This window comes from Halococcus thailandensis JCM 13552 (assembly GCF_000336715.1).
Taxonomy (GTDB): Archaea; Halobacteriota; Halobacteria; order Halobacteriales; family Halococcaceae; genus Halococcus; species Halococcus thailandensis.
In genome coordinates this window covers 228,457-284,824 of record NZ_AOMF01000174.1, presented here as the reverse complement: position 1 = coordinate 284,824, position 56,368 = coordinate 228,457, and the positions used below count along the sequence as shown (strand labels likewise).

Genomic DNA, 56,368 nt, shown 5'->3' with positions numbered 1-56,368 from the left:
TCGTCGACGCGGTACTGGCCGCGGGACTGGCACAGCTCACGATCATGAAGACGGTCGCCGGCGTCTCGGCGACGATCACGGGTATCGACGCACGCGTCTGGGCGGTCGTCTGGGCGCTCGTGCTCGCGGCCGGGCTCGCGGGCGGCGGCTATCGCCTCGCCGAGACGGGCGCGAAACTGCTCGTCTCGCTGGTCGTCCTCGCCTTCCTCGCCTCGCTGTTCGTCGTCCCGATCGATCTCTCGGCGGCGGCCGGCGGGCTCGTCCCGCGGATCCCCGCCGGCGTGGACGGCGCGCTCGTCGCCGCCGGTATCCTCGGTGGTGCGGTCCACGTCACGCTCGTGACGATGCAGTCGTACACGATGGACGCACACGGCTGGAGCCGTGACGACATCGATCTCGCCCGGTTCGACGTCGGTCTCTCGATGCTCGGCGCGTTCGGGATCTACAGCCTCGCCATCTTCCTCGTGGCCGCGTCGGTGCTCCACGGGCCGGGTGTCTCGGGAGCCGAACTGACCGCGACCGCGGCCGCGCAGGCGCTCGGCCCGCTCGTCGGCGACGCCGCGAGCTGGCTGTTCCTGATCGGCCTCTGGGGCGCGGCCGTCTCGACGCTCGGCGCGAACACGGTCGTTCCGCCCTATCTCCTCGCCGACAAGTTCGGCTGGGAGCGCGACGTCTCCGACAGCCGCTACCGGGCAGCTATCGTCGCCGTCGCGCTGGCGGGTATCGGCGGCGTCTTCATCGGCGGCGAGGCGTTCCCGCTGCTCGTGCTGACGCTCGCGTTCGGGCTCGTCGGCACGCCGTTCGCGCTCGCGGTCGTACTCTATCTGCTCAACGATCGCCAGGCAGTGCCGGAGACGAACTCGACGCTCGCCAACGTCGGCGGGCTCGCACTCGTCGGCGTCACCGCCGTCACGGCCGGCTCGTTCCTCCAGGAACAGGTCGCGAGCGGGCTGACACCGGTCACGCTGTTCGTGCTCGCGTTCGCCGCCGTGCTCACGGTCGCGACGCTGCTGTTGCTCGGGCTGTTCGTTCGCGATCGGTTCGACGGCACCGACACGGCCGCCGAATCGATGGGATAGATCGATTCTCGCAGTTCTTCTCCGGTCACTGGTCGACGATATACCGATTTTCAAGACGGCCGGGACTGCGTGCGATTGTTCCTTTCACATAGTTCGAGATTCGTAACGAATATCACGACAGAGTTGACGTTTGTTGTCTTGAGACACGATAGACAGCCGGTTAGCGAGGTCAGTGCGCAATTCTTTCCGTACTTGGGCAAATACTGCGGGGTAGTTTCACATGGAATCGGAGAACGAACCGCCATCGACCGGCGGTGTCGACCCGTACGTTGCGGCCGACACCAGCATGACCGAACTCTCGGTGAAGGCGGTCCTGCTGGGGCTCGTGCTCAACGTCGTTCTGATGGCGGCGAACGCCTATCTCGGGCTGCGTGCCGGGCTGACGATCAGCGCCTCCATCCCGGCGGCGGTCATCAGTATGGGACTGTTCTACGGCCTCTCGCGCATCGGCATCCAGGGGACGATCCTGGAGAACAACATCGTCCAGACGATGACGTCGGCCGGCTCGTCGCTGACCGCCGGCGTGATCTTCTCGCTCGCCGGCGTCGCCTTCCTCGGCGAGTCGATCGATATCGTCACCACCGCGGCGGTCTCGCTGCTCGGCGGGATCCTCGGCGTGCTGTTCATGATCCCGATGCGGCGCTATCTCATCGTCGAACAGCACCAGGAGCTCCCCTATCCCGAGGGGACCGCCTGTGCGGACGTGCTCCAGGCGGGCGAACACGGCGGGCGCGGCGTCCGGTTCGTCTCGATCGGGTTCATCGTGGGCGCGCTCTACACGGCGCTCGCGAACATCTGGGGCGTGATCCAGACGACGATCCAGGGGGCGTTCTCGGTGACGAACACCCGCGGCTTCGCGCTCGGTGGGGATTTCACGCCCGCGCTCGTCGGCGTCGGCTACATCATCGGGCCACGCATCGCGGCGTACATCCTCGGCGGCGGGCTGGTCTCCTGGATGATGCTGATCCCGCTGCTCGTCACCGGTGGGATGGTACCGCCCGACGCGGCCGGCGGGACGCTGTTCGAGCAGGCGAACGCGGTCTGGAGCAGCTACGTCCGCTACGTCGGCGCGGGCGCGATGATCGTCGGCGGGCTGTACGCGATCGCCTCGATGCGCTCGACGATCCTCGATGCGATCCGACTCGCGGGCGCGGAGTTCAGCGAGGGACTCAACGGGAACATGGACCGCAAACGCACCGCCCGCGACCTCCCGATGGCGATCGTCGTCGTCGGCGCGGCCATCGTCGCGATCTTGCTCGTCGTCATCCCGCAGGTCCGCGTCGGGCTGCTGGGCGCGCTCATCGCGGTGCTCGCGGCGTTCCTGTTCGTCGCGGTCTCCTCCTATCTCGTCGGCGTCGTCGGGAGTTCCTCGAACCCCGTCTCGGGGATGACCGTCGCGACGATCCTGATCGCCGCGGTCGTGCTCCGCTCGACCGGCGTTTCCGACCCGGTCATCGTGCTCGTCACGGGCTCGGTCGTCGCGATCGCGGCCGCGGTCGCCGGCGACACCTCACAGGACCTCAAGACGGGCTATCTGCTCGGCGCGACGCCGCGGAAACAGCAGATCGCCCAGCTCGTCGGGATCGGGCTGTCGGCGCTGTTCGCCGGCGGGATCATCGTCTTCTTCAACCAGGCCTACGGGCTCGGCAGCCAGACGCTCCCCGCGCCACAGGCCGGGCTCATGGCGCTGATCGCGGAAAGCGTCCTCAACGGGACGGCGAACTGGGGGATGGTGCTGATCGGCGCGACGTTCGCGGCCGTCCTCATCATGATGGACGTGCCGGTGTTGCCGTTCGCGGTCGGGATGTACCTCCCGATCAGCCTGGCGACGCCGATCTTCCTCGGCGGCGTGCTGAAGGCCATCGTCACTCGCTACGTCGAACGGACGGGTGACGAGGAAGCGACCGAACGCGCGACACTCAACGGCCGTATCGTGGCCGCGGGCTTGATCGCTGGCGAGGCGATCATGGGCATCGTCGTCGGCGCGATCCGGATCCTCGGCGTCGGCTCCGGCGGCGAGATCCCGTTCCCCGTCGGTATCGGCGACCAGCTCTCGCTGTGGCTCGGCGTCGCCGCCGTCGGCGGACTGCTCGCGTTCATCGCCGCGAGCACGATCCGTGGCGCGAGGGAGACCGACGACGTCGAGGAGCTCTACTGATCATGTCCGAAACCGAATCACAGGTACGTCGCCCGGTCCGGACGACCGAGGACTGGGACTGTGAGCGCGTCGATGGTGACCCGAACGTGACGATCCAGCGCCCGCGTCGGCCACGGAACCGCATCGACGAGTTCCTCTTCGATCTGTTCGATACGCCGACCGAGCGCGAACTCGAACTCGATGCGGTCGGCAGCATCGTCTGGCGTCACTGCGACGGCGAGACGACGACGGCTGCGATCGCCGACGAACTCGCCGCGAGAGTGCCCGACGAACGGATCGAACCCGTCGACGAGACGCTCTCGTACTTCCTCGCGCAGCTCGCCGAACTCGATCTGATTCGCTATCCGGCCGACTGATCGGATCGTTTCGAGCGGCTCGAAAACCCCGATCGTGGAGTGATGCAGAAGAAGCGATGGGAGAAGGGAGAGACCGTCAGTCGTCTTCGTCCTCGCCGTCTTCTTCACCGTCGTCTTCGTCGCCATCGTCATCTTCGTCGTCCCCGCCCTCCCCGCTGGCGGCACCGATGAGCGCGGTGAGATCGAGATGCCCGTCGCCGCGGTAATCGGCTTCGCCGATGTCGCGTGCGGTGTCGCGGAGCAGGTCCTCGACCGCCGCGACGCTCATTTCGGGACGCAACGATCGCACGAGTGCGACCGCACCCGTCACCTGTGGAGCGGCCATCGAGGTGCCGGCCTTGAATCCATAATCGGGCGAGACGTCGCCGTTCTCCTCGCTATAGACCGTCGAGAGCACGAGATCGTAGAACCATTTCGGGGAGTCAGCGTCGCCGTCGTTGGCTTCGTCCTGTGCATCGGGATCGAAGTTCCCGCCGGCTGCGCTCACGTCGACGACGCTCCCGCCGTACGTGGTGTACTTCGCCGGCTGTGTCGTCGGCTTGCGGAGGTTCTCGGATTCGAGCGCCTCCTCGGCCTCGATCTCGTCGTCGAACTCGTCGTCCCAGATGTAGCCGATCGGTCCCGTCGCCGACACCGCGAACACGCCGTCGGCCTCCGTCGGCACGCCGATCGTCTCCTCGGGATCGAGATCGACGGCGGAGTTGCCGGCCGAGTTGACGACGACCGTCCCCTGCTCGTTCGCGTAGCTGGCGGCACGGCCGTACAGTTTCTGGATCGCGACGAGTTCCGGATTCCTGTTCCCATCCGTCGCCGGAATGCCGAGACTCAGGTTCGCGGCGTCGCAGTTCGTCTCGGCGGCGTAGACGATCGCCGCCAGGATGTCGCCGGTCGCCGCGCCCTCGTTGCCGGGGCTGAACACGCGGAGCGCGAGCAGGTCGGTTCGCGGTGCGGTGCCGAGGATCCCGCCGCGTTCACCGTCGTAGTCGTTCGTCCCGGCGGTGATACCGGCGACGTGAGTGCCGTGATCGCTCGCGCCGCTGGCGAAGAACCCGCCGCCGTCGCCGGTGAAGTTCCGCGAGAGCTCCTCGTTCACCACCTCGTCGAGATCGGGATGATCGGCGTAGACCCCGCTGTCGATAACGGCGACCCGACTTCCCGCGCCGCGGGTCGTCTCGTGGACCTCCTCGGCGAGTTCCTGGGCGTGTTTGTCCCACTGAAGCGTGCGGCGGTCGGGAACCCCCGGCGTCTCCTCGTCGTCATCGTCGCGCTCGACGGCCGGCCCGTCGTCGCCGTCCCATTCGTCGTCGTGCGGGACGATCTCCACGTCGGGCGCGGTGGCGGCCGGACCGCCGACCTCGTCGGGATCGCCGGCAGCGACGAGAACGTCGATGTCGGCGAGATCGTGGATGATCTCCGTGTCCGCGGACACCGCCGAGCGATCGACCTCGCGGAGATCGATCAGGAAGCGTTTCTTCCCGCTGGCGGCCGAGACGGCCGTGGTCCCGAAGGCAAGCCCGGCACCCGCCATGCCGGTCAATCGAAGGAACGTCCGACGGCTATGGTCTACCATACCATCACATACGATCACATCGATCGTATAAAAAATTAGTTAAGGGAATCCTATACGAACCGCGTCTCGCAGGAGTACACGCTACTGGGCAACGTCGGGAGGGGAAGGGAGGGAGAGCAGGGGGAGGGACCGCGATCGGCACGGTCGCGTACGGCGATCGGCTTTCGACAAGACTTAACCCGCGGGTACACAGGTTGCGGTATGAGCGAGAGCGACTCCGCATCGACGCAGTCGCGGACCTGCGTCTCCTGTGGTATCGACGTCTCCGGAACCAACGCCGCCGCCTTCGACTGTCCCGATTGCGGGACCCGCATCCGCCGGTGTGCGACCTGCCGCAAGCAGAGCAACCTCTACGAGTGTCCCGACTGCGGGTTCACGGGGCCGTAACGATGGGGAAGGTCGCCGCGAAGCTCAAGGTGATGCCCGAGAGCCCCGAAGTCGATCTCGACGACCTCCAAGAGGAGCTGGAGGACTCGCTACCCGAGGGTGCGAAGATCAACGGCTTCGAGCGCGACGACGTCGCCTTCGGGCTGGTCGCGCTGCTGCCGACGGTGATCGTTCCCGACGACGCGGGTGGGACCGAATCGGTCGAGGAGGCCTTCACCAGCGTCGGTCGTGTCGAGAGCGTCGACGTGCAGAACGTCGGCCGGATATAGTTCGCCGTCCCGGAACACACGTTTTATACGGGCCGCTCTGCAACGCAGGCCATATGCCGAACTCCAAGGGCCCACTCAAGAAAACCCGGAACAAACTCTCCAACGACCCGCGAGAGCGTGGTACCTCGCCGCCCCAGCGCGCCATCGAGGAGTTCGACGCCGGCGATCGCGTCCATCTCAGTCTCGATCCGAGCGTGCCGGACGGCCGGTTCCATCCCCGGTTCGACGGCCACACCGGCGAAGTGCTCGACGAGCAGGGGCGCGCCTACCGCGTGCGCATCACCGACGGCGGGAAGGAGAAGACGATCATCGTCACCGCCGCCCATCTCCGCCGGCAGGAATGACGATCTTCAAGGAGAAACTCGACGAGGAGTATCTCACGCTCGCCGAGACGAAGGAGCTGCTCGCCGACATCGAGGCCGAGCGCGCCGCCGACGAGGAGCGCGAGATGCGCTACGAGCTCGCCCGTGCCATCGACCACGTCAACCGCTTTGCGGATCTGACGATCGAGGAGGCTCGTGAGTTCGTCGACGAACTCGAATCCCAGGAGAAGATCGACGAGTCGACCGCGTACAAGATCGCCAATCTGAAGCCCGCCAACCGCGACGAGCTCCGCGCCGTCTTCGCCCAGGAGCGCTATTCGCTGTCGGGCGACGAGCTCGACGCCGTTCTCGACGTGGTCGCCCGCTACGACTGAGCGGGACGGGTTTAAGTGTATCCTCGGCGTAGGCGGACGCTATGAGCGATGTCGAAAGCGACGAGGCCGGCGAGCACCGTGCCGTCGTCCTCGATATGTTGCCGACCGGCCGTCCCGACGACGACCGGCCGCCACAGCAGAAATCGCCGCTCGCGTTCGCCCTCGGCGAGGACGATTTCCTGCTGTCGGAGCTCACGCTCGCCGAGGACGCCGACATCGGCTTCAGCGATCGGATCCGGCCCGACGACCCGGTCATCGAAGCGACACACGCCATCGAGTTCGACGCGCTGCCGAACGCCGCCCGCTCGGAGCTCGAATACGCGATCGAGGACACCATCGACCGCGACGAGCAGCGGTTCGTCGATTTCTACAACGACGCCCAGCCGATCACCCTCCGGCTGCATCAGCTCAACCTCCTGCCGGGGATCGGGAAGAAACTCAGGAACTCGATCCTCGACGAGCGCAAGCGAAAACCGTTCGAGAGCTTCGACGAACTCGAAGAGCGCGTCGCCGGGCTCCACCGCCCGAAGGAGATCCTCGTCGAGCGCATCCGCGAGGAGCTGCGCGACGACGATCTGAAGTACCGCATCTTCGTCGGCCGCGACGAGGAGTGAATAGGGTTTTGTCGGCCGCGTCGCTATCGTCGCCATGAACCAGCGAGCGTCGAGCGCGGCCGTGGCGGGCGGATGGCGATGAGTCACGGACGCGACGCCGACGAACGAGACCACGATCAGCAGCGCGATCCCGATGCATTGCTCGCACGGGCGGGCGTGCGCGCCGACACGGACCAGGATCAACATTTCCTTGTCGACGATCGCGTGCTCGACCGCCTGGCGTCCCACACTACCGAACTCGACACGAGCCACGTCCTGGAGATCGGTGCTGGCACGGGTGCGCTGACCGCTCGCCTGCTCGACCGCGCCGAGCGCGTGACGGCCGTCGAGCGCGACAGCCGCCTCGCCGCCTTCCTCCGCGAGGAGTTCGCCGACGCAGTCGCCGCGGGACGTCTGACCGTCGTCGAGGGCGACGCGCTCGCCGTCGATCTGCCCGATTTCACGGCTTCGCTGTCGAACCTCCCCTACGGGATTTCGAGCGAGGTCCTGTTCCGACTGCTGCCCCGCAAGCGACCGCTGGTCGTCACCGTCCAGCGGGAGTTCGCCGAGCGGATGGTCGCGGCTCCCAACACCGAGGACTACGGCCGGCTGTCGGTGACGGCGGGCCACTACGCCGACTGCGAGATCGTCGAAACCGTGCCTCCGGCAGCGTTCTCGCCGCCGCCGGCCGTCGAGAGCGCCGTCGTGCGGACCACGCCCCGCGAGCCCGATTACAGCGTTCCCGAGGAACCCTTCCTCGCGTTCGTCAGGGGCGTGTTCACCCAGCGGCGCAAGACGCTGCGCAACGCGATCCGAAACACGGGCCACATCACGGGTATCGAACGGCCCGAAGCGGTCGTCGAGGCCGCCGACGAGGAACTGCTGGGCAAGCGTGCGGGCGAACTCGCCCCCGAGCAGTTCGCCGCGCTGACGGAGCTGGCGATCGAACACACCGACGTCGCTCCTCCGAAATGACTGCGTTCAGCGAAATCATGCTCGACGCCGTATCTGACGAATGGGTGGGATCGGGCCGGTGGAACGCGGCGAGCCGGGAGAACGGTTCACGATTCCTGTCGGTCGAACGAACACGGCACGTGCATGCACGAAACCGAAACGTCTCACGAGCGTGTTCAACTACATGGCGTTCATCGAGGGCCTCCGTGAGACGCTCGGCGCGGACACTGCCAGTGCGGAGTCCGACGACGAAGAATTCCAGTGTATCGACTGTTATGCCGAATTCGACGAGCGAAAGCGACTCTGTCCGAAGTGTGGTGGCGAGGAGTTCGAGCGCGTCTGAGGCGGCTGTCGGGGTGCGATAGCCGATGTTAGTGCCCGAGTTCCTCCGCTCCATCCAGAAGGCGTATCTCTCGTCGACCGGCGGACAGCTGCTCGGCAGTCTCGGCGCGCTGGTCGTCCTAACCGGTATCGTGCTGGTCGTCAGACGAGCCGGAAAGCCGCTCAAGCGACGGTATAGCTCGCGGCTCACCGAAGCACTCCAGGCCGGCGTCGTGGCCGTCTGCGTCGTCGGCACCGTCTACTGGCTGATGGTCGTCTGGCGAGTGGTGCCGGCCATCGGGCTGGTGCTCGACGCGCTCTCGGTGAACCGCTGGACCGGCGCTCGACTGCTGCTCATCGCCGGCGTGATCGTCCTGGCCTATCTGCTGATACGGCTTCTCAACCGCTCGATCGACCGGCTGGCCGAGGAGTACGGGGCGATCACCGACCACCAGAGCGAGGTCGCCTACCACGTCGCCGACGTCGGTGTGGCCGTGGCCGCGCTGTTCGTCGTGCTCGCGATCTGGGGGATCGAACTCAGCCGACTCTTCCTCAGTGCGGGGGCGCTCGGCGCGGTCGTCGGACTGGCTGCCCGAGAGACGATCGGTTCGATCACGGCCGGCTTCGTTCTCCTCTTCTCGCGCCCGTTCCGCGTCGGCGACTGGATCGTCGTCGAGGAGTACGAGGGGATCGTCAGGGACGTCACGATCGTCAACACCGAGATCCGGACGTTCAACGACGAGCACGTGCTGATCCCGAACGACCAGATCACGAGCGAGCCGCTCGTCAATCTCTCTGAAAACAACCGCCTGCGGGTCGACACCGAGATCGGGATCGACTACGCGACCGATCTCGACGACGTGATCGCGCTCGCCGAGGAGACGATGGCGGAGATGGAGGAGCCACGATCGGTACCCTCGCCCCAGGCCGTGTTGAAGGAGCTCGACGAGTCGAGCATCGTCCTCGAGGCGCGCTTCTGGATCGACGATCCGAGCTCGCGGCGCGTCTGGGGGACCAAGACCGCGTTCATCCAGGCGATCAAGGAGGCGTTCGACCGCGAGGGGATCTCGATCGCCTACCCGCAGCGCGTGCTCGCCGCCCGCGACGAGGGCGGCGAGGTCGGCCCGCACGCCGAACACGGCAGCCTCAGCCCCGCGACGGACGGAGGTGAGTAGCGTGGGACTCGACGAGCGCCGCGAGCGCGAGAAGGTCTATCAGCCGGCCGAGGACTCGCACCTGCTGGCGACGGCCGCCCGCGACGAGGTCACCCCCGCCGATCGCGCGCTCGACGTCGGAACCGGATCGGGCTACGTCGCGACCGCGATGGCCGAGACCGGTGCGACGGTCTACGGCGTCGATCCGAACCCACATGCCTGTCGGCAGGCCCGCGAGAGCGGTATTCGGGTGGTGCGGGGCGATCTCACCGAACCCTTTGGGGAGGATGTATTCGATCTCGTGACGTTCAACCCACCCTATCTGCCGACGACGCCCGAGGAAGCGGTCGACGACTGGATGGAGGTGGCGCTCGCGGGCGGCGAGAGCGGACGCGCGGTGATCGAGCCGTTTCTCACCGGCGTCGGGCGGGTGCTTAGCCCGGAGGGGCGGGTACTCATGCTCGTGAGCAGCCTGAGCGGGTTCGACACCGTCGTCGAACTGGCGAACGAGGCCGGCTTCACGGCGACGACCGTCGACCAGGACTCGTTCCCGTTCGAGACGCTCTCGATCCTCCGTCTCGACCGCGAGTGATTACCTGAGTGCATAATCGCGAGTAGCAAATATTAAGCGCCGTCATTCCCCATCCCACCTATGACGGAATTCGTCGCGACGACGCCCGGCGTGTTTCCGCTGCCCGACTGGGCGAAAGACCAGTTGGGGAGCCTGAAGGGCCACCAGAAGGAGGACCTCGTCGACGGGAGCGAGGGGACCGAGATCACGGACGTCTACGAAGAGACCCGAGCGACCGTCGCCGACTGGCAGGCGACCGCCGGACTCGATAGGGTCGTGGAGGGACAGCTCCGCTGGGACGACATGCTCGCTCACCCGCTCTGCGTCCACGACGCCGTCGAGACGAGAGGGATCGTCCGCTACTACGACAACAACAACTTCTACCGCGAGCCGGTCGTCTCCGGCGAACTCACCTTCGACGGTGACCTCGCCGACGATCTCGACGCGCTCGGCGAACTCGCCCCCGATACGCCGACGCAGGCGGTCGTTCCCGGTCCGTACTCGCTGTCGGAGCTCGCCACCGACGAGTTCTACGGCGACGAGGCGGCGTTCCTCGACGCCATCGCGAACTTCCTCGCGGGCGAGGTGCGGGCGTTCTCGGACGTCGAGACCGTCTTCGTCCTCGAACCGTCGCTCGTGACGAGCCCGCCCGGCGACGGCGAGGACGAACGCGCGAGCGAGGCAATCGACCGCGTGGCCGACGCGACCGACGCCGACGTCGTGGTCCAGACCTACTGGGGCGCGCTCACCGAGAAGGTCCACGCCCACCTGCTCGACGCGGACATCGACGCCGTGGGCTACGACTTCGTCACGAACCACGAGGACAATCTCTACAACATCAACGAGTACGGGACGAAAGAGGGGATCGCGCTCGGGCTGGCCGACGGCCAGAACACGCTGGTCGAAGAGCCCGAAAAGATCGCCGAGCGCGTCGCGTGGGTCGACGAGCAGACGCCCGGTGCGGAGTTCGAAACCATGTACGTCACTACCAACACCGAACTGTTCTACCTGCCGGTGAGTCGCTGCGTCGAGAAGCTCGAAGCGCTGGCCGCGGGCGCTGCCCGCGCCGCGGAGGTGGCCCGATGAGCCGCGAGCAGTTCCGGCCGGCCGACCACCCGAACGAGCACTTCATCCTCACCACCGTCGTGGGGAGCTATCCGAAACCGAAGTGGCTCGATCGCGTGCGCGAACTCCACGACGAACCCGAGGGCGAGTTCGACGACGGCGAGTGGGAGGAGGCGACCGACGACGCTGCCCGCCTCATCACTCACGAGCACGAGCGCGCGGGCCTCGACGCCGTCGTCGACGGCGAGATGAGACGGAACGAAATGGTCGAGTTCTTCGCCGATCGCATCGAGGGCTACGAGTTCAACGGTCCCGTCAAGGTCTGGGGTCACAACTACTTCGACAAACCCTCCGTCGTGAACGACGTCGAGTACGACGACTCCTGGCTCGTCTCGGAGTTCGAGTTCACCGACGGCGTGGCCGATCGCCCGGTGAAGGTCCCCATTACGGGCCCCTACACGCTCGCCAGCTGGAGCTTCAACGAGGCCTACGACGACGATCGTGAGCTCACGCTCGCGCTCGCGGACCTCGTCAACGAGGAGATTCGAAAGCTGGTTGATGCCGGGGCACGCTACATTCAGATCGACGAACCCGCCCTCGCCACGACGCCCGACGATCACGCGATCGTCGGCGAGGCGCTCGACCGCATCGTCGCCGACCTCCCCGAGGAAGTACGGATCGGCCTGCACGTCTGCTACGGCGACTACTCGCGGATCTACCCCGAGATCCTGGAGTTCCCGATCGACGAGTTCGACGTCGAGCTCGCCAACGGCGACTACGAGCAGTTGGACGTGTTCAAAGAGCCCGAGTTCGATCTCGATCTCGCACTCGGCGTCACCGACGTCCACGTCGCCGAGGTCGAATCGGTCGCCACGATCAAGGCGAACATCCAGAAGGGCCTGGAGATCGTCCCGCCCGAGCGACTGACGGTGAGCCCCGACTGTGGCGTGAAGCTCCTCCCGCGAGACGTGGCCTACGGCAAGATGGAGAACATGGTCATGGCCGCCCGCGAGGTCGAGCGTGAGCTCGACGCCGGCGAGATCGAAGTCGGTGCGGCGGTCGCCGACGACTGATCGCTACTGACGCTCGCGGATCGACATCTCGACCGGATCGGCGGGATGGAGCGTCAGCGTCGGCAGGAAGTCGAACGAGGCGCTCGATTCGAGGTCGAGGTGGTAGTCCTGTGCGACGGTGCCGATGATGAACTTCGCCTCGAGCAGCGAGAGCTGTTTGCCGATGCACGACCGTGGGCCGGCACCGAACGGGAAGTACGAATAGCTCGGGCGCTCGTTCCGGCGCGCGGGTTTCCAGCGGTCGGGATCGAACGTGTCGGGATCGTCGTACCAGCGGGGATCGCGGTGGATGGCCCACTGAGGGAGCATCAGCAGCGAGCCTTGCGGCAGGCGATAGCCGCCGAGATCGACCGGCTCCTTCGCAGTTCGAAAGAGGGTGTACACCGGCGGGTAGAGCCGCATCGCCTCGTTGAGCACGCGATCGGTGTAATCGAGCCGTCGCACCGTCTCGCTCGTCGGCGGCTCGCCGCCCAGCACCGTGTCGAGTTCGTCGTGGAGTCGCGCTTCGATCTCGGGATGGCGCGCGAGGAGATGCCAGGTGTAGGTGAGCGCGAGCGCCGTCGTGTCGTGGCCCGCGAGCAGCATCGTCATCATCTCGTCGCGGATCAGTTCGCGATCGACCTCGGCGCTCTCTGACTGTGCGTCGAACAGCAGCGAGAGCATGTCCGGCCCGTCGGCGTGTGGCTCCTGACGGTCGCGCAGGACGTCCCGGAGGACGCTTTCGAGAACGTCGATCGACTGGCGATACTCGCGCTGTTCGCGCGTCGGCACCCACTCGGGCATCAGGAAGCCACGGATCGTCGGACTGAACTGATCGCCGACGGGCTGGAGGCTCTCCTGGACGCGATCGATCGTCGTGTCGTCGAGTTCGACGCCCATCATCGCGCTGGTGATGATCTTGAGGGTGACTTTCGCCATCGCGATGTCGACCTGGATGGTCTGGCCCGTCTCCCATCCGGCGGCCATCTCAGCGGCGTACTCGGCCATCAGCCCCGCACAGTCGTCGAGTCGGCTCCTGAGAAACGCCGGCTGCATCCGCTGGCGCTCGCGTTTCCACGTCCCGCCTTCGCTGAGCAACAGGCCGTCGCCGAGGAGGTTGCCGAGCGTGTCTGCCTGGAACTGGGGTTTGCGGTAGGAATCCTCGTCGCTGACGAGCACGCGCTCGATGTCGTCCGGGTTCGTCAGCATGTACGCCTGCTCGGGACCGAGCGTGAACTGCGCGATGTCGCCGTAGGCGTCCCGAACCGCCGTTATGAACCGCAGCGGGTCCTGTGCGTAGTGATACGAGTTGCCGACCACCGGCAACCCCTTCGGTCCGGGAGGGGTCGTACTCATACCGAAAACAGGGGCCAAAACCACTTGAACGGGCGGAATTGACGGGAAATCGGCACTTTCGTATCGGTAGCGAACGGTCGCCCGTTCGACGATATCGTCGGACGATCTCTTCTCTCCCTCGGATGAGCTATCTTCTCTCCGAGATATAGTAGACCGGGAATACCGTGGGTAACCGTCTTATTCCTCAAGACTCTCTCGGGCCCATGCGCCGTCTCCGTCTCGCGCTCGCGCTGGTCGTTCTCGTCGTGGTGAGCGGCTGTACGCTCCCCGGTGGTCAGCTCACCGCCGAGGCGAACCCCGTTGCGGTCGGGAACGACACCCTCGATCGGACGGGCTACGCGCTCGACGACAGCGCCACGATCGCGCTCAACGAGACGGTCGGGATCGACGGCGAGGACCGTACAGTCGGTGTGAAAAACCACATCGAGACGTACGCACACGGCGATCACGCGGGGCGATTCGCCGTCTTCAGTACGCCGAGCCCCGAGGCGAACGGAACGCCGATAAACCCGTTCGCGAAGCCGTCCGAGCGCCGCGACGTGGGCCGGATGCTCGGCGAAGTGAACAACACGAGCGCGCTGACGGTCGAAAACCGCCAGAACGTCACGCTGGTCGGCCAGCCGACGGAACTGGTGACGTACGCGACGACCAACCGCTCCGCCAACGGGACGACACCGGTGTACGTCCACGTCGCAGTCGTCCAGAACGGCGGTGATGCGGTGGTCGCCGTCGGCGTCAATCCGCAGTCGATCGATGCCGCCGATGCGACGAAACGGTTAGTCGAAGGCGTCGAATATGGGAAACAGCATGAAGGGTGAACTCGATCCACAGGTCGCACAGCTGCTCGATCTCCTGAACGAGTACGACATCTCGCTGTCGGGCGACGTCGCCGAATCGCGCCAGCAGCTCGATCGAATGCTGGAACTCGCGGGTGACGATCCCGTGGACGTAGGGCGAGTCGCCGACGTCACGATTCCGGCCGACGGGCGCGAGCTGCCGGCACGGGCGTACGTGCCCGCTGGCGAAGGACCGTTTCCGACGGTGGCCTTCTTCCACGGAGGGGGGTTCGTGCTCGGGAGTCTGGACGGCTACGACAACCTCTGTCGATTGCTGGCCAAGCGCAGCGACTGTCTGGTGGTGTCGGTCGACTACCGGCTCGCGCCGGAGCATCCGTGGCCGGCGGCGCTGGAAGACGCCTACGCGGCGACGAACTGGCTCGCGAGCAACGCCGAGCGGTTTTCGGGCGACGGCGATCGGCTGGCGGTCGCGGGCGACAGTGCCGGCGGGAACCTCTCGGCGACGGTCTCGCTACTGGCCCGCGAGCGCGGGATGCCCGATATCGACGGACAGATCCTGCTGTACCCGGCGACGACGTATCTCGAGCCGATGGATTCGCGCGCGGAGAACGCCTCGGGCTACTTCCTCACCGCCGAGGACCTGCTGTGGTTTCTGGATCAGTACATCGAGAACGAACTCGACGCACACAATCCGCTCGCCTTCCCGCTCGCGGCACGCGATCTCACCGACCTCCCGTCGGCCTTCGTCATGACCAACGGGTTCGATCCGCTGCGCGACGAGGGGATCGCCTACGCCGACCGACTTCGGGAAGCCGGCGTCGCTGTCGAGCACACGAACTACGAGTCGATGATTCACGGATTCCTCAACATGGAGGGGATCGTCGACCGCGCGTACGACGGTATCGACGAGATCGCGGCCTATCTCCGCGACGAACTCGGCGAGTGATCTGCGACCGCCACGCGGCAGCGGCGCGGTCGCTGTGGCGGTGCGGTTGCGGCCGCGGCGGATAGTTGTCCTGGTGGACGAAGGGCGAACGAGCGAACGGAGTGAGCGAGGAGGGCTTCGGCGGATGCGGTGCTGTGCGGTTGAGGTGCGGTGCCGTGGTGAATCAATATCCGCGCGAACGTAGTGAGCGCGGTTCACCGTGAACGAGCGCGAAGCGCGAGTGAACGGGAGTTTTTAGTCGAGGTTTTTGCGAGGGGTTGAGCGCGCGAGTGAAACGAGCGCGCGACACCCCGAAGTAAAAAAGTCGTTAGTAGAACTCGCGGACGAGGTCGGTGGCGTCCTCGGGAGCGCCGTCGGGGATGTCGGCCATGTTCGAATCGAGGCCGTGGCGTTCGTTGTAGGGGACCGAGTCCTCGTCCTGGTAGATGACGCCCTGGTATTCGGTGTCGTTGGTGATCTTCTCGCGGGCGGCGTCGCGATCGGTCGGATCGTGGTCCTCGTCCTCGACATCGACGATGGTGTCGCGGAAGTAGTCGTAGGTATCGACGTCGTTGAACGTCACGCAGGGGCTGTAGACGTTGACGAAGCCGAAGCCGTCGTGCTCGACAGCCTGCTGGACGATCTCCTCGTGGCGCTGGGCGTCCGAGGAGAACGATTGGGCGATGAACGTGCCGTCGGCCGCGAGCGCGAGCGCGAGCGGGTTGACGGGTGACTGCTTCGGACCGTCCGGCGAGGTCGAGGTCTCGAAGTCCTCGCGGCTGGTGGGCGAGAACTGACCTTTGGTGAGGCCGTAGATGCGGTTGTCCATCACGACGTAGGTCATGTCCATGTTGCGCCGCGCGGCGTGGACGAAGTGGCCCGCACCGATCGAGTAGCCGTCGCCGTCGCCGCCCGAGACCATCACTTCGAGGTCGGGGTTGGCGCTTTTGACGCCGATGCCGACGGGGAGTGCGCGTCCGTGGACGCCGTGGAGCGCGTAGCTGTGCATGTACGTGCCGATCTTGCCCGAGCAGCCGATGCCGGCGACGATGAAGGTGTTGTCGGGGTCGTTACCCGTGTTGGCGAGCGCCTTCATCATCCCGTTCATGGTGCCGAAGTCGCCGCAGCCCGGACACCACGTCGGCTGTTTGTCGGACTTGAAGTCGGTGAATCTGACGTCTGAGCTCATGTGGGGACCTCCTGTGGCGTGTCGAGTTCGTCCGTGATCCGCTCGGCCAGTTCGTCGGCCTTGAACCGCACGCCGTTGTACTTGTTTATCCGCTTCAGTCGTGTAAGCGTGTCGTGTTCGATGACGTCGGCGAACTGCCCCGTCGCGTTACACTCGACGACGATGACGTCGTCGGCGGCCTCGATCTCCTCGCTGAGATCCGGCCGTGGGAACAGATACGGCACCGAGATGAACCGGATCGAGACGTCCGCTTCGTCGAGGAAGCCGATCGCCTCGCGCATCGCGCCCTCGTTCGAGCCCCACGAGAGCACGAGCGTGTCGGCGTCGGGATCCCCGAACTCGCGGTAATCCCACTCCTCCTCTTCCTTCGCCGTCTCGACCTTCTGGGTTCGCTTGTCGACCTGCTCGATGCGCACTTCCTGTTCTTCGGTGCGTCGGCCGAGTTCGTCGTGTTCGAGACCGGTCGTCATGTGTGCGCCGCCCGACGTCCCGGGTAGCGTTCGCGGGCTGATGCCGTCGGCGGCGGGGAAGTGTGGCTGGAACTGGTCTGCGTCGTTGAGCCACGTGTCGATCTCGTCCTCGCCGACGAGCTTGCCGCGGTCGATCTCGACGGCGTCCATGTCGAACTCCTCGGGGGCGAACGTCTGCTCGGTGACCGCCAGCGCGAGATCCGAGACCAGATAGACGGGTGTCTGGTACTTCTCGGCGTAGTTGAACGCCTCGATCGTCTTGTGGAAACACTCGGACACCGTCGTCGGCGCGACCACGAACCGCGGGATCTCGCCGTGGCCGCCGAACAGCGTCATGTTGAGATCGCCCTGTTCCTGCTTGGTCGGCATCCCCGTCGAGGGGCCCGAGCGCATCACGTCACAGATCACGAGGGGGGTTTCGCTCTGGGCGACGAGGCCGAACGTCTCGGCCATCAGGTCGATCCCCGGGCCCGAGGTGGCGGTCATCGCCCGCGCACCGGCCCGTGCCGCGCCGAGGGCCATGTTGATCGCCGAGAGTTCGTCCTCGGTCTGCATCACGTGGCCGCCGTAGCGCTCCAGTCGCCCCTTGAGATACTCCATCACGTCCGTCGCGGGGGTGATCGGATAGCCCGAATAGAACCGACAGCCGGCGGCGATCGCGCCCATGCCGATGGCTTCGTCGCCGTTCAGGAGGACGTAGTCGTTGTCGGTGGTCTCGATGTCGTAGCCGAACTCGTCGCGGTCGTACTCCTCTTGTACGTACTCCTCGCCGAGACGGGCAGCCTCCTGGTTGTTGTCGATGATCGACTGGCCCTTGTCGCCGAACCGTTTTTCGAGCGCCTCGTCGAGGTTGTCGATCGGGAAGTTCGCGACCTCGCAGGCCGCCCCGAGCGCGACGATGTTCTGCATGATCGCCCCGCCGGCGTCCTCGGCGAGCGATTTGAGCGGCACGGGCAGATCGATCATCCCCTCGGGCGCTTCGAAGTCCTCCATCATCGTCCGCTCGCCGTCGTAGATGATGACCGAGCCCTCGTGGAGCTCGTCCATGTTTTCTTCCACTGTTCGCTGTGTGAGCGCGATGAGGACGTCGAGTCTATCGACGACCGACTCGACGCGTTCGGTCGAACTGCGGACCTTGTAGGCGGTGTAGCCGCCGCGGATGCGCGAGGCGAAGTCCTTCGAGGTGAAGACCTGTCGGCCCGCACGCGAGAGCGCTTGGGCGAAGATCTTCCCCGTCGAATTGATGCCGTCGCCGGCCTCCCCACCGATGGCCCAGTTCAAATCATCTGGCATGTGCTGGCCCCGACTACGCCATCTGCGGACGAAAAGGCTTCGGAACGACCATCAACATTTTCGACGGATACAGTTCCGCCACGGCCCGCAGCACCTGCCAAACCCATGGATGCGACGTGTTTGCGCCGTGTTGCTCGCCGAATCGAAGTCCATTTGCCCGGGCCTCGCCGAGTGCCGACATGGAGCCAACACGCACTCGCATCCGCGCCGTCCGGGACGTCGGCCCGGACGCCATCGCGCTCGATCTCGAAACGCCGGCGGAGTTCGACGCCCGACCGGGCCAGTTCGTCAAGCTCTCGCTCGACGTCGATGGCGAACGTCTCTCGCGGTTCTACACGCTCTCCTCGCCGGGCGTCGAGGAAGCATTCGAGATCACCGTCGCCGTCGATCCCGATGGCGACGTCGGTCCGAAACTCGCTTCCATGGAACCCGACGACACGATCGTCGTCGCCGGGCCCTTCGGCAACGCCTACTACGAGGACGAATCCCGCACGACCGTCCTCGCCGGCGGGCCGGGCGTCGGCCCCGCCATCGGTATCGCCGAGCGCACGCTCGCCGACGGCGGGGAGAGCGCCGTCGTCTACCGCGACGACGATCCCATCCACGACGAGCGCCTCACGGCCCTCGAGGAGGCGGGCGCTGTCGTCACCGTTCTCGACGGCGACGAACCGATGACCGACGCCGTCGCCGACGTGCTCGCGGGCACGCCCGACGAACAGGTGCTCGTCTACGGCTTCGCCGACTTCCTCGACGCCGCCACCGACGCGCTCCAGGCCGCCGGCGGCGACCCCGACCGCGCGAAAGTCGAGAACTTCGGCTGAACTTTCGCTCGGGAGTCATGCGGATATCGGACGAAAACTGCCGATCGATTTTCCCGCCTGTCGTGCCGTCGCAGCTCAATCGTCGCTGTCCGATCCGTCCTCCTCAGCTCCATCGTCTTTCTCGTCTTCCCTCTCATCTCCAGCCTCCTCTTCATCTTCTTCGCGTTCTTCGTCCTCGCGATCGTCTTCGTCATCCTCATCGCCATCGTCGGTATCGTCGCCATCTTCGTTTTCGCCATCACCATCGTCCCGCTCGGGGTCGTCGTCCACCTCCTCGCGCTCGATCGGGACGTTCGCCCAGACGAGTCGGTGATCCGAGGCGGTACGAACGGCGTCGAGCAATCCCCGCTCGGTCGTCGCCGCGCTCGGCCAGACGACCGACGTCCGGCCACGACCGAGATCGGGTGACGGGAGCACGTAGTCGACCTGAGAACCGAACTCGGCGGTCCAGAAGCGCGAGCGCGGTTCGTTCTTCGCCGCGCCGCCGGGGCTCGTCGGGAACGGCGTGGCGACGAACCCGTCGTTCTCGACGAAATACTCCGTGGCAGCGTTGAGAGTCTCTGCCTCACCGGGTGCGGCGTTCATGTCGCCCATCAGCACGTACGAATCATCTTCGAGACCGCCCTGCCGTCCGCTGTCGTCGTAGATGTAGTCGGCACCGGCGGCGTAATCGGCCAGCAGACGGATCTCGTCGTGATTGCGCTTGCCGTTGAAGTTCCCGTTGCCGTCGAAGACGGGCGGTGTCGGGTGGGCGGCGAGGGCGTGGACGACCTCGTCGCCGATCTCGATCGGGACGTCGATGTGTGTCTTCGAGGAGAGACGGAACTCCTCGGCCTCGGCGTCCGAGAGGTAGTTGTTCGTGCTCGGATCGCGCGGGAGCAGGTTGTCCGGCATGTCCTGCCAGAGGAATTTTCGGAACGTTCGGATCGCGTCCCGACGGATGGGAAATCGACTGAGGATCGCCAGACCGTATTTGCCGGGGAACTCCCCGAACCCGTAGGCGTCGTTGCCGTAGGTTCGATCGCCGGACGTCTCGTCGACCGTACCGTTGTTGTCGAGATCGAGCCCGCTGGCGACGCCCGTGTTCGTCGTCGGCATGACCGTCTGTGGATACTCGATCCCCCGGAGATCGGAGCGCTGAGGAACGCTGAGGTAGTTCTCGACGAACGCGCGGGCGTTCGAGGGCGACGATGGGACGTCCTTGACCCGACTCGCCTGACGATTGTTGGTCAGCTCGTTGAGCACCAGTACGTCCGGACGGATCTCCTGGATGACGCGTGCTGCGGCGGCGGCCTGTTCGTCGCCCGACGACTGCACCTGCTCGGTGCGGAGGTCGACGACGTTGTAGGTCGCGAACGTGACCGGTTCGTCGTCCCCGCCGTCCGCACTGACGGTTCCAGTCCCGATGGCGACTGTGCCGGCGATCGCGAGGAAATCACGTCGTGTGACAGTCGGTCGCATGAGTGTGGATCGTGCCCGTGCCACAAAAAACCTACCAAAGATGGTAAAAATACAACTATTTTCGGCAACGATTTCTGGCCGATAGCCAGCAGCGGACGGATGTTTAAATCGTTGTAATCGCCTGCCGAGATGTCGGCAATCGCATCGTCGAGCCACGATGCTGCCGGCCACGAGCGAAGCCCTATAACGAATGGCGCACGACCCTCGCATATGACCGATGAGCGGTGAGAAATCCGCCGCCACCCACGGGAGCGACGAGCCGTCATGGCGGGCGCGCTTCGGCTACGAGCAGCCCTACGATGGCCAGGCCGACGCCATCGAGACGGCCATCGAGACGGGTGCTGAAGGCGGCTATCTCGTCATGGAGGGGGCCTGCGGAACGGGCAAGACGATGGCCGCGCTCACCGCCGCCGGAACCCTGCTCCGTGAGACCGACCGGTACGACAACGTGCTGGTCGTGACGCCGGTCAAACAGCAGCGCCGGCAGTTCATCGACGATCTGCGGACGATCAACGCCGGGCTCGACGATCCCCTCTCCGGGCTCGCACTCGTCGGCAAACCCACTCTCTGCCCGTACGAGCGCGCGGGAGCGCTCGATCGGGGCACTCAGGACGCCTGCGAGGACCTCCGGGAGAACACCGCTGGCCTGGTCGCCCACGACGGCGGCGGTGACGTCTGGTGGGACAGCGCCCGCGCGGGCGAACTCGTTGCCGAAGCCCGCACCGACGCCGATTCGTGGCGCACGCTCGACGACAACCTCTCGACGGCCGGCCAGACGGCCCCCTATCCGACCGCACGGCCGACCGCACCGGACTCGCTCAGTGAGAGCGACCAGCCCTACTGCCCGTTCGAGGCCGACTGGTACGCCCGCGACAAATCCGTTCCCGTGGCCTTCGACGACGACGAAAATCACGTCGTCACCACCGACGAACTGCTCGCCGGTGCGGTCCCCAGGGGAACCTGCCCACATCGTGCGATGGGAACGCTGCTCGACGACGCCGACGTGGTGGTCGGCAACTACAACCACCTGTTCGACCCGCGAACGCGCGCGCTCACCGACGGCGTGGTCGACGATCGGACGTTCGTCATCGTCGACGAGGCTCATCGACTGGAGGGACGGGTGCGTGATCTCCTGAGCGATCGAATCGGGATCCAGTCGCTCCGGCGCGCGCGAAACGATGTCTCCCATCTCAGCACGCTCGCGGGCCAGTCGCGCGAGCACCGCGAGGAGATCGCCACGCAGCTCGCCAGCTACGAGGTCGGCACCGACGAGCTTCAGCGGGCCAGCGAGTTCTTCGACGACGCCATCGACTGGCTCGATCGCCGCGTCGAACGCTATCTCGCGGACGAATACGGTGATCTCGACCGCGCGGCCGAAGGAGGACGACTACCCGAAAACGTCGAGATCCCGCTGCGCGATCCCGAGACGGACGAGACCGACGCGTTCTCGGAGTGGGCGAACGAGCAGTATTCGGCCGGGTTCTGCAAATCGCTCCACACCATCGGCGCGGCCGCCGCGGACGCGCTCGATTCGCTCGATCCCCAGCGCTCGACGGTCTGTGGCGACGTCGGCCGCATCGTGACTCGCTGGTGGACGCGCGATCACGCGAGCTACTTCCGAGAGATCACGCTCTCGCGGACCGACCGCGAGCGCGTCGAGGGCTGGGAGCGTCACTACACCGCTGGACTGGTCTGCTACGACTGCCTGCCCGCCGAGGATCTCCGCGAGCGGTTTTCGGATCTCGGCGGCGGCGTGCTGATGAGCGCGACGCTCGAACCGATGGACGTCCTGCGCGAGTGCATCGGTCTTGATCGCCTCATCGAGACCGCGGACGACGAGAGCGACGACCGCGAGCGCCCGATCGCCACGCGAACCTACGATCTCGCCTATCCCGAAACGAATCGTGCGAGCTGGATCGTCGACGCACCGGCCTTCACCGCGCGCAATCGCGGGCCACCCGGCGAGGAAAGCGAGGTTCGGGAGACCTACGCCTACGCGCTTCGGGAGCTCGCCCGCAGTCCGGGCAACGTCCTGGTCTGCATGCCGAGCTACCGCGAGGCCGCGTGGGCGCACGACCGCCTCGCCGACGCGGTGGCGAAACCGGTGCTCCTCGACGAGCCATCGAGCGACGAGGCCACCGAGGAACTCAAGCAGGAGTTCTTCGCCGACGACGGCAAGGTCCTCGTCACCTCCACGCGCGGCACGCTCACCGAGGGTGTCGATTACGATGGCGAAAAACTGAGCGCGTGTGCGGTCGTCGGCGTCCCGCTCGTCAACGTGGCCTCACCGCGGATCCGGGCCGTGCGGCGGGCCTATGGTTCGGCCTTCGGCGACGAGCACGCCTTCGAGTACGCGCTCACGGTGCCCGCCGTGCGCCGCGCGCGACAGGCCATCGGCCGGGTGATCAGAGGGCCCGAGGAGGTCGGGGTGCGCGCGCTCGTCGACGAACGCTACACGCCGGATGCACCCCGATCGGTTCACGAGTATCTCCCGCCCGCCGAGCGCGACGAGTGGCGAACGATGACCCCGATGTTTCTCGACTCACAGCTCGAACGGTTCTGGGACGGTCACGAGCGGCCGAACCAGTAAATTCCGTCAGCTGTCGTCATCGTCGCCGACGAATCGGAGCGCCACGCCCGCGATGATGACGCCGACACCGGCGACGGCGCTCAGAATGGGTGGTACTGGCAGGAAGAGCAGGGCGACACCGGCGAGGATCAACCACGTCGAACGAGCGACCATACCCGAACTCCACGCGCGGCCCACATACCGTTTGTGGTCGCTCAACAGAAGTTCTGGGTGGCGTAGACGCGCGTCCGGCCATCGATCTGCTCGATATGAACCCCGATGGCTTCGTTCTCCCAGTAGGGTTTGAGCAGGTTCTTTCGGTGGCTCGTCGAGTTCATCCAGCCGTTGACGATACCGCGGGCGAGTTCCTCCTGCGTGTCGTACTGCACCGTGCGATTGTCCATCGAGACCGGTGCGTCGTAGTAGGTGTAGAGGATGTTCTCGCCACCGGTCGCGTACCGGAGGGTACCCGTCTTGACGCGACACTGGTAGTCGAAGCGACGGTAGCGATCGGCGAGCGTCTCGCCGTCGGGGCCCACGTGCGAGAAGTAGCTCCGATTGGCCATGTCGGTGCTGTGATAGCGCGCGACCAGCCGGAGATCGGTGTCGAACGACAGGTTCGACTCGCCGCGCTCGGCGCGTTCCTCGTTGACGTATCGGTGAACGAGATATTCGAGTTCGGTGCCGTTGAGCTCGCTCGTGTTCGATGCCGAAACGGTCGACGCGTTCGCGTCCGCACCGGCCGTTCCGCCCGATCCACCGGCTTCGTCGTCGACGATGCTGCCGATACCGCCGACCCCGCCGGCGCTATCGTTGTCGACGGCACCGAGCGCGCCGATGTCGCCCACGTCGGCCGGTACGCCGAGATCACCGAGCAAGTCGCCGACGCCGTCAGCCGGGAGACCGCCGAACGCGATGCTGGCGGCGAAGACGACGACGGCGACCACGAACACGAGGCGGACGAAGAGCGACAGCAGCCACCCGAGCGTCCGGAACAACCACCGGAACATCACTCACGGGTTGGCCCTCGGCGAGTATGTATCTGTCTCCCTGTTCATACTGTCGGACGGGAGTACGTGACGTTCAGATTGCGAAAATCTACTGCAACGAGTGACAGTTCACCACACGATTTCCGGTCAGTTCCGTCCGACAGTATCAGATGGCAAGCACGCCGGCGTCGAGGCGGTCGGTCGGGCGGCTGCTGCGCCATCGAACGGGGCTCTCGCCACATTCGACGCGCTCGTCGGGGCCCGACGAGCCGACGAACCGCACGACCAGACAGTACACCTGCGGGCGCTCGCGGTCGGTCTCGTCGCCGATGCCGACGATCGTGATCCGCTCGACCGAGTCGATCGAGCAGTCGATCCCGGTCACCTCGCGGACGTTTCGTTTCGCCCCTTCTTCGAGCGATTCGCCGGGATCGACGGGACCGCGCGGGCAGGCCCACTCGTCGTGACCGTCGCGGATCAAGAGGACCTCGTCGTCGTCGTTGGTCACGTGGACGCCCGCGATCGCCCGCTCGATCCCGTCGGCGTCGGCCGCCCGCTCGTAGCGCGTCGGGGGAACGGTCCAGCCGAGCTGGTGGACCGGCGCGGAGCCGTAGACCTCCTCCAGCCGGTCGAGCTGGTCCGTCACCCACTGTTCGGACCGTTCGGCCTCGTTCATATCACGACACGACGTCGACTCACAATAAAAACGGAGGTTCGTTCACCGCCCTGTGAACACCTTTCACGCCGTTTTCGGCGATTTCATTCGTCCCGCACGACCCCTCAGACGTGCTCGGCGAGGAAGTCGGCGATCGCGGTGTAGGCCTCGATGCGGTTGTCGCGCTTGACGATCCCGTGGCCTTCGTCGTCGAAGATCAGTGTTTCGACGGGGACGCGCTCACCGACGCGCGCGGCGACCTGCTCGGCCTCGCCGACGGGCACCCGTGGATCGTTCTCGCCGTGCAGGACGAACAGCGGCGCGTCGATGCGCTCGATGCTGTTCAGCGGACTGATCGATTCGAGGAGTTCGCGGTCGTCTTCCAGCGAGCCGTACTCCGCTTCGCGCAGCGCGCGCCGCCACGACCCGGTGTTTTCGAGAAAGGTCGTGAAATCGGCGATGCCGACGATGTCCACGCCGGCGGCCCACAGATCGGGATACTCGGTGAGCGACGCGAGCGTCATGAACCCACCGTACGAACCGCCCATCACCGCGATGCGCTCGGGATCGACGGCCGGCTGTTCGTGAAGCCAGGCGACGCCGCGTTCGATGTCGGCGACCGAATCCATCCGCTTGTCGCGGTCGTCGAGATGCGTGTAGGCCTTCCCATACCCCGTCGAGCCGCGCACGTTCGGCTCGAAGACCGCGTAGCCCACCGAGAGCAGGTACTGCGTGACGGGGCTGAACGAGGGCCGGCGCTGGCTCTCGGGTCCGCCGTGGATATCGACCACGACCGGCGTTGCGTCTTCTTCGGCGTCCACCGGAAGCGAGAAGAAGGCCGGGATCTCTCGGTCGTCGAAGCTCTCGTATCGGACGAGCTCCGGCGTGCGGAACGATTCGCGATCGAGACCCGCAGTCGAAGCGTTCGTCCAGCGCTCGCTCTCGCCCGTCTCGACGTCGACGACGTGAACATTTGTATTCTCGCGACGGCCGGTGACGGTGACGGCGAAGCGCTCGGCATTGGCGTCGAAGGCGACACCGCCAGCGACGCCCTCCGGGAGGTCGGGTGCGGGGAACTCCTCGATCCCGTCGCCGGCGAGCCGGCCAACAGTGAGGTCGGTGTAGCCGTCGACGTTGCGTGCGTACACCAGCCGGCCAGTATCCTCGTCGAGTGTGATCCCTTCGACGTTCCAGTCGTCGCCGTCGGCCACGATTTCGAGGTCGCCGGTGGCGAGATCGAGTCGGGCGAGCGAGAGCGTATCGGACTCGCGGTCGGTTACGAGATAGAGCGCGTCGCCGTCCGGGCTCCAAGAAGGATCGAGAAATCGCACGTCGCCATCGTGTGGCGTGACATGTTCTATTTCTTGAGTGTCGAGATCGAGCACGTAGAGGTCCTGATCGAAGCTCGAGTGTGATTCGGTCACGAGCAGTCGGTCGTCGCTCGGCGAGAACCCCGCGACCGTGAGCCAGCCGTCACCCTCGTGGACGCGCGTGGCGTCGTCACCGGTCTCTGTACGTCCCTGCGTGTAGACGTCGAAGACGGACGTGTCGCGTCGGTTGGCAGCGAAGGCGAAGCGCTCGCCGTCGTGGCTCCAGCCGCCCCAGCGATGCTTCGTGTCGGGATCGTCGGTGAGCGGCTGGATCTCGCCGTCCGGGGCGAGCCGGAAGAGCTGTGCGCGCTCGTTGCCGCCCTCGTCCATGCCGAAGATCAGTTCCTCGCGCTCGGGCGAGAACGAGGCAGTGGTGACGCGCTCGTCGGAGAAGGTGCGCTGATCGGGCCATCGACCGGGTTCCGAGAGCGACCAGACCTGTGGCGTGCCCGTCGCGTCGAACAGGAAAGCGAGATCGCCGGCGGGCGAGAAGCTCGCACCGTAGGCGCTGCGGACGTTGAGATAGCGTTCGATCGATCGCATGCCGTTCGGTTCCGCACTCGGGCGCAAATCCCTTCGGGTCGCGGCGGCGCACACCTGTTCTCACGAAAAACTCGTCAGTAGAGTACCAGTAAACGAACGGAGAAGACAGATAAGGCAACGGCCCCTATCGGCGGCGACCGTGATCGAACCGGGACCGGAATCGGAGTCAGGGCTGCTCGACCGCGAGGAGCTCTCGAACGTCGAGAAGTGGTTAGCGCCCGCCGTCGGCGTCGTCGTCGTACTCGTCCTGCTGGCGGGCGTGGGCTTTCTCGTCACCGACTATCTCGGCGGCAGCCCGAGCGGCCCGAACGACGCTGACCGCGCCGGCGTGGCCGCTCCAGGGAACGACACGACGATCCCCGCGACCACCACGAACGCCACGGCGACGACCGTCCAGCCGACCGCGACAACCGCGGAAACCACCCCGACGGCGACGCCGACCCCGACACCGACGGCAACAGACACGCCAACGGACACGCCGACACCGACCGAGACGGAAACCCCGACGCCGACGGCGACCGACACGGCAACGCCAACGCCGGAACCGACGACCACGGCGACGCCGACGTCCGAGGCGACCGAGACACCAACGGAGACGCCCACGCCGACCCCGACACCGACCGAGACGGAAACCCCCACGGAAACGCCGACGGCAACCGAAACGCCGACACCAACTGATACACCACCACCGGAATCAGCCGCCCAGAGTGAGACGGAGACGACCACCCAAACGACGACCGACGAATCGACGACCGAAGCCGAAACCCAAACCGCGACGAGTTCTGCGACGACCACGACATCGACAGCGACGGCCACGGACACCCCGACAGCGGAGGCGACCGAAACCCCGTCTTCGACGGAAACCTCGACCGCGACGCCGACTCCGACGCCAACCGCAACGCAGACGTCGACAGCTACCGCGACCGAGACGTCGACACCAACTCCGACTGACTCGGCAGCGACGGCTGCGACTGCCGAGACGACGAGTCAGACGGCAGAACCGACGACACAGACGGCGGAGCCAACGTCGGAACGCACGACGACAGCAATGCAGACGGCGACCACAACCACGACGCATAGTTCCGCAACGACGGCCTAATCGTGTGAGCCGTCGAATTCGTTCGGTGCGTTCGCTGCCTCGCTGACGCCGACGGCGGCGACGCTCTCGGCAACGTCGTGGACGCGGACGATGTCCGCACCGCGCTCGGCGGCCAGCGCGCTCGCGGCCACCGTCGCCGACAGGCGCTCGCCCGCCTCGCTGCCGACGAGATCGAACATCGACTTGTGCGAGTGGCCGAACAGGATCGGGCAGTCGAGCGCGCGGAACTCGCCTAATCGATCGAGGATCGCGAAGTTCTCCCGCTTGCTCTTGCCGAAGCCGATGCCGGGATCGACGATGATCTGCTCGCGATCGAGCCCCGCCTTCTCGGCGAGCAGGACGCGCTCGCGCAGTTCGCGGATCGTGTCCTCGACCACGTCGTCGTACTCGGGGGTCGAATCGGGATCGACGGGCGCGTCGATGCTGTGCATCACGACGAGCGGACAGTCGTAGTCGGCGGCGACGAACCGCATCTCCGGATCGTCGAGCCCCGTGACGTCGTTGATGATGTCCGCGCCGGCGTCGAGCGCTGCGCGCGCGACCGCCGCCTTCCGGGTGTCGATCGAGATCAGGGCATCGAGCTCGGCAATCCGCTCGATGACGGGCACCACCCGATCGCACTCCTCCTCGTCCGAGACGGGTTCCGCGCCGGGGCGGGTACTCTCGCCACCCACGTCGATGATGTCGACGCCTTCGTCGATCATCGACTCGGCCTGTCGGACCGCCGCCTCCGTGGTGTCGAACTCGCCGCCGTCGTGGAAACTGTCGGGCGTCACGTTCAGAATCCCCATCACCGCCGTCCCTTCTTCCCAGGGGTAGCCGTGCTTTTCCGAACTGACGCCGATCGAGAGCGCCTCACGGATGTCGTCGGCGAGCGGTGCCAACCCGTAGGGCTGGCCAGCGAGCTTCTCGGTGAGGCGCTTGAACTGCGCGAGCGTGGCGAGCATGAGTACGTCGAGCGACTCCTCGTCTTGGTCGTTGAGCCCCGAGATGGAACACTCGCCGCCGAGCGAGAGTAATTCTTCTTTCAGATACTGTGCTTGTCGCGGGCGCACGCGGGTCTTCAGCGCTCGATGCACGGCTTTGCCGCGCATTCGGTAGGCTCCCGCGTCGGTCACGTGCGTCCCCTTGATCGCGCGCCGGGCGTCGTCGAGGCCGTCGATTGCCTTGGGGATATCGAGGCGACTCCAGCGCGTCCGTGCCTCGCGGACGACGTAGAGCGAGCCACAGACGAGTACGCAGTCGTCCGGCTCGGCGGCATCGAGAGCGGTCTGAAGTGCGTCGGTGACGTCGCTGCTGGTCTCGACGCGACTCTCGTCGAACACCTCCGCGAGAACCGCGTTGTCCTCGGCGCGCGGGACGTCCGGCCGGCAGGCGACGACGTGCTCGGGCGTCGGCAGCGCATCGACCATCCCCTGGTGGTCCTTGTCCGCGAGCGCGCCGAACACGAGGTGGAGGTTCTCGAAGTCGAACTCCTCCAGGGTGTCGGCGAGGCGCTCGCACGCACCGGGGTTGTGTGCACCGTCGAGTACGACCAGCGGCTCGCGTTCGAGTACCTCGAACCGGCCGGGCCAGTAGGCCGCGCGCAACCCGCGTGCGAGCGTCTCCTCGCCACACACCTCGTCGAATTCGCCGGTGACCTGTTGGGCGAGTGCCGCCGCGATGCCAGCGTTCTCGGCCTGATGAGCTCCCAGGAGGGAGAGTCGGGTTTCGACGGTCCAGTCCCGGTCGGAGAGCCGAACGGCGCTCTCGACACCCGTTCGACCTTCGTGTGTCACCGAGACGTCGCCGTTCGGACCGACCGTCACGGCGTCGCCGGCGCTCTCTTCGATCGCTTCGCGCGCGTCGCCAGTTGCGGCGGTGACGACGGCGTTTTCCTGGGGCGCGACAGTGGCCATGTCGCGACCGATCTCTCCAACTGTGTCGCCGAGCATATCGGTGTGTTCGAGCGTGACGCTGGTGATCGCACTCGCTACCGGATCGACGACGCTGGTCGCGTCGTAGCGCCCGCCGAGACCGACTTCGAGCACGGCGACGTCGACCGATTGCCGGCGGAACTCCCAGAGTGCCATCCCGGTGAGCACCTCGAAAAAGGTGGGAGCATCGCCGTCGGCGGCCCGATCCAGGACGTAGGGACGGATCGTTGCGACGTAGTCGGCGAGCGCGCTCTCGGTGATCATGCGGCCGTCGACACGGACGCGCTCGCGGACGGAATCGAGATGCGGCGAGGTGTAGAGACCGACGTCGAGCCCCGCCTCCCGGAGCACCGATGCGACCATCCTGGCTGTGCTTCCTTTCCCATTGGAGCCAGCGATCTGGACGAACGCGATCCCCCCGTGTGGATCGTCAAGAACGGAGAGCAGGTCGTCGGTGGCGTCCAGGCCCGGGCGGGGCGGATACCGACGCAGGTCGAAGAGGAAGTTTGCCGCCTCGTGGAACTCCATATCTGACACCGGTGGGGCCGTGGTTTGAGCGTATCGGACGTTCCCGTTCACCGCTCGCACGACGACCGGAATCGACATGGAAACCGGTGTTCACCACGACAGGTCGTTTTCCGCCCTGACGAGGAAGTCAGCAGTACGACGACAGTGCCTCGTAAGCCTCGCTGGCGGCTCGATCCGGCTCGTCGGGATAGGTGTAGAGTTCGAGCGTGGCGAACCCGTCGTAGCCGATCTCGTCGAGTGCGTCGAAGATCGCCCGGAAGTCCAGGTCGCCCTCGCCGGGGATGCGGTGGTAGTGTTTGCCGCGCACGCCGCCGACGATGTCCTCCAGATGGACGCCCGTGATGTGGCCCGCACACCGCCGGATCGCCTCCGCAGGATTCTCCCCGTAGACGGCCGCGTGGCCGACGTCGAGGTTGACTCCGAGCGCGTCGTGACCGACGTCCTCGATCAGTTCCAGGACTTCGTCGGTGCACTCGACGAGCAGTTCGGGTTCGTACTCGATACCGACTTCGACGTCGCGCTCGGCGGCGTATTCGCAGATCGTCCCGAGCGAATCGAGCAGGTACTCGTAGGCCTGCTCCGGTGGATTGCCGGGCAGCGGGCGACCGGTGGCGAGACAGACCGCCGGCGCGCCGACCTCGTCGGCGAGGTCGATAGCTCGTTTCGTGTAGTCGATGCGCCAGGCCCGTCCTTCGTCGTCGGCGGTGACGACGCTCGGATCGAAGAAGGACGACGGCGGCGCGTCGTCGAAGTAGCCCGTCGCAGTGTTCGCGTTGATGTTCGAGACCTCGATGCCCGTATCGTCGAGTGTATTCGACAGTGCATCTCGGTCGTCCTCGCCGAAGTCGGGGAAGTAGGCGTGCGGTTCGTCGCCCAATATCTCGACGCCGGCGTAGCCGTGGTCGGCGATGCGTTCGACCGCGTCCGGCAGCGCGTGGCGCGTGTAGGCGTTCGTCGAAAATGCCAGTTCGACCATGAGGAAGGCAGGGTCGGCCTCCCGAAACACCTTCCGACAGCACTACGAGACGTTGAACAGGCGGGAGAGGCCGACCGCGGGGAGTAGAAAGACGAGGACGGCGAGCGCCCAGCCGACGCCCGCGAGTGCCGCGAACGCCGCGTCGAGCACGACGAGCGCGAGGATACAGGTCCCGACCGCCGGGCCGACGGTATCGGGCCGGGGGGTCGCGTACGCCGGCCCAAGCGCGCGCCCGGTCCACACCAGAAAGCCGCCAGCGAGGCCGACGGCGGACACGATTCGAACGAGCGACGGCCCCAGGGTTACGACCGCTGCGAGCACGCCGAGAACGGCCAGCAACACGCCGGCGGCCGCCGCCGCGACCGCGCCGCGTTCGGTCGTCGTCGCCTCGTTGTCGGCCATGTACGTCACGGCAGCGATATACAGCGCGACGACGACCGGGATCGCGAGCGCCCACGCGGGGAGCGCGGCTGCCGCTGCCGTCGTCCCCGCCACCGTCCCGAGCAACACGTCGAGTCCGCGCGCGCTACCCATCGCGAGAAAGCCAGCCGGGGTGCCCTTGAGAACGCCGTCGTAGAGCGCGATGACGGCTGCGAGCGCCGCCGCGAACAGGCCGGCTCGTGGTCCGGCCGTCCCGAGCGCGACGAGCACGCCGCCGAGCAGCAGCGCCGCACCGAGAACGCCTGCCGTCCGTCGTGGAATCGCGCCCGACGGAATCGGTCGTTCCGGACGCTCGCGCGCGTCGATCACCGCGTCGAAGTAGTCGTTCAGCGTCGTTCCGCCGGCGTACAGCAGCACCGACGCGACCGCGAGCCCGGCGAGTGCAGGTATCGAAACCGCTCTACCTGTGGCGGCGACGAGCGCGCCACCAAGTAGGACGTCCGGCGGTGCGCTGAAGAGGTTCGGCACGCGCACCAGCGCCGCGTAAGCCGCGAGTTTCCCGCGCGATCCGGATTCGCGCGTGGTTCCCTCAGACCCACCCACCGTCTTCGAGGTAGGCCATCGCCTCGCGAACGGTCTCGGCCGCCGTCTCCTCGTAGGGGTAGAGTTCGACCGTCACGAACCCGTCGTACCCCCGCGAATCGAGTGCATCGAGGAACTCGTCGATCGGTAGTGCGCCGTCGCCGAGCTGGGTGTGTTCGTGGCGGCGATCCTCGGGGATGTCCTCAAGATGAACGTGGTCGACGTACTCTGCGAGTCGGTCGAAGGCCTCGATGGGGTCCTCGCCGACGCTGAACAGGTGGCCCGCGTCGAAGTTACAGCGAATCCGTGGGTGGTCGATGCGCTCGGCGAACTCCAAGAATTCCTCCGAAGTCTCGATGAGGAGGTCGGGTTCGGGTTCGACGTGGAGATCGACCCCCACCTCCTCTGCGACCGGGAGGACCTCTTCGAGGCTCTCGACGAACGTCTCGACGGCCCACTCGCGGGATTTTTCCTCCGGGATGGGGCCACCAGGCTCGATCGAGATATATCCATGTCCGAGCGCGGCCGCCGTCCGGAGGGCGGCTTTCGTGTAGTCGATGCGCTCCTGGCGGTAGTCCGTGTCCGGTTCGATGTAGGAGGGATGGTGGAACCCCTCGATGGCGGTCAGCATGAACGCGTTGCAGTTGCCGATGGCGAGATCGTTCGCGGCGAGCGCTTGCCTGATCTCTTCGATCTCGTCCTCGCCCGCGTCGGGCGGGTAGAGATGTGGCTCGTCGAACAACAGTTCGATGCCGTCGTAGCCCGCGTCGGCGACGATCTCGATCGTCTCGCGCGCGTCGTACTCCCGAAACGCGTTCGCGGAGAACCCGAACTTCATCGCTCGTAGGTGAAGTTCGGCGACTGATCGAAGAACTCGTAGGGGTTGTCGAAGACGACCTTCTTCACGTCCTCGCGATCCCAGCCCCGATCGAGCATCTTGTCGCGTGCCTTGGGGACCGCGAGCGGGTCAGAGGGGTCCCAGTCGGCAGCGCTGTTGAACAGCATCTTGTCGGTGCCGTACTCTTCGAGGAGATCGATGGCCGCCTCGTCCTCGATCTTGCCCGGGTAGAGCGTGAAGCCGACCCAGCAGTCCGTGGTGAGGGAGGTCTCGATCGTCTCTGCGGTGTTGTGATCGATGACGATACGCTCCTGCGTGACACCTTCGTCCTCGATGATGTCGACGATCCGCTCGGTGCCCGCGAGCTTGTCCGTGTGTGGCGTGTGGATGATGACGGGGAGTTCGCGCTCCTCGGCCATCCGCAACTGGGTGCGGAAGGCCCACTCCTCGTCGTCGGTACCCTGATCGAAGCCAATCTCGCCGAGGCCGACGACGTTCTCGCGGTCGAGATACTCCGGTAGGCGGTCCAGAACTTCTTCGGCCATCTCGCGGTAGTTCGCCTCCTTCGGTTCGAGGCCGATCGTGACGTAGTGATCCATCCCACCGGCGCGCTCGGCGCGCGCGGTCTCGAAGTCGATGATCTGCTCGAAGTAGTCGAAAAACGAGCCCGCGTGCTGTTTGTCCGTGCCACTCCAGAACGCGGGTTCGATGCAGCACTCGACGCCGGCCCGACGCGCGCGCCGGTAGTCGTCGGCCGAGCGCGAGACCATGTGCATGTGCGGGTCGATGATCTCCATAGCCACGAGTGGGTGCCGGACGCACTACTATGTACTGATCGTACATTCTCGGGTCGCGATCCGATCCTCGTCGTGGCGGTCGGCGCGTGCTCGCGCTCGTGTACGAACGAAGTGAGCACGAGCGCGAACACTGCGCGAGGGATGAGCACCGCAGCGAGAGGAGCGAGCGAGGAGCGCAGTCGGTTGGGGAGGTATGTGGGCTGTTGCGGTTCTCGTTTGAGTCAGGATTCATCGTGTTGGAGTCGGCTGCCGTACGGAGTGTGGGTGCTGGCTTTCAAAAATCAAGTCGACGATCGGACAGTTCGGTGCCGACATCACAAAGTAGGTGTGTCTCGGAGCCCTGGTTTCAGGGGATGCAGCGACGGACGTCCGAGCCGATCGGAACACAGGGGAGCGAATCGCAATCGAGTCGGGATGAACGATCGAGCGCCACGACGGTGGGGTGGTCGCGATGAGCGCGAGCATCGGCGTCTGGCTCGTCGGCGCACGCGGGAACGTCGCCACGACGGCGATGATCGGCGCGCGTGCCATCGCCCGCGGCGCGACCGACACGACAGGGATGGTCACCGAGCGTGCGCCGTGTACGGATCTCGATCTCCCGGAGATCGACTCGCTCGTCTTCGGCGGTCACGACGTCCAGGACGGCAGCGTCGTCGAGACGGCCGAGCGCCTCGCGGAGCGCAACGGTATTCCCGACCACGCGACGCTCGACGCCGTTCGCGACGATCTCGCCACGATCGAGGAGCGCATTGAGACCGGCACGGCACGCAACTGCGGGCAGGCGGTCACGGAAATTGCCGACGGGGGAACCGACGAGTCGCTCTCGCTGCGGACGATCGTCGGGGATATCCAGGACGACTACGAGCGATTCCGCGAGGACAACGATCTGGAGCGAGCAGTTGTCATCAACGTCGCCTCCTCGGAGCCGCTGCCGGCCGCTCCCGAGAAGTACGACTCGATCGAGTCCGTCGAACGTGCGCTCGACGAGGACGAGCCGTTGCCGGCGAGTTCGCTGTACGCCTACGCCGCCCTCTCCGGCGGACATCCGTTCGTGAACTTCACGCCGAACGCCGCGAACGCGCTCGGTGGACTCCGAGAGCTGGCCGAGCGCGAGGGCGTTCCGCACATGGGCAAGGACGGCAAGACGGGCGAGACACTGATGAAGTCCGCGCTCGCGCCGATGTTCGCCCAGCGAAACCTTCGCGTGCGGTCGTGGGAGGGTCACAACATCCTCGGGAACGGCGACGGCGAGGTGCTCGAAGACGATGCGAACAAGGCTGGAAAGTTGGCGAGCAAGGGTGGCGTGCTCGACGGCATCCTCGATCACGACACCCACAACCGTGTCAGGATCGATTACACGCCCGCGCTCGGCGACTGGAAGACCGCGTGGGACGACATCCGTTTTCGGGGATTCCTCGATACCGACATGAAACTCCAGTTCACCTGGGAGGGCTCCGATTCGGCGCTCGCCGCGCCGCTCGTGCTCGATCTCGCGCGATTGCTCGCGTTCGCCGACGAACAGGGCGAGAGCGGCCTCCAACCGCAGCTCGCTTCCTTCTTCAAAGCGCCGCTCGGCGTCGACGAACACGACCTCTCGAAACAGTTCGGGATGCTCGAAGAGTACGTCGAAGCGCACACCAGACAGCCGACCGCGGTCGGCGCGGAGGGCGACGATGACTGACGGCGACGCGGGGCGGGCGATCGTCCTCGACGTGATCGGGCTCGAACGCGAGCACGTCGCATCGGGGCTCGCGCCGAACATCGCCGATCTCGTTGACGACGGCGCGCGTGCTGATCTCCAGTCGCCGTTTCCGGCCGTCACGCTGCCCGTCCAGAGCACGCTCGCCACAGGTCAATCGCCCGCAAACCACGGCGACGTGGCCAACGGCGAGTACGACCGGGAGAACGACACGGCGGCGCTCTGGGAGCGCGACAGCGAGAGCCGGGATCGCCTCTGGGAGAGCGCGAGCGAGGCGGGGCTCACCACCGGCGTGCTCTGTTTCCAGCATCTCATCGGCACGACGGCGGACGTCGCGCTCACGCCCTCGCCGATCGAGGACGAGGAGAACAATATATTAGAAATGAACTGCTGGACCAACCCCGACGACTTCTACGACGAACTCGAAGCCGAGTACGGCCACTTCCCGCTCCACACCTACTGGGGTCCCGGCGCGAACGAGGAATCGACGGCCTGGATCCTCGACGCCGCCCGCGAGGCCATCGACCGCTACGATCCCGATCTGCTCTGGATCTACATCCCGTATCTCGACTACGCGGGGCTGGCCCACGGCGCGAGCAGCGACGAACTCCGCGAGGCAATCGGCGTCGCCGACGAGCTCGTGGGCGATTTCCTCGACTTCCTGCGCGCGGACGAGCGCTGGGGCGAGACGGCAGTGAACGTCGTCAGCGAATACGGCTTCCACGACGTCGACACACCCGTGTTCCCGAACCGCGCGCTGCGCGAGGCGGGACTGCTCTCGGTCCAGGACGACGGCGAGGGCGGCGAGGAGATCGACCTCCCGAACTCGCGGGCGTTCGCGCTGGTCGATCATCAGGTGGCTCACGTCTACGCCGACGAGGACGTCGTCGACGAGGCGCGCGACGCACTCACCGGACTCGATGGCGTCGAGCGCGTACTCGGCGACGAGGGTAAGGAGGAGTACGGCGTCGCCCACCCGAACGCCGGCGATCTCGTCTGCGTCGCCGAGCAATCTGGCTGGTTCCAGTATTACTGGTGGTTCGACGACGCGAACGCACCCTACTACGCCCGCGACATGGACATTCACGCGAAACCGGGCTTCGACCCCGTCGAGCTGTTCTTCGGCGACGAGGGGCTCGTCTCGCTCGATGCTTCGAAGGTCGGTGGCTCGCACGGCCGCGCCGACGTCGACGGGTTCTACGGGCTGGGCGGTCCGGCGGCCCCCGACTCGGTGCCCGACGACGTGGACGCACGGGCGGTCGCGCCGACGCTCACCGAGCTACTCGATATCGAGGTCGAAACGGCGTTCGAGCGCGACGCGCTGTAAAATCCTACTCTTCGCGCCCGGACAGCAACCGGGCCGCACCGATCGTCAGCCCCGACAGCGCCGCCAGAACGCCGAACCCGGGGCCGGAGTCGCTGCTCGTCCCCGCCGACACGCCACTCTCGCCGTCCGCCTGTGTCCCCTCGGTTGCGGTCCGTGGGCTCCCGTCAGTCGACGATGGTGTGGCGTCTGTCCGACCGCCGACCCCGGTCGTCCCGGCGGCCGTCGTGTTCGTGGCGGCCGTCGCGTTCGGAGTCGCCGCCGAGCCATTTGGGGCGGTCGCATTGCCGGTGGCGGTCGCTCCCTGGGACTGAGGTGGCACGATCCGATGGACCGCGCCGGTCGCCTCGCTGCCCGTGTTCGCGGTCGTCAACACGTAGAGTCGGTCGTCGTTGTCGCGGCCCATCGCGAGGATGTAACCGCCGACGAACCCGCTGTCGGTGTTTTCGACCGAGAGCTCCGCGACGTCCCAGAGACCGTCGTCCTCGGCGGGCGTGGCCGCCAGCAGCGATCCCGTCGGTGTCTCGGTTTCCTTCGATTTACGGAAGTCACCGAAGACGTAGTCGCCCTGGAGCTCGGGGATATCATCGCGCTGGTAGAGATAGCCGCCCATGGCTGCCGAACCGACACCCTGCCCGTCGGCGCTGTGTGGATACTCGATCACGGGATCGATGAGCCGTTCGCCGCCGCGGACGTCCGACGGGAGTTTACTCGGACAGTTCTCGGGCGGGTTGCGACTGCCTTCGGGACCGGGTTTGAAACAGTGGGTCCCCTCGCGGACGTTCCAGCCGTAGTTCTTGTCCTTCTCGACGATATCGATCTCCTCGAACCCGTTCTGGCCGACGTCCGAGGTGAACAGCGTGCCGTCGGAAAAGCCCATCCGCCACGGGTTACGGAATCCCCAAGCGAACTGCTCGTTCAGTCCGTCCTTGCCGACGAGCGGGTTGTCGTCGGGAATCCCGTAGGCCTTGTCGCCCTCCTGGCTGTCGACGTCGATGCGCAGGATCGAGCCGAGCAGGTTCTCGGTGACGTCCTGGCCGTTACCGCCCTCGTTGCGGTCGTACCAGTCGCTCACGTGACCCAGATCGGTGTCGTGTGCGCCACCACCGTCGCCCATCGCCACGTAGAGATAGCCGTCGTCGGGCCCGAAGACGATCGCCCCGGCGTTGTGCGTGTCGTACGGCGATGGGACTTCCATGATCGTCCGTTCCGAGTCGACGTTCCCCGTCGAACCGTCCTCGCTCGCCTCGAACTCGGAGAGCACCTCGGTGTGCGAGAACTCGTCGGGTGTCCCCTCGCGCGAAGGGGCACTGTATCGCAGGTAGAACTTCCGGTTCTCCCCATAATCCGGATGGAACGCCATCCCGAGCAGCCCCATCTCGCCGGTGATCTCGGTCAGTTTGTCGCTCACGTCGATGAACGGCTCGTCGTTCAGGCTGCCCGATTCGTGGACGTAGACCTGTCCGATGCGATCGACGATGAAGTAGCGGCCGCTCTCGCCTGGCGGGACGCCGAAATCGAGCGGTGCGGTGAGCGTTCCCTCCGTCACCGTCTCGGTGCGCACCGTCGGACCGTCACCGAAATACGACGAGCCGTCGTCGCCACTCTCGGTCGTGGTTTGGGTCACCGTCTCCTCGCCGAAGGCGATCGAGCCGTGCATCGAGCTTCGGTGTGGCTCACAGATGTACTCGGCCATCTCCTCGCGCGCGGTGAACTCGATCGTCTGGGTCGCACCCTGCTCGTTCATCACCTCGGTGCGTTTCAGCACCTCGCCCTTGCCGTCGAGCAGCGCGATGTTGTGGCCCTGGCCGTCGATGTTCTTCCAGGTGATGCGGTAGTCGACGCCGGCGTCGAGCTGGAGCGTCGGGTTGCTCTCGTCGGCGATCGATTCGGGTTTGCGACCCTTCCAGCCACCGATCTCGCCGCCGAGGCGGATCTCCGTCGGCTGGGACTGTGCAGCCGCGATCCCTCCCGAACCGACGAGCGCACCGGCCGCCGCGCTCGTGCGGAGGAATCGTCTGCGGGTCGTTGCGTGTCGGGCTGTCGCGGCGTTCGTTCTCATTGGTGTCTCGTTGTCGTCGGTCGGATCGTCGCGGTGCTGGGACGGGGTCGAACGGCCACGGCGGCTCATCGGTCGTCACCACCCAGCAGGCGTGCGACGCCGAGCCCGATCGCGGCGAGCCCGGCGAGAATGCCGAACCCCGGCCCGTCGCCGCTCACGATACCGCCGCTCTCGCCCGTCCGTGCCGTGTCCGACTCGTTCGTCGTCTCGGTCGGCGTCGCCGTCGCCGTTGCGGTCGGCGTTGGCGTCGGTTCGGGAGTCGCCGTCGCCGTCGCCGGTCGAGCCGGTGTCTCGGTCGTCACGGTCGAGCGTTCCTCGGCCTCCGGTGGCCGAAGACGATGGACGGCACCCGTCTCACCCTCGACACCGAGATTGTCGGTCGTCAGCGCGTAGAGCTCGCCGTCGTTGTCGCGGGCGACACAGAGGAGATAGGCACCGAGCTCGCCGTTCTCGTCGTTGCCGATCGAGATCTCCTCGACCGACCACGAGTCACCCTCGACGGGCGTGGCGGCGAACAGCGATCCGCGTGGTGTGCCGTCCTTGCTGTAATCGCCGAACACGTACTTGTTTCGAAGAGCGGGAATGGTCGCGTTCTGGTAGATGTAGCCGCCGATGACGGCGACACCGACGCCGTTCGTCTCGTAGGTGTGCGGATATTCGATCACGGGATCGATGAGCGGCTCCCCGCCGCGGACGTTCGGCGGCGTCTTCGTGGGACAGTTGGCGCGATACGGGTCCGATCCCTGCGTGGCGACGAAACAGTGGCCGCCCTCGCGGACGTTCCAGCCGTAGTTGCCGCCCTTCCGGACGACGTTGACCTCCTCGTACCGGCGCTGACCGACGTCGGCCGCCATCAGCTTCCCGTCGGAGAAGCCGATGCGCCACGGGTTGCGAAAGCCCCAGGCGTAGTGTTCGTCCAGGCCCTCGTCGCCGACGAGCGGGTTGTCGTCGGGGATGCCGTAGGCCTTGTCGCCGTCGCGGCCATCGACGTCGATGCGCAGCACCGATCCCATGAGGTTCTCGGTGACGTCCTGGCCGTTACCGCCGAGGTTCGCATCGTACCAGTCGTCGGGCTGTTTCGACGATTTGAGCGCGCCGCCGCCGTTGCCGATGCCGATATACAGGTAGTCGTCGGGCCCGAAGACGATCGCCCCACCGTTGTGGGTGTAGTACGGCGAGGGGATTTCGAGCACCGTCCGCTGGGAGTCCGCGACCGCCCCGGTCACGTCCTCGTTGGCCTCGAACTCCGCGATGACCTGCGTGTGCGTGTAGTTCCCGGGCGTTCCGGGGCGCGATTTGGCGCTGAAGTGGACGTAGAACTTCCGGTTGTCCGCGAAGTTCGGATGGAAGGCCAGCCCGAGCAGCCCGCGTTCGTCGATCGTCTTGATCTCGGGGAGGTTGTCGAAGTCGATGAGCTGATCGCGCACATCGAGGAAGATATCGCCGCCGCTGCCGTCGGCTCCGTACCGCCGGATGACGCCGATCTGGTCGACGACGAAGAACGCGTCGCGCTCGCCGGGCGGGGCTTCGAGCCCGAGCGGGGCGGTGAGGCCACCGTCGACGACGGTATCGGTCCTGACCGTCGGGCCCGTCGGGAAGAACCCTTCCGGCTCGCTCGATTCCGTCGTCGTTTCGGACGTGCCGCTCTCGCTCGACAGCTTGATGTCGCCGCGCATCGAGTTGAGGTGGGCCTGACAGACGTACTCGTCCATCGCCTCGGTCGCCGTGAACTCCAGTGTCTGGGTCTGCCCCTCGTCGGACATGTACTGGGTGCGCTCGATGACGGCGTCCTCGCCGTCGAGCAGGGCGACGTTGTGCTGTGCGCCGTCGACGTTCTTCCACGTCAGTCGGTAGGTCGTTCCGACGTCGAGTTCGAGCGTTGGGTTGGTCGTCCCCTGAATCCCAGAGGGCTTGCGACCGACCCAGCCGGTCGTCTCGCCGCCGAGGCGGATCGTCTCGGGCTGGGACTGGGCGCGTGCACCCGTGATGCTTCCGACGCCGGCGAGACCGGTCACGCCGGCAGCGGTGGCAGCGAGAAAGCGCCGGCGAGAGGGCCGACCGGACGGAATGGAGGTCTCTCCGTTGGTTCCCTTCGTCATGATCACTCCCGGACCGCTCGTCGAACGGCGGCGGTGCCGGTGACTGTCAGAACAGGGGGTCGGTGCTCACTTAGGGGTTGTGATACGCCCACCAGTCGACGGAAATCACCCCGCTAAGAACTGAACGCACCGATCGACGAACAACCACCGTTCATCCGTCCTCGCCCGCTCAATCGTGGCGGAACGCGCGCTGACCGGTGTGGGCCATCGCGATGCCCGCCTCGTCGGCGGCCGCGATCACGTCGTCGTCGTTGACCGATCCGCCGGGCTGGACGACCGCCTCGATGCCCGCGTCGACGGCCGCCTCGATCCCGTCGGGGAACGGGAAGAAGGCGTCCGAGGCCATCACCGCGCCCGCTGCGGATTTTCCCTCGGCGTGTTCGTCGGCCTTCATCGCGGCGAGCCGTACCGCATCGACCCGCGAGACCTGTCCCATGCCGATGCCCACAGTTTCGGTGCCGTCCGCGAAGACGATGGCGTTCGATTTGACGTGTTTGATGACCTGCCACGCGAAACGGATCGTCCTCAGCTGGGCGTCGGTCGGCTCGCGCTCGGTGACGATCTCCAGGTCTGCGGGGGCGATCGCCTGCTCGTCGCGTTCCTGGATCAGTCGCCCACCGGCAATCGGTTTTTCCACCAGCGGGGATGGATCGCTGTCGAACTCCTCGATGTCGAGCACCCGGAGGTTGTCCTCCCCGCGCAGCACCGCGAGCGCGTCCTCGGTATAGCCCGGCGCGAGGACGACTTCTTTGAACGACTCGACGATCCGCTCGGCGGTCGCCTCGTCGCACTCGCGGTTCAGCGCGACGATCCCCCCGAACGCGCTCATCGGATCGGTAGCAAGCGCGTCCTCGTAGGCCGCCGCGAGCGTGTCGGCGGTCGCACAGCCCGCGGGGTTGGTGTGCTTTATCACCGCGGCCGCCGGCTCGTCGAACTCCCGGACCAGTCCGAGCGCGCCGTCGGCGTCGTTGTAGTTGTTGTACGAGAGGTTTTTCGCACCGGGGTTCAGCTGTGGCGCATCGACGACGCTCGCCCCCGTGTCCGCGTCGGTGTAGAGCGCGGCCGACTGGTGTGGGTTCTCGCCGTAGCGGAGCTCCGCCGCGCGCTCGGTGCCCCGAACGCGCCGGGTCGGGAACGCGCCATCCTCGTCGTCCGCGACCCGCACCTCGCGCTCGTCGCCCTCACCTTCGATGGTCAGTTTTCCCTCGGCGAACAGCCTGACGGCGCGCGGATAGGCCGCGAACTCGGCCTCGTGGAGCACGCGCTCCTTCAGCGATTCGGGATCGTCGTCCGCATAGACGGCGACTGGCTCCTGAGTGACGATCGGGCCGGCGTCGACCTCCTCGGTGACGAGATGGACGGTACAGCCGGTGACGTCGACGTCGGCGTCCAGAACCTGTTCGTGGGCATCGATCCCCGGGAACGCCGGGAGAAGGGACGGATGGACGTTGAACGCCGGCGGCGCAGCATCGACGAACTCGTCGGTGAGCACGCGCATGTAGCCGTCGAGACAGACCAGTTCGGCGTCGTACTCGTCGAGTCTGTCGAGCAGTCGTCGTTCGTGACTCCCCCGGGATTCTCCATCCTCGGGTTCGACGACCTCGGTGGGGATCCCGCGCTCGGCGGCCGCGTCGAGCACCGGCGCGTCGGCGTCGTCCGTTAGAACGACGCTCAGTTCCGCGCCGCCGGGCGCGCGGTCGGCGATCCGAACGAGGTTGCGGCCGCGATTACCCGCCAGTCCCGCGATCGGTGTCATGGCTGAAGGGGACGCGCCGTGCGCAAAGTGCGTTCGGATTCGAGAACGGCGTCCACGGGCCATCCTTCGATGAAATTCGTGAGAAATTCGATTTCCTACACGGCGCGCGCTCGCGCTCGTGTGCGAGCAATAGCGAGCACCGAGCGCGAACACTGCGCGAGGGATGAGCACCGCAGCGAGCGAGGAGCGCAGTCGGTTGGGGAGGTATGTGGGCTGTGCGGGATTCATTGTCGTCAGGTAGTGCGGTCATAACTGCTCTGCTGACAGAGACCGAATTCGGTAACTCGGAAAAACGAAATCGTACTGAAATCGAATCGGACTCGCGAGAGCGATCGGCGATTCGACACCCATTTCACCGGACTCGGGTCAGTCGTAGGCATGACAGATCGCGGTCCGCTCTCGTCCGTGTCGCCGCTCGATGGTCGGTACGCACGCTACACCGAACCGCTCGTCGAATACGCGAGCGAGGCGGCCCTGCTGCGCGCCCGCGTCCGCGTCGAGGTGGAATATCTCGGCGCGCTCGCCGAACTCGACGCCACCCCGATCGAACTCGACGCCGACGACCGAGAGGTTCTCAGAGAACTCTACGAGGAGTTCACCGAGGAGGACGCAGCCCGGATCAAGCGCATCGAAACCGAGGGCACCGCCGAGCACTCGGCGACCAACCACGACGTGAAAGCGGTCGAGTATTTCGTCCGTGACGGGCTCCCCGACCCGGACGTCGCCCCGTGGGTCCACTTCGGCCTGACGAGCGAGGACGTCAACAATCTCGCTCGCCGACTGCTGCTCAAGCCCGCTGTCGAGGAAGTGCTGGTGGCCGAACTCGACGCGATCCGGGAGTCGTTCGCGGGGATGGCGAACGAATACAGTGACAGCCCGATGCTCGCGCGCACGCACGGCCAGCCGGCGACGCCGACGACGTTCGGCAAGGAGATGGCCGTCTACGCCGGCCGGCTGGAGAGGGCCATCGAGCGCGTCGAACGTGCCACCGGCGATCTCGCAGGCAAACTCGCCGGCGCGAGCGGGACCTACGCCGCCCACCACGCCGCCTATCCCGATGTCGACTGGCGAGCCTCTGCACGGGAGTTCGTCCGCTCGCTCGGGCTCGCCCACGTCGAACCCGTCACGCAGATCAACCCGTGTGACGATCTCGCGGCGCTGTTCGACGCGCTCCGGGGTGCGAACGCGATCCTGCTCGACGCCGATCGTGACATGTGGCGCTACGTGTCCGATGGCTATCTCGGCCAGGAGAGCGACGCGGGCGAGACGGGTTCGTCGACGATGCCGCACAAGGTCAACCCGATCGACTTCGAGAACAGCGAGGGCAACCTCTCGAAGGCCGACAGCGATCTCTCCTTTCTCGCCGAGACCCTCACCACCTCACGGCTCCAGCGCGATCTCTCGGATTCGACGGTCAAGCGAAACGTGGGCGCGGCGCTGGCGCACAGCCTGATCGGCTACCGGAAGACCCAAACTGGTCTCTCGAAAGTCGTCCCGAACGAGCAGGTGATGCGCGCGGAGTTGGAGGAAAACCCCGAGGTCATCGGCGAAGCAGTTCAGACGATCCTCCGTCGCGAGGGTCACACCGATGCCTACGAGCGAGTGAAGGATCTCACCCGCGGGCGACGCACCAGTCTCGACGAGTTCCGCGAGCTGTTCGCCGACCTCAACGTCGACGAGGCAACACGTGCGGAACTACGCGCGCTCACGCCCGCCGACTACACCGGGCTGGCAAGCGAACTGGCCGATTCGGCCGAGTAAATCGATCGACGGGCAGACATACCAACTACTCAGGGATCACACGAACCGCACAGCCCACGATCCTCCCCAGCCGATTCGCTCGTGGTTCGAAAATCGGAGATTTTCGTCATCACGAAAGGCGCGGAGCGCCTTTCGAACGACTCCCCGCCGGTCGCTCACTCATCCACCGTCAGAACGAAGTTCTGACGAGCCTGCACTCGCGTGCTCGTGCAGACCCCGCACAGTGTTCGCACTCGGTGCTCGCCGGCGAGGCGCTCCGCGCCTCGCGATGCTCGCACACGAGCGCGAGCGCGCCATCGGTGGAAAAAACAGCCGTCGTGCTGCGTCAGTCGTCGTACTCTTTCCGGTAGCCTTCGAACTCGGTGAGATGCTCCTCCTCGTCGGCGAGCAGTTCCGTCGCGAGGTCCTCGGTCACGGGGTCGTCGGCCTCGTCGGCGACGGTGACGAGTTCGCGGTAGGTCTCGACCGCGCCCTTCTCGGCCTCGATGACGCCGTCGATCACCGCGAGCGTGTCGGTCGGGTCCTCGGGCGGCTGGAGGCTCTCCTGGCCCATCTCGAGTTCGTAGGAGCCCTTCGGCTGGTCGCCGAGCTGGACGATGCGTTCGCCGAGCTCCTCGGCGTGGCCGAGCTCCTCCTCGACGTCGGCGCTCAGGCTGTCGGCGACCTCCTCGGCGGCGACGCCCGCGAGCGCGATGGCGTCGCTCTGGTAGTTGATGACGGTCTCGAACTCGTCGTTGCGTGCCTCGTGCAGCAGGTCGAGCACCTGCTCGTCACCCTCCGTGCTCATGGACTGCCTTCGAGCGCAGCGGTCTTAAGTCCCAGTCCTCCGGAACAGCGATGCGAGCACCCGGTCGAGCAGTTCCGTCGCGCGCTCGACCTCGGGGAGGCGGACGTACTCGCGCTCGGCGTGTGCCACCGGACCGTCCGCGTCCGCGAGATCGCCGGGTCCGAACACCACGGTCGGAGCTTCACGGGCGAAATACGACGCCTCGGTCGCGGCAGTGAACGGGCGAGTGTCACAGCCCGCGTCCTGGAAGGCCTCGACGACTCCCGAATCGGCCGGCGTCTCGAACGCCTCCAGAAACGGCGTCTCGCGCTCTGTGAGGGCGAACGACACGGACGAGTCGAGTCGTTCGCGGAGGAAGTCGTCGAGATCGCGCTCGAAATCCGCCGCCGTCTCCGGCGGGACGCTCCGGCGATCGACGACGATCTCGCAGCCGGCAGGCACCTGGTTTGTCGCGGTCCCACCCTCGACGACCGTCGGCGTGAGCGTCGGTCTACCGAGATCGGGATGGGCCGAGAGCGCGTCCGGGCGCTCGCCGAACTCGTCGATGGCCTCGATGGCGGCCGCGGCCCCTGTGATCGCGTTCGTCCCGGTGTGAGGTTCGGCTGCGTGGGCATTCTCGCCCTCGACCCTCACCGTTCCCTCGAAACGCCCCTTGCCGGCGATGCAGACGTCCAGACCGGTCGGCTCGCCGACGATGACTGCGTCACCGCGCTCACCATCGAGATCGAGTGACGGCACGAGCGCCGCCGCCCCGTGAGATCGGCGTTCCTCGTCGGGCGTCACCGCGAGTGTGAGGGTACCATCGGGCTCGCAGTCGAGAAACGCCGACAGCATCGCCGCGAGCGGTCCCTTCGCGTCGCAAGAGCCCCGCCCGTGGAGCACGTCGCCCTCCCGTTCGGCGGGCACGTGCGGTGCGACCGTATCGAGATGGGTGTTCAAGACGATGTGCGGCCCGGACGAATTACCCTTGCTCGCCAGCACGCTCCCGTCGTCGTGGACCGTCGGTTCGGCGCCGTTGGCGGCGAGGTGGTCGCACAGTAGCGCGCGCATCGGCTCGACGGTCTCGTGCGAGGGGGTTTCGACGGCCGTTTCGAGAAATTCGAGCGGGTCGAACCCCATCAGTCGCCGGCCGCCCCGTCGGTTCCACCCTCGACGACCGGCGAGGAAGCCGTCGAGACGCTCCCGGCGAACTCGCGTTCGGTCGGACCGGCGAGCGCCGCGCCGCGCTCGGTGAAACGGACGTCGAGCCGGCCGCCCGGCGGATGGACGGGGATCGCATCGCGCTCGGTCAGGCCGAGCTCGCGGGCGACCGCCGCGATCGCCACGGCACCGGTCCCGCACGAGCGTGTCTCACCCTCGACACCGCGCTCGTAGGTGCGCTGATCGAACCCTTCCTCGCGCGGGCTGGCGAGCGTCACGTTCGCCCCGCGCGGGAACCGATCGGCGTGTCGCACTGGCGGCGCGAGCGCGTCGAGATCGACGGCGGCAACGTCGTCGACGAACGCCACGGCGTGGGGAACGCCGGTGTCGACCGCCGTCACGGACAGATCCTCGACGAGTCGGTCGAGCAAGGGGTCGTCACCGGCGAGCGGGACGGCATCGGGTGCGAAACTCGCCTCGCCCATCTCGACGGTCACGCCTGCATCGTCGATGGTCGCACGCCGGGTGCCGGCCTGCGTGTCGACCATCACCGTCTCCGCGGCCGTTCGTTCGGCAGCCCACGCCGCCGCACAGCGTGCGCCGTTGCCACACATCGGCGCGGTCGAGCCGTCGGGCTGGACGAGCGTCATCACCACGCGCGGCGACGCGTAGCCGTCCTCGAGCGCGAGGAAGAGCACGCCGTCGGCACCCGTCCGCTCGCCGACCGCGAGCCCGTCGTCACTATCGCAGAGCTCGATCGCGAGCGCCCGCCGGTCGGCGACGGGTTCGCTCGCGTCGATCACGAAGAAGTCGTTGCCCGTACCGTGGTACTTCTCGACGTTCATCGTTCGAGCCCCCCGAGATCCGCGATCGTCTCGCGGCGCACACAGAGTTCGCTCCGATCGCCGTCGAGCGCGACGACCGCCGGACGGGGTCGCGAGTTGTAGGTGCTCGCCATCTCGTAACCGTAGGCTCCGGCGTTGCCGACCGCGAGACGATCGCCGCGTTCGGGTGCTGGCAGCTCACGGTCGCGACCGAGCACGTCGCCGGACTCACAGACCGGACCGGCGACCGTCGCCGCGATCGTCTCGCGATCCTCGGCAGTCGTCGCGAGCGAGCGAATCTCGTGGAAGGAATCGTAGAGCGCCGGCCGTGCGAGGGTCGTCATCCCGGCGTCGACGCCGATCACGGTCGTCTCGGGTGTCGGCTTCACGGTCGTCACCGCGGCGAGGAGTACGCCCGCGTCGGCGACGAGATAGCGTCCCGGCTCGATCCCCAGTTGAGCGTCGGCCGAAAACGCCTCGCGGGTCGCACGGGCGAGAGCGTCCACGTCGAGAGGAGCCTCGGTATCGTGATAGGGAACGCCGAACCCGCCACCGACGCTCACTGCGTCGAGATCGATACCCATGTTAGCTATCTCGTCGGCGAGTTCGCTCATTCGCTTGACGAGTGCGCGGTGAGCCGCGAGATCCTCGGTGTCGAGGATGCCGCTGCCGGCGTGGGCGTGGAGACCCTCGACCGCGAACCCGCGCTCGTCGGCGTCACGTACGGCCGCTGCGGCACGGTCGATCGGGATGCCGAACTTCGGATCCGCACCCGTCCGGACTTTCTCGTGGTGGCCAGCGCCGACGCCGGGGTTCACGCGTACGTAGATCTCCCCGGACCAGTCGCGCTCCGCGAGTGCATCGAGCGTGTCGAGCGCGCCGACCGTGATCGTGATCTCGTGTTCGTCGGCGACTTCGACGACCCTATCGAGATCGCGTGCGGGCGGGTTGACGGCCGTGTAGCGTATCTCGGAAAACCCCGCTTCGCACGCGCGGACGACTTCGCCGGCCGACGCGCACTCGGCACCGAACCCCGCCGCGGCGATCGCACCGAGCACCGGCTTTCGAGCGTTGGCCTTCACCGCGTAGTCGATGGCCGCCTCCGGAAACGATTCCCGGAGACGCGCGGCGTTCTCGCGCACCCGCTCGACGTCGACGACGTACAGCGGCGTCCCGTGCTCGTCGGCGAGATCGTGCAGACGGTCCGCCGACCAGTCGGCGAGCCGTCGGACGGGCGGGTTCGCCGTCGTGACGGCAGCGCCCGTCATCGGAGCGCGTCCTCGCGCTCGGTCGCTTCGAGGGTTCGGTCCTCGACGGCCGTCGCCACCACCGCCGGCTTGTACGCCCCGCCGTCGAAGAGGTCGTGCTCGCCGACCGACGATTCGACGAACCGGGTGAACGCCCGGCGCTCGGGCGGGAGCTCGCCGTAGACGACCTCCTCCTCGACGAGATCGTAGACCGGGATTCGTGGCGTGAGCAGCGTGTTCTCGCCGACCACCGAGTCGTGACCGACGACGAACCCGGAAGTGACGCGACAGCCGGCACCGAGCGAGACGCCCTCCTCGACGATCACGGGCGTGTCTTCGACCGGTTCGAGCACGCCACCGATGAGCGTGTTCGCCCCGAGCTTCACGTCCGCGCCGATCTGCGCGCAGGAGCCAACCGTATCACAGGAGTCGACGAGCGTGCCGTCGCCGACGTACGCGCCCGCGTTGACGAAGCTCGGGCTCATCATGATCGCGTCGCCGCCGAGATATGCTCCACGTCTGATAACCGTCCCGTCGGGCGTGTTCCGGGTGCCACGCTCGCCGAGATCGCTCGTGGAGCGGAGCGGCAGCACGTCGTGGTAGCCGACGTCGCCGTACTCCCGGTGCTCGGTCTCGCGCAGGCTGAAATTGAGCAGGATCCCCTGTTTCACCCACTCGTTGGCCACCCATTCGTCGCCACTCCGCTCGGCGGCGCGCACCTCGCCGGCTTCGAGCGCGTCGAGGAACGCGTCGAGCGTCGCCCGCTCGTCCGAGCCTGCATCGCCCGCCGTCAGACCGTCCTCGGAGCGCTGCCAGAGGGTTTCGACGTCCGACTGGAGGCTCATGCGAGCACCTCCCCGAACTCGTAGAACCCCGGATCACGCCCGGCGAGCCAGACCGCCGCGTCGAGCGCGCCCGAGGCGAACACCCCCCGGCTCTCGGCGCGATGGGTGAACGTGAGCACCTCGTCGTTGCCCGCGAACAGCACCTCGTGCTCGCCACGGATACCGCCCGCTCGGCGCACGTGAACGCCGATCTCGCCGTCCGCGCGTGGCTGGTCGCCCTCGCGACCGTAGGTTCGGTCGTGCTCGCCGCCGCCCGCGTTGTCGATCCCGTCGAGCAGCGTCGTAGCCGTCCCGCTCGGTGCGTCCCGCTTGCGATTGTGATGTGTCTCAGTCATTTCGATGTCGTACTCCGAAAGCGTCTCCGTGATCTCGCCGAGTGCCTCGCCCAGCGCGTGGATCCCCTGCGAGAAGTTCGTCGCCCACAGCAGGGGCACCCGCTCGGCGCTCGTTTCCAGTGCCTCGCGACCGTCCGCGTCGAAACCCGTCGTCCCCGTGACAAAGCCGACGCCCGCCTCCGCACAGGCCGCGGCGTACTCGATCGCCGACTCGGGACCGGTGAAATCGACCACCACGTCGACGGATCGATCGGCCAGCAGCGTCGGCAGGTCGGCCGCGTCGTGGACCTGCTGACCGGCGACGCGCTCGTCGTCGGCCCCGCGGTTGACCGCGACGCTCACGTCGACATCCTCGCGGTCGGCGGCCGTCTCCAGCACTGCGGTCCCCATCGTCCCCGTCGCACCCGTGACGCCGATCGTCGTCATCGCCCGGCCTCCAGGAGTCGGTCGGCACCGTCGAGATCGGCGAGCACGGATTCGAGCGCGTCACGGCGATCGGACGAGAGCCGTGACAGCGGCGAGCGCATCCGTGGCGAGACGTGCCCGCGGATCGAGAGCGCCTCCTTCAGCGGAATCGGGTTGGTCTCCCAGAACAGCGCCCGGAACAGTGGGCCGAGTTCGAGATGGCGCTCGCGCGCCCGCTCGAAATCACCGTCGAGGGCGGCGTGAACCATCTCGCCGACGCGCTCGGGCTCGACGTTCGCCGCGACGCTGATCGTCCCGCGCCCGCCCGCCGCGAGTGCCGGCAGTGTGAGCCCGTCTTCGCCCGACAGAACGGCAAACTCCGCCTCGTGCGTTCGTTCGACGAGTTCGCTCAGTCGCCCGAGATCCCCGCTCGCCGACTTGAAGCCGACGACGTTCTCGTGCTCGGCGAGCGCCGCCGCCGTGTCGATCGCGATCGTGCGCCCCGTGCGGCCGGGGACGTTGTAGACGATCTGCGGGAGATCGACGGCGTCGGCGATCGTGCGGTAATGCTCCTCCATCCCGGCGGGTTCGGGCTTGTTGTAGTACGGCGAGATCAGGAGGAGGGCGTCCGCGCCGGCGTCGCGCGTGCGTTCGGCGAGGGCAAGCGCCTCGTGGGTTGCGTTCGAGCCGGCCCCCGCGATCACGGGGATCGAGACTGCATCGACGACCGTCTCGACGACCGAGACGTGCTCGTCGTGCGAGAGGGTGGCGCTCTCGCCGGTGGTGCCGACGGGAACGAGCCCGTCGACGCCCGCCCGTTCGAGTCGCTGGGCCTCCGCTCGTACTCCATCGAAGTCGATACTGTCGTCCGCTTCCAACGGCGTGACCATCGCGGGGAACACGCCGTCGAGGTCGATATCGTGTGTCATGTGGGTGGTGTCGCTACTCGGTGAACGATGCTGATCGAAAACAGCGCGCGACGGGAGTGCTACGCCCGCCGCGAGCTACCCGCCGCCCGTTTGGTCGCGCGAACGGGACCGCCACACCCACCGCTCTGCCCGCTCACCCGCTCGGGTGTGACGCGTCGCATACCCGACCACCGCACCCGGCACACTTAGGAATTGCGTCGTACGCGATACCTGCCGGGCAATTCATCCCGGTCTTTCGGTGACGAAACGCTTTAGCGGACACTCCGAGGAATGCCCGCATGTCGAACGTCGTTCAACCGGGTCAGCGTGTCGCGGTGCTCGTCGATTCACAGAACCTCTATCACACCACCCAGAGCGTCTACTCGCGCAACATCGACTACGAGGAACTGCTCGACGAAGCCGTGGCCGGGCGCGAGCTGACCCGTGCCATCGCCTACGTCATCCGGGCGAACTCGCCGAACGAGGAGAACTTCTTCGAGGCGCTTCAGGAGATCGGCTTCGAGACCAAGATCAAGGAGATCAAGACCCACGCCGACGGCTCCAAATCGGCCGACTGGGACGTCGGCATGATCCTCGACGCGGTGACGCTCGCGCCGAACCTCGACAGCGTCGTCATCTGTACGGGCGACGGCGATTTCTCCAGACTCTGCTCACATCTGCGCCACGAGGGCGTCCGCATCGAGGCGATGGCGTTCGGCGAATCGACCTCCGAAGAACTCGTCGCCGCCGCCGACGCCTTCACCGACCTCTCGGCGCGCTCGGAGCGGTTCCTACTCTAAACCGTCCCTTCGGAGGTACCGATGAGCAGCGTGCCGGCGGCCATCGCGAGCGCCGCGACGATCGCCAGCGGGATCGGCACCGCGAACCCGATCGTCGAGGCGGGAAACGCGAACAGCAGGACGATTATCGCCCCGATCACTAGGAGTACGCCACCCGCACTGATCTGCGTCCGTTCGTCCATGACTCGCACTGCGACCCACGGGGTATAAATGGCTTCGAAAGCCCCGCGCCGACCGACGCGGGATGGGCGTGTTTTTGCCCGCCGACGCGCGAACGGCCTCATGGACGATTTCGCACGGCTGCGCACGGTCGCCGACTACCAGTTCGGCGCGGGCGCTGGCGCGGCGCTCTTCCCGCCCGACGGCTCGTTTTCGGTACGACGATCGCGCACCGGCCGCCCACAGCAGATCTTCGCCGACGGCGAACGCCTCGTCTCCTACGGCACCGACGGCCGCTTCACGCTCGGACTGGCCGGCGGCGAACGGCTCCGAACGGCGCTCGCCGCCCCGCTGGCGCGCGTCGTCGTCGGTACGGAGAGCGATCCGTTCGTCAAAGAGGGGAAGAACGCCTTCGCGAAGTTCGTTCGTGACGTCGATCCGGCGATCAGGCCGGGCGACGCGGTCTGTATCGTCGGGCCGGACGACGATCTCTACGGGGTGGGACGGGCGGCGCTGTCGGCCGACGCGATGACGGATTTCGAGACGGGTGTCGCCGTCAAAACACGAGAGGGAGCCGATACGGCGGATCGATCGTAACGACGCGGTTCAGGCGAACGTCTTCGAGACGTCCGCGTCGGCCTCGTCGGTGTCGATCTTCGTCCACGCCTCGTGGAAGTCCTCCATCCGCACCTCGGTCCGGTCGTCGCGGATGGCGAACATGCCGGCCTCGGTACAGATCGCCTTGATGTCGGCCCCGCTGGCCTCGGCGATGTCGTCGGCGAGCTCCTCGAACGTAACGTCGTCGGCGAGGTTCATCCCGCGCGTGTGGATCTCGAAGATCTTCTCGCGACCCTCGGCGTTCGGTTTCGGCACCTCGATGAGGCGGTCGAACCGGCCGGGGCGGAGGATCGCCCGATCGAGCATGTCGAAGCGATTTGTGGCGGCGATGATTCTAACCTCACCGCGCTCCTCGAACCCGTCCATCTCGGAGAGGAGCTGCATCATCGTGCGCTGGACCTCGGCGTCGCCGGAGGTCTTGGAGTCCGTCCGCTTCGAGGCGATGGCGTCGATCTCGTCGATGAAGATCACGGCGGGTTCGTGCTCGCGGGCGACTTCGAACAGATCGCGGACGAGCTTCGCGCCCTCGCCGATGAACTTGTGGACGAGCTCGGAGCCGGCCATCTTGATGAACGTCGCGTCGGTCTGGTTGGCGACGGCCTTGGCGAGCATCGTCTTGCCCGTGCCGGGCGGGCCGTGGAGGAGCACGCCGGAGGGTGGTTCGATGCCGACGTCGGAGAACATCTCCGGCGATTCGAGCGGGAGTTCGACGGTCTCGCGCACCTCGTTCATCTGCTCTTCGAGCCCGCCGATGTCCTCGTAGTTCACGCCGGGGCTCTCTTCGACCTCCATCACGCGAGCCCGGACGTCGGTCTCGTCCGAGAGATCGGTGACGACCGACAGCGAGTTGTTCACCGCCACCCGGGAGCCGGGCTCGATCTCCTCGCGGGTCTCCGGCGTGACCTCGGTGACCGCCTCCTGGTTGTTGCCGTGCTGTTTGATGATGACGCCGTCGTCGGTCATCTCCTGGACGGTGGCGACGAACAGCGGCGACTGTTTGAGCTTCTTGTTCTCGTGGGTGAGCCGTTCGAGCTTCTGTTTGTACTTGTTGTTCTCGGCGTTCGCGTCGAGCAGCTTGTCGCGCATCTCCTCGTTCTGGCCGTCGAGGATGTCGATGCGCTCCTCGAGCGATTCGATCTTCTCCTGTTGTGAGGCGTCGGTATCGTACGGTTGGTCCACGTCGTCGACCGTATCGGTCATTGGCCTCGGTAGGGCACACTTTCATAAGAGCGTTCGGGTCGTCACGGACGATCGGCAGCCGGCGTGATGGCCGTGACAGCCCGCCTCAGCGCCCGTCGTAACGGATCGGCAGCGACTCGACGCCGTAGATGAACGAGCTCCGCGTCGGCGAGAGATCGGCATCGGCGAGCGCCAGCCCGTCGAGCGAGAGCAGCTCCGAGAGGGCGACTCGGGCTTCGAGACGGGCCAGCGGCGCGCCGAGACAGTAGTGGGTGCCGTGACCGAAGCCGAGATGGCCCGTCGGCGCGCGATCGACGACGAACTCGTCGGCGTCGTCGAAGGCGCGCTCGTCGCGGTTGGCCGAGCCGAGCCACGCCACCACGCGATCACCTTCCTCGATCGTCGCGTCGCCGAGATTCACGTCGCTGCGCGCGATGCGCGTCATCGCCTGGACGGGCGCGCGGTAGCGCAGCGCTTCCTCGATCGCCGGCCCGATGGCGTTGTCGTCGCCGGCGAGTTCGGAAAGGACGCCCTGATTGCCGAAACAGCGCACGGCGTTCGTGATGAGATTCGTGGTAGTGATGTTGCCGGCGATGAGTAGCAACATACACATCCCGAGCGCCTCTTCCTGGGGCAGCTTGCTTCCGTCGTCGAGCTCGGCGGTCGCGATCGTCGAGAGGAGGTCGTCGCGGGGCTCCTCGCGGCGCTGCTGAAGCTGGTCGAGGAAGTACATCGCCATCTCCTGCTGGCTCTGCTGCTGGCGCTCGGCGATCTCCTCGTCGCTCGCGGCTGCGACGAGCGAGTCCGACCACTCCTTGAACTGCGCACGATCCTCGGCGGGAACCCCCAGGAGTTCGGCGATGACGATGACCGGAAACGGGTAAGAGATCTCCTCGACGAGGTCCATCTCGCCGTCGTTGGCCGCGAGCGCGTCGTCCAGAAGCTCGCGCATCAGGTCACGCAGGCGCGGCTCCATTTCGGCGACCGTCCGCGGGCTGAAGGCGTCGTCGACGACCGCGCGGAGCTCGTCGTGACGCGGCGGATCCTGGAACAACATCGTGTCCAGGATCAGCCCCTCGCCCTCGCCGCTCAGTCCCTCGAAATCGCTCGCCGTGCGCGGGTTCACCGAGAATGCCTCGTCGTCGCTGATGACGCGTTTGACGTCGGCGTGGCGGAAGACGTCCCAGGAGCCGCGCGAAGCGTCGTATCGGACGGGTGAGTCGTCGCGCATCTCGCGATACCAGTCGAACGGTTCGAGCCACGCGTCGCGGTCGGCGAGCGCTTCGGGAAACGCCTGCAGTCCCTGCGGGTCGGCGGAACTCATAGCTGTTAGTAGTTGCCTACTGACTATCAATCTTTCCCGTCGGCGAACACGGGCGAATCGGGTCGCTGAGCGACGCTCCGCCGAGGTTTACCGGCGTGTTTATCCGCGGAGTTTAAGTGTCTCCATCCCTTACCTATGGGTGAACACCGACCTGTTGTACCGACGGTCAACTACCCATCCGAGCACGCGCTCACCCACCCGATATTGGAAGGCACTACCCACATCCGACAGCGAGAACCGAGCGAACAGGACGAACGAACCACCGAGGACGCCAAGACGGACGAGTCCGAGCGAGTCTGTCCCGAGTGCGGCGGCCGACTGGTCGAGGACGAGACTCACGGCGAGACCACCTGTACGGAGTGCGGGCTCGTGGTCTCGACCGACGAGATCGACCACGGCCCCGAGTGGCGCGCCTTCGACAGCGCCGAACGCGACCGGAAGAAGCGCACCGGCGCACCCACGACCAAGATGATGCACGACAAGGGGCTGTCGAGCCAGATCGGCTGGCAGAACAAGGACGCCTACGGCAACACGCTGAGCGCACGCAAGCGCCAGCGGATGCAGCGCCTGCGCACCTGGGACGAACGTTTCCGCACGCGTGACTCCAAAGAGCGGAACCTGAAGCAGGCGCTCGGCGAGATCGAGCGCATGGCCAGCGCGCTCGGCGTCCCGAAGGACGTCCGCGAGACCGCGTCGGTCATCTACCGCCGCGCACTCTCGGAGGATCTCCTGCCCGGACGATCGATCGAGGGCGTCTCGACCGCCGCGCTCTACGCGGGCATCCGCCAGATGGGACTGCCCCGCAGCGTCGAGGAGGTCGGGGCGGTCTCGCGGGTCGACGAGATGGAGTTCAAGCGCGCCTACCGCTACATCAACCAGGAGCTCGATCTGGAGATCGGCCCGCCGAACCCCGAACAGTACGTTTCGCGGTTCGCCTCCGATCTCGACGTGAGCGAGGAGACCGAACGCCGTGCGCGCGACCTGCTCGAAACGGCCGAACGACAGGCCGTCCACAGCGGCAAGAGCCCCGTCGGGCTGGCCGGCGCGGCGCTCTACGCCGCCGGCATCCTCACCAACCGCAAGCTCACCCAGGACGAGGTCAGCGAGGTCGCCGAGGTCAGCAACGTAACCATCAGAAACCGCTATCACGAGCTGATGGAGGTCGCCGAGGACGGGACCGGACAGTCCGCGGCGGCCCTCTAACCGGACCGCGACGACAGCAACCGTTTAGTAGCGCGGCAGCAACGTTTCGATATGCCGAGTTCGAAGGCCGAGGACTATCTCAAAGCGATCTACCAGCTCCGCGAGGGCGAGG

The 56,368-nt window shown here is 66.5% G+C and carries 53 protein-coding genes (1 of these 53 cut by a window edge); 26 read left to right on the top strand and 27 right to left on the bottom strand.

From position 1 onward, the window contains the following. The 3 genes from C451_RS18935 to C451_RS18925 all read left to right on the top strand — a co-directional run. Window positions 1-1,079: NRAMP family divalent metal transporter (locus C451_RS18935; protein ID WP_007743162.1), on the top strand; the 1,079-nt coding region annotated here is incomplete at its 5' end. A 220-nt stretch (window positions 1,080-1,299) separates the two neighbouring features. After that, window positions 1,300-3,237, top strand: a complete 1,938-nt coding sequence (locus C451_RS18930) for an OPT family oligopeptide transporter (RefSeq protein ID WP_007743155.1) — start codon at window positions 1,300-1,302, stop codon at window positions 3,235-3,237. 2 nt (window positions 3,238-3,239) lie between these two features. Beyond that, entirely contained in the window at window positions 3,240-3,593 is a 354-nt protein-coding gene (locus C451_RS18925; RefSeq protein ID WP_007743154.1) for a PqqD family protein, read from the top strand. 76 nt (window positions 3,594-3,669) lie between these two features. Here C451_RS18925 and C451_RS18920 read toward each other — a convergent pair whose 3' ends face one another. After that, entirely contained in the window at window positions 3,670-5,163 is a 1,494-nt protein-coding gene (locus tag C451_RS18920) for a S8 family peptidase (RefSeq protein ID WP_241431259.1), read from the bottom strand. A 201-nt stretch (window positions 5,164-5,364) separates the two neighbouring features. Here C451_RS18920 and C451_RS18915 point away from each other — a divergent pair, with 201 nt between their 5' ends. The 11 genes from C451_RS18915 to C451_RS18865 all read left to right on the top strand — a co-directional run bounded on the left by C451_RS18915 (window position 5,365) and on the right by C451_RS18865 (window position 12,247). Next, the gene (locus C451_RS18915) at window positions 5,365-5,550 is read left to right on the top strand and encodes an HVO_2753 family zinc finger protein (RefSeq protein ID WP_007743147.1); all 186 of its coding nucleotides are present in this window, start codon (window positions 5,365-5,367) and stop codon (window positions 5,548-5,550) included. Between the two features lie 2 nt (window positions 5,551-5,552). After that, window positions 5,553-5,819: an elongation factor 1-beta gene (locus tag C451_RS18910; protein WP_007743145.1), complete on the top strand. Its 267-nt coding sequence runs from the start codon at window positions 5,553-5,555 to the stop codon at window positions 5,817-5,819. A gap of 53 nt (window positions 5,820-5,872) precedes the next feature. After that, window positions 5,873-6,163, top strand: a complete 291-nt coding sequence (locus C451_RS18905) for a 50S ribosomal protein L21e (RefSeq protein ID WP_007743139.1) — start codon at window positions 5,873-5,875, stop codon at window positions 6,161-6,163. After that, entirely contained in the window at window positions 6,160-6,516 is a 357-nt protein-coding gene (locus tag C451_RS18900) for an RNA polymerase Rpb4 family protein (RefSeq protein ID WP_007743138.1), read from the top strand. The genes C451_RS18905 and C451_RS18900 overlap by 4 nt, the downstream gene beginning before the upstream one ends. A 41-nt stretch (window positions 6,517-6,557) precedes the next feature. Beyond that, on the top strand, window positions 6,558-7,130 hold the full coding sequence (locus C451_RS18895; protein WP_007743137.1) for a DUF655 domain-containing protein: 573 nt from the start codon (window positions 6,558-6,560) through the stop codon (window positions 7,128-7,130). A gap of 72 nt (window positions 7,131-7,202) precedes the next feature. Continuing rightward, complete coding sequence (locus C451_RS18890; RefSeq protein ID WP_007743136.1) at window positions 7,203-8,084, top strand: 16S ribosomal RNA methyltransferase A; 882 nt, start codon at window positions 7,203-7,205, stop codon at window positions 8,082-8,084. Window positions 8,085-8,124: 40 nt separating this feature from the next. Next, window positions 8,125-8,406: a hypothetical protein gene (locus C451_RS18885; protein WP_007743135.1), complete on the top strand. Its 282-nt coding sequence runs from the start codon at window positions 8,125-8,127 to the stop codon at window positions 8,404-8,406. Window positions 8,407-8,431: 25 nt separating this feature from the next. Continuing rightward, window positions 8,432-9,559, top strand: a complete 1,128-nt coding sequence (locus tag C451_RS18880) for a mechanosensitive ion channel family protein (protein ID WP_049913221.1) — start codon at window positions 8,432-8,434, stop codon at window positions 9,557-9,559. Between the two features lies 1 nt (window position 9,560). Next, the gene (locus tag C451_RS18875; protein ID WP_007743133.1) at window positions 9,561-10,130 is read left to right on the top strand and encodes a HemK2/MTQ2 family protein methyltransferase; all 570 of its coding nucleotides are present in this window, start codon (window positions 9,561-9,563) and stop codon (window positions 10,128-10,130) included. A 60-nt stretch (window positions 10,131-10,190) separates the two neighbouring features. Next, on the top strand, window positions 10,191-11,195 hold the full coding sequence (locus tag C451_RS18870) for a 5-methyltetrahydropteroyltriglutamate--homocysteine methyltransferase (protein WP_007743129.1): 1,005 nt from the start codon (window positions 10,191-10,193) through the stop codon (window positions 11,193-11,195). Further along, complete coding sequence (locus tag C451_RS18865; protein WP_007743127.1) at window positions 11,192-12,247, top strand: methionine synthase; 1,056 nt, start codon at window positions 11,192-11,194, stop codon at window positions 12,245-12,247. Before C451_RS18870 ends, C451_RS18865 begins: the two co-directional genes overlap by 4 nt. A gap of 3 nt (window positions 12,248-12,250) precedes the next feature. Here the strand turns inward: C451_RS18865 and C451_RS18860 are convergent, their stop codons facing one another. Next, window positions 12,251-13,582, bottom strand: coding sequence for a cytochrome P450 (locus tag C451_RS18860; protein ID WP_080503565.1), 1,332 nt, complete (start codon window positions 13,580-13,582; stop codon window positions 12,251-12,253). A 203-nt stretch (window positions 13,583-13,785) separates the two neighbouring features. On the opposite strand from C451_RS18860, the gene C451_RS18855 reads away from it, so the two are divergent. Together C451_RS18855 and C451_RS18850 are read left to right on the top strand one after the other, a co-directional pair. Next, window positions 13,786-14,400, top strand: coding sequence for a DUF6517 family protein (locus C451_RS18855; RefSeq protein ID WP_007743123.1), 615 nt, complete (start codon window positions 13,786-13,788; stop codon window positions 14,398-14,400). Next, window positions 14,390-15,325 carry an alpha/beta hydrolase gene (locus C451_RS18850; protein WP_007743120.1) on the top strand — a complete coding sequence of 312 codons (936 nt, stop codon included), beginning with the start codon at window positions 14,390-14,392 and terminating at the stop codon, window positions 15,323-15,325. Before C451_RS18855 ends, C451_RS18850 begins: the two co-directional genes overlap by 11 nt. 307 nt (window positions 15,326-15,632) lie before the next feature. Here C451_RS18850 and C451_RS18845 read toward each other — a convergent pair whose 3' ends face one another. Continuing rightward, on the bottom strand, window positions 15,633-16,493 hold the full coding sequence (locus C451_RS18845) for a 2-oxoacid:ferredoxin oxidoreductase subunit beta (protein WP_007743119.1): 861 nt from the start codon (window positions 16,491-16,493) through the stop codon (window positions 15,633-15,635). Then, window positions 16,490-18,256, bottom strand: a complete 1,767-nt coding sequence (locus C451_RS18840; protein ID WP_007743117.1) for a 2-oxoacid:acceptor oxidoreductase subunit alpha — start codon at window positions 18,254-18,256, stop codon at window positions 16,490-16,492. Before C451_RS18840 ends, C451_RS18845 begins: the two co-directional genes overlap by 4 nt. A gap of 179 nt (window positions 18,257-18,435) precedes the next feature. On the opposite strand from C451_RS18840, the gene C451_RS18835 reads away from it, so the two are divergent. Beyond that, a complete protein-coding gene (locus C451_RS18835) occupies window positions 18,436-19,077 on the top strand; it encodes an FAD-dependent oxidoreductase (protein WP_007743115.1) in 642 nt (213 codons plus the stop codon). Between the two features lie 75 nt (window positions 19,078-19,152). Here C451_RS18835 and C451_RS18830 read toward each other — a convergent pair whose 3' ends face one another. Further along, on the bottom strand, window positions 19,153-20,538 hold the full coding sequence (locus C451_RS18830) for an endonuclease/exonuclease/phosphatase family protein (RefSeq protein ID WP_007743113.1): 1,386 nt from the start codon (window positions 20,536-20,538) through the stop codon (window positions 19,153-19,155). A gap of 217 nt (window positions 20,539-20,755) precedes the next feature. Between C451_RS18830 and C451_RS18825 the strand changes: the two genes are divergently transcribed. Then, the gene (locus C451_RS18825) at window positions 20,756-23,128 is read left to right on the top strand and encodes an ATP-dependent DNA helicase (protein ID WP_007743107.1); all 2,373 of its coding nucleotides are present in this window, start codon (window positions 20,756-20,758) and stop codon (window positions 23,126-23,128) included. A gap of 6 nt (window positions 23,129-23,134) precedes the next feature. On the opposite strand, the gene C451_RS18820 is transcribed toward C451_RS18825, so the two are convergent. From C451_RS18820 to C451_RS18805, 4 genes are all read right to left on the bottom strand, one after another. Beyond that, on the bottom strand, window positions 23,135-23,281 hold the full coding sequence (locus tag C451_RS18820) for a hypothetical protein (protein WP_049913220.1): 147 nt from the start codon (window positions 23,279-23,281) through the stop codon (window positions 23,135-23,137). A gap of 41 nt (window positions 23,282-23,322) precedes the next feature. Continuing rightward, the gene (locus tag C451_RS18815) at window positions 23,323-24,117 is read right to left on the bottom strand and encodes a CAP domain-containing protein (protein WP_007743106.1); all 795 of its coding nucleotides are present in this window, start codon (window positions 24,115-24,117) and stop codon (window positions 23,323-23,325) included. 145 nt (window positions 24,118-24,262) lie between these two features. Beyond that, window positions 24,263-24,772: an NUDIX hydrolase gene (locus tag C451_RS18810; protein ID WP_007743103.1), complete on the bottom strand. Its 510-nt coding sequence runs from the start codon at window positions 24,770-24,772 to the stop codon at window positions 24,263-24,265. Between the two features lie 104 nt (window positions 24,773-24,876). Continuing rightward, window positions 24,877-26,664, bottom strand: a complete 1,788-nt coding sequence (locus C451_RS18805; protein WP_007743101.1) for a S9 family peptidase — start codon at window positions 26,662-26,664, stop codon at window positions 24,877-24,879. Between the two features lie 139 nt (window positions 26,665-26,803). Here C451_RS18805 and C451_RS18800 point away from each other — a divergent pair, with 139 nt between their 5' ends. Then, the gene (locus C451_RS18800; RefSeq protein ID WP_007743099.1) at window positions 26,804-27,763 is read left to right on the top strand and encodes a hypothetical protein; all 960 of its coding nucleotides are present in this window, start codon (window positions 26,804-26,806) and stop codon (window positions 27,761-27,763) included. Here C451_RS18800 and folP read toward each other — a convergent pair. From folP to C451_RS18775, 5 genes are all read right to left on the bottom strand, one after another. Continuing rightward, window positions 27,760-30,207 carry a dihydropteroate synthase gene (gene folP, locus C451_RS18795; protein ID WP_049913236.1) on the bottom strand — a complete coding sequence of 816 codons (2,448 nt, stop codon included), beginning with the start codon at window positions 30,205-30,207 and terminating at the stop codon, window positions 27,760-27,762. The genes C451_RS18800 and folP overlap by 4 nt on opposite strands. A 127-nt stretch (window positions 30,208-30,334) precedes the next feature. After that, window positions 30,335-31,183, bottom strand: a complete 849-nt coding sequence (locus C451_RS18790; protein WP_007743096.1) for a sugar phosphate isomerase/epimerase family protein — start codon at window positions 31,181-31,183, stop codon at window positions 30,335-30,337. 42 nt (window positions 31,184-31,225) lie between these two features. Beyond that, window positions 31,226-32,167 carry a UbiA family prenyltransferase gene (locus tag C451_RS18785; RefSeq protein ID WP_007743094.1) on the bottom strand — a complete coding sequence of 314 codons (942 nt, stop codon included), beginning with the start codon at window positions 32,165-32,167 and terminating at the stop codon, window positions 31,226-31,228. Continuing rightward, window positions 32,154-32,984 carry a sugar phosphate isomerase/epimerase family protein gene (locus C451_RS18780; RefSeq protein WP_007743091.1) on the bottom strand — a complete coding sequence of 277 codons (831 nt, stop codon included), beginning with the start codon at window positions 32,982-32,984 and terminating at the stop codon, window positions 32,154-32,156. The genes C451_RS18785 and C451_RS18780 overlap by 14 nt, the downstream gene beginning before the upstream one ends. Further along, on the bottom strand, window positions 32,981-33,781 hold the full coding sequence (locus C451_RS18775; protein WP_007743089.1) for a TatD family hydrolase: 801 nt from the start codon (window positions 33,779-33,781) through the stop codon (window positions 32,981-32,983). Before C451_RS18775 ends, C451_RS18780 begins: the two co-directional genes overlap by 4 nt. Before the next feature lie 451 nt (window positions 33,782-34,232). On the opposite strand from C451_RS18775, the gene C451_RS18770 reads away from it, so the two are divergent. Both C451_RS18770 and C451_RS18765 read left to right on the top strand, forming a co-directional pair. Continuing rightward, entirely contained in the window at window positions 34,233-35,462 is a 1,230-nt protein-coding gene (locus tag C451_RS18770; protein ID WP_049913235.1) for an inositol-3-phosphate synthase, read from the top strand. After that, on the top strand, window positions 35,455-36,807 hold the full coding sequence (locus tag C451_RS18765; RefSeq protein WP_007743087.1) for an alkaline phosphatase family protein: 1,353 nt from the start codon (window positions 35,455-35,457) through the stop codon (window positions 36,805-36,807). Before C451_RS18770 ends, C451_RS18765 begins: the two co-directional genes overlap by 8 nt. A gap of 4 nt (window positions 36,808-36,811) precedes the next feature. Here C451_RS18765 and C451_RS18760 read toward each other — a convergent pair whose 3' ends face one another. From C451_RS18760 to purH, 3 genes are all read right to left on the bottom strand, one after another. After that, window positions 36,812-38,935, bottom strand: a complete 2,124-nt coding sequence (locus C451_RS18760; RefSeq protein ID WP_007743085.1) for a PQQ-dependent sugar dehydrogenase — start codon at window positions 38,933-38,935, stop codon at window positions 36,812-36,814. After that, complete coding sequence (locus C451_RS18755) at window positions 38,932-40,965, bottom strand: PQQ-dependent sugar dehydrogenase (protein ID WP_080503564.1); 2,034 nt, start codon at window positions 40,963-40,965, stop codon at window positions 38,932-38,934. The genes C451_RS18760 and C451_RS18755 overlap by 4 nt, the downstream gene beginning before the upstream one ends. 169 nt (window positions 40,966-41,134) lie before the next feature. Continuing rightward, entirely contained in the window at window positions 41,135-42,721 is a 1,587-nt protein-coding gene (gene purH, locus C451_RS18750; RefSeq protein ID WP_007743083.1) for a bifunctional phosphoribosylaminoimidazolecarboxamide formyltransferase/IMP cyclohydrolase, read from the bottom strand. A gap of 378 nt (window positions 42,722-43,099) precedes the next feature. Here purH and purB point away from each other — a divergent pair, with 378 nt between their 5' ends. Continuing rightward, window positions 43,100-44,482: an adenylosuccinate lyase gene (gene purB, locus C451_RS18745; protein WP_007743082.1), complete on the top strand. Its 1,383-nt coding sequence runs from the start codon at window positions 43,100-43,102 to the stop codon at window positions 44,480-44,482. Window positions 44,483-44,807: 325 nt separating this feature from the next. Here purB and C451_RS18740 read toward each other — a convergent pair whose 3' ends face one another. The 7 genes from C451_RS18740 to dapA are packed head-to-tail and all read right to left on the bottom strand — an operon-like array spanning window position 44,808 to window position 50,994. Beyond that, on the bottom strand, window positions 44,808-45,269 hold the full coding sequence (locus tag C451_RS18740) for a ferritin-like domain-containing protein (protein WP_007743080.1): 462 nt from the start codon (window positions 45,267-45,269) through the stop codon (window positions 44,808-44,810). A 24-nt stretch (window positions 45,270-45,293) separates the two neighbouring features. Continuing rightward, window positions 45,294-46,388 (bottom strand): M20/M25/M40 family metallo-hydrolase, encoded by a 1,095-nt coding sequence (locus C451_RS18735; protein ID WP_007743078.1) that lies wholly within the window; start codon window positions 46,386-46,388, stop codon window positions 45,294-45,296. After that, complete coding sequence (gene dapF, locus C451_RS18730; RefSeq protein WP_007743077.1) at window positions 46,388-47,254, bottom strand: diaminopimelate epimerase; 867 nt, start codon at window positions 47,252-47,254, stop codon at window positions 46,388-46,390. Before dapF ends, C451_RS18735 begins: the two co-directional genes overlap by 1 nt. After that, window positions 47,251-48,501 carry a diaminopimelate decarboxylase gene (gene lysA / locus C451_RS18725; RefSeq protein ID WP_007743070.1) on the bottom strand — a complete coding sequence of 417 codons (1,251 nt, stop codon included), beginning with the start codon at window positions 48,499-48,501 and terminating at the stop codon, window positions 47,251-47,253. The genes dapF and lysA overlap by 4 nt, the downstream gene beginning before the upstream one ends. Next, window positions 48,498-49,325: a 2,3,4,5-tetrahydropyridine-2,6-dicarboxylate N-succinyltransferase gene (locus C451_RS18720; RefSeq protein ID WP_007743068.1), complete on the bottom strand. Its 828-nt coding sequence runs from the start codon at window positions 49,323-49,325 to the stop codon at window positions 48,498-48,500. The genes lysA and C451_RS18720 overlap by 4 nt, the downstream gene beginning before the upstream one ends. Next, window positions 49,322-50,086 (bottom strand): 4-hydroxy-tetrahydrodipicolinate reductase, encoded by a 765-nt coding sequence (gene dapB / locus C451_RS18715; RefSeq protein ID WP_007743067.1) that lies wholly within the window; start codon window positions 50,084-50,086, stop codon window positions 49,322-49,324. Before dapB ends, C451_RS18720 begins: the two co-directional genes overlap by 4 nt. After that, window positions 50,083-50,994, bottom strand: a complete 912-nt coding sequence (gene dapA, locus C451_RS18710) for a 4-hydroxy-tetrahydrodipicolinate synthase (protein WP_007743064.1) — start codon at window positions 50,992-50,994, stop codon at window positions 50,083-50,085. The genes dapB and dapA overlap by 4 nt, the downstream gene beginning before the upstream one ends. A gap of 278 nt (window positions 50,995-51,272) precedes the next feature. Between dapA and C451_RS18705 the strand changes: the two genes are divergently transcribed. Beyond that, window positions 51,273-51,773, top strand: a complete 501-nt coding sequence (locus C451_RS18705) for a LabA-like NYN domain-containing protein (RefSeq protein ID WP_007743062.1) — start codon at window positions 51,273-51,275, stop codon at window positions 51,771-51,773. On the opposite strand, the gene C451_RS18700 is transcribed toward C451_RS18705, so the two are convergent. Continuing rightward, complete coding sequence (locus tag C451_RS18700; protein ID WP_007743061.1) at window positions 51,770-51,955, bottom strand: hypothetical protein; 186 nt, start codon at window positions 51,953-51,955, stop codon at window positions 51,770-51,772. The genes C451_RS18705 and C451_RS18700 overlap by 4 nt on opposite strands. Window positions 51,956-52,055: 100 nt before the next feature. Here C451_RS18700 and C451_RS18695 point away from each other — a divergent pair, with 100 nt between their 5' ends. After that, complete coding sequence (locus tag C451_RS18695) at window positions 52,056-52,529, top strand: PUA domain-containing protein (protein ID WP_007743059.1); 474 nt, start codon at window positions 52,056-52,058, stop codon at window positions 52,527-52,529. 9 nt (window positions 52,530-52,538) lie between these two features. Here C451_RS18695 and pan1 read toward each other — a convergent pair whose 3' ends face one another. Further along, window positions 52,539-53,750 carry a proteasome-activating nucleotidase Pan1 gene (gene pan1 / locus C451_RS18690; RefSeq protein WP_007743057.1) on the bottom strand — a complete coding sequence of 404 codons (1,212 nt, stop codon included), beginning with the start codon at window positions 53,748-53,750 and terminating at the stop codon, window positions 52,539-52,541. Between the two features lie 85 nt (window positions 53,751-53,835). Further along, complete coding sequence (locus tag C451_RS18685) at window positions 53,836-55,053, bottom strand: cytochrome P450 (RefSeq protein ID WP_007743055.1); 1,218 nt, start codon at window positions 55,051-55,053, stop codon at window positions 53,836-53,838. A gap of 204 nt (window positions 55,054-55,257) precedes the next feature. Between C451_RS18685 and C451_RS18680 the strand changes: the two genes are divergently transcribed. Both C451_RS18680 and C451_RS18675 read left to right on the top strand, forming a co-directional pair. Beyond that, a complete protein-coding gene (locus tag C451_RS18680; RefSeq protein ID WP_080503563.1) occupies window positions 55,258-56,256 on the top strand; it encodes a transcription initiation factor IIB in 999 nt (332 codons plus the stop codon). Window positions 56,257-56,307: 51 nt separating this feature from the next. Then, window positions 56,308-56,368, top strand: partial view of a metal-dependent transcriptional regulator gene (locus C451_RS18675; RefSeq protein ID WP_007743052.1) — the 5' portion only. 629 nt of this gene lie beyond the right edge of the window; only the first 61 of its 690 coding nucleotides appear in the window; its start codon is at window positions 56,308-56,310; the stop codon falls past the right edge of the window.

Excerpts from the sequence above, each read along its gene's own strand:
- C451_RS18930 (WP_007743155.1), top strand. The coding sequence starts at position 1,300 with ATGGAATCGGAGAACGAACCGCCATCGACCGGCGGTGTCGACCCGTAC.
- C451_RS18925 (WP_007743154.1), top strand. The coding sequence starts at position 3,240 with ATGTCCGAAACCGAATCACAGGTACGTCGCCCGGTCCGGACGACCGAG.
- C451_RS18920 (WP_241431259.1), bottom strand. The coding sequence starts at position 5,163 with ATGGTAGACCATAGCCGTCGGACGTTCCTTCGATTGACCGGCATGGCG.
- C451_RS18915 (WP_007743147.1), top strand. The coding sequence starts at position 5,365 with ATGAGCGAGAGCGACTCCGCATCGACGCAGTCGCGGACCTGCGTCTCC.
- C451_RS18910 (WP_007743145.1), top strand. The coding sequence starts at position 5,553 with ATGGGGAAGGTCGCCGCGAAGCTCAAGGTGATGCCCGAGAGCCCCGAA.
- C451_RS18905 (WP_007743139.1), top strand. The coding sequence starts at position 5,873 with ATGCCGAACTCCAAGGGCCCACTCAAGAAAACCCGGAACAAACTCTCC.
- C451_RS18900 (WP_007743138.1), top strand. The coding sequence starts at position 6,160 with ATGACGATCTTCAAGGAGAAACTCGACGAGGAGTATCTCACGCTCGCC.
- C451_RS18895 (WP_007743137.1), top strand. The coding sequence starts at position 6,558 with ATGAGCGATGTCGAAAGCGACGAGGCCGGCGAGCACCGTGCCGTCGTC.
- C451_RS18890 (WP_007743136.1), top strand. The coding sequence starts at position 7,203 with ATGGCGATGAGTCACGGACGCGACGCCGACGAACGAGACCACGATCAG.
- C451_RS18885 (WP_007743135.1), top strand. The coding sequence starts at position 8,125 with ATGGGTGGGATCGGGCCGGTGGAACGCGGCGAGCCGGGAGAACGGTTC.
- C451_RS18880 (WP_049913221.1), top strand. The coding sequence starts at position 8,432 with ATGTTAGTGCCCGAGTTCCTCCGCTCCATCCAGAAGGCGTATCTCTCG.
- C451_RS18870 (WP_007743129.1), top strand. The coding sequence starts at position 10,191 with ATGACGGAATTCGTCGCGACGACGCCCGGCGTGTTTCCGCTGCCCGAC.
- C451_RS18865 (WP_007743127.1), top strand. The coding sequence starts at position 11,192 with ATGAGCCGCGAGCAGTTCCGGCCGGCCGACCACCCGAACGAGCACTTC.
- C451_RS18860 (WP_080503565.1), bottom strand. The coding sequence starts at position 13,582 with ATGAGTACGACCCCTCCCGGACCGAAGGGGTTGCCGGTGGTCGGCAAC.
- C451_RS18855 (WP_007743123.1), top strand. The coding sequence starts at position 13,786 with ATGCGCCGTCTCCGTCTCGCGCTCGCGCTGGTCGTTCTCGTCGTGGTG.
- C451_RS18850 (WP_007743120.1), top strand. The coding sequence starts at position 14,390 with ATGAAGGGTGAACTCGATCCACAGGTCGCACAGCTGCTCGATCTCCTG.
- C451_RS18845 (WP_007743119.1), bottom strand. The coding sequence starts at position 16,493 with ATGAGCTCAGACGTCAGATTCACCGACTTCAAGTCCGACAAACAGCCG.
- C451_RS18840 (WP_007743117.1), bottom strand. The coding sequence starts at position 18,256 with ATGCCAGATGATTTGAACTGGGCCATCGGTGGGGAGGCCGGCGACGGC.
- C451_RS18835 (WP_007743115.1), top strand. The coding sequence starts at position 18,436 with ATGGAGCCAACACGCACTCGCATCCGCGCCGTCCGGGACGTCGGCCCG.
- C451_RS18830 (WP_007743113.1), bottom strand. The coding sequence starts at position 20,538 with ATGCGACCGACTGTCACACGACGTGATTTCCTCGCGATCGCCGGCACA.
- C451_RS18825 (WP_007743107.1), top strand. The coding sequence starts at position 20,756 with ATGAGCGGTGAGAAATCCGCCGCCACCCACGGGAGCGACGAGCCGTCA.
- C451_RS18820 (WP_049913220.1), bottom strand. The coding sequence starts at position 23,281 with ATGGTCGCTCGTTCGACGTGGTTGATCCTCGCCGGTGTCGCCCTGCTC.
- C451_RS18815 (WP_007743106.1), bottom strand. The coding sequence starts at position 24,117 with ATGTTCCGGTGGTTGTTCCGGACGCTCGGGTGGCTGCTGTCGCTCTTC.
- C451_RS18810 (WP_007743103.1), bottom strand. The coding sequence starts at position 24,772 with ATGAACGAGGCCGAACGGTCCGAACAGTGGGTGACGGACCAGCTCGAC.
- C451_RS18805 (WP_007743101.1), bottom strand. The coding sequence starts at position 26,664 with ATGCGATCGATCGAACGCTATCTCAACGTCCGCAGCGCCTACGGTGCG.
- folP (WP_049913236.1), bottom strand. The coding sequence starts at position 30,207 with ATGGAGTTCCACGAGGCGGCAAACTTCCTCTTCGACCTGCGTCGGTAT.
- C451_RS18790 (WP_007743096.1), bottom strand. The coding sequence starts at position 31,183 with ATGGTCGAACTGGCATTTTCGACGAACGCCTACACGCGCCACGCGCTG.
- C451_RS18780 (WP_007743091.1), bottom strand. The coding sequence starts at position 32,984 with ATGAAGTTCGGGTTCTCCGCGAACGCGTTTCGGGAGTACGACGCGCGC.
- C451_RS18775 (WP_007743089.1), bottom strand. The coding sequence starts at position 33,781 with ATGGAGATCATCGACCCGCACATGCACATGGTCTCGCGCTCGGCCGAC.
- C451_RS18770 (WP_049913235.1), top strand. The coding sequence starts at position 34,233 with ATGAGCGCGAGCATCGGCGTCTGGCTCGTCGGCGCACGCGGGAACGTC.
- C451_RS18765 (WP_007743087.1), top strand. The coding sequence starts at position 35,455 with ATGACTGACGGCGACGCGGGGCGGGCGATCGTCCTCGACGTGATCGGG.
- C451_RS18760 (WP_007743085.1), bottom strand. The coding sequence starts at position 38,935 with ATGAGCCGCCGTGGCCGTTCGACCCCGTCCCAGCACCGCGACGATCCG.
- C451_RS18755 (WP_080503564.1), bottom strand. The coding sequence starts at position 40,965 with ATGACGAAGGGAACCAACGGAGAGACCTCCATTCCGTCCGGTCGGCCC.
- purH (WP_007743083.1), bottom strand. The coding sequence starts at position 42,721 with ATGACACCGATCGCGGGACTGGCGGGTAATCGCGGCCGCAACCTCGTT.
- purB (WP_007743082.1), top strand. The coding sequence starts at position 43,100 with ATGACAGATCGCGGTCCGCTCTCGTCCGTGTCGCCGCTCGATGGTCGG.
- C451_RS18740 (WP_007743080.1), bottom strand. The coding sequence starts at position 45,269 with ATGAGCACGGAGGGTGACGAGCAGGTGCTCGACCTGCTGCACGAGGCA.
- C451_RS18735 (WP_007743078.1), bottom strand. The coding sequence starts at position 46,388 with ATGGGGTTCGACCCGCTCGAATTTCTCGAAACGGCCGTCGAAACCCCC.
- dapF (WP_007743077.1), bottom strand. The coding sequence starts at position 47,254 with ATGAACGTCGAGAAGTACCACGGTACGGGCAACGACTTCTTCGTGATC.
- lysA (WP_007743070.1), bottom strand. The coding sequence starts at position 48,501 with ATGACGGGCGCTGCCGTCACGACGGCGAACCCGCCCGTCCGACGGCTC.
- C451_RS18720 (WP_007743068.1), bottom strand. The coding sequence starts at position 49,325 with ATGAGCCTCCAGTCGGACGTCGAAACCCTCTGGCAGCGCTCCGAGGAC.
- dapB (WP_007743067.1), bottom strand. The coding sequence starts at position 50,086 with ATGACGACGATCGGCGTCACGGGTGCGACGGGGACGATGGGGACCGCA.
- dapA (WP_007743064.1), bottom strand. The coding sequence starts at position 50,994 with ATGACACACGATATCGACCTCGACGGCGTGTTCCCCGCGATGGTCACG.
- C451_RS18705 (WP_007743062.1), top strand. The coding sequence starts at position 51,273 with ATGTCGAACGTCGTTCAACCGGGTCAGCGTGTCGCGGTGCTCGTCGAT.
- C451_RS18700 (WP_007743061.1), bottom strand. The coding sequence starts at position 51,955 with ATGGACGAACGGACGCAGATCAGTGCGGGTGGCGTACTCCTAGTGATC.
- C451_RS18695 (WP_007743059.1), top strand. The coding sequence starts at position 52,056 with ATGGACGATTTCGCACGGCTGCGCACGGTCGCCGACTACCAGTTCGGC.
- pan1 (WP_007743057.1), bottom strand. The coding sequence starts at position 53,750 with ATGACCGATACGGTCGACGACGTGGACCAACCGTACGATACCGACGCC.
- C451_RS18685 (WP_007743055.1), bottom strand. The coding sequence starts at position 55,053 with ATGAGTTCCGCCGACCCGCAGGGACTGCAGGCGTTTCCCGAAGCGCTC.